Annotated in this window: 33 protein-coding genes and 1 rRNA gene (1 of these 34 running past the window's edge); 30 read left to right on the forward strand and 4 right to left on the reverse strand. The window is 56.6% G+C overall.

What is annotated here, in order from left to right:
- The first annotated feature begins 184 nt into the window (after positions 1-184).
- Positions 185-301, forward strand: a 5S ribosomal RNA gene (gene rrf / locus BM235_RS30805).
- Between the two features lie 534 nt (positions 302-835).
- On the opposite strand, the gene BM235_RS30810 is transcribed toward rrf, so the two are convergent.
- Positions 836-1,069, reverse strand: a complete 234-nt coding sequence (locus BM235_RS30810) for a hypothetical protein (RefSeq protein WP_090118101.1) — start codon at positions 1,067-1,069, stop codon at positions 836-838.
- A gap of 109 nt (positions 1,070-1,178) precedes the next feature.
- Here BM235_RS30810 and BM235_RS30815 point away from each other — a divergent pair, with 109 nt between their 5' ends.
- Positions 1,179-1,997 carry a helix-turn-helix transcriptional regulator gene (locus tag BM235_RS30815; protein ID WP_090118102.1) on the forward strand — a complete coding sequence of 273 codons (819 nt, stop codon included), beginning with the start codon at positions 1,179-1,181 and terminating at the stop codon, positions 1,995-1,997.
- A gap of 85 nt (positions 1,998-2,082) precedes the next feature.
- Positions 2,083-2,460, forward strand: a complete 378-nt coding sequence (locus BM235_RS30820) for a VOC family protein (RefSeq protein WP_090118103.1) — start codon at positions 2,083-2,085, stop codon at positions 2,458-2,460.
- 93 nt (positions 2,461-2,553) lie between these two features.
- Here BM235_RS30820 and BM235_RS30825 read toward each other — a convergent pair whose 3' ends face one another.
- Positions 2,554-3,438, reverse strand: a complete 885-nt coding sequence (locus BM235_RS30825) for a LysR family transcriptional regulator (RefSeq protein WP_090118104.1) — start codon at positions 3,436-3,438, stop codon at positions 2,554-2,556.
- A 120-nt stretch (positions 3,439-3,558) separates the two neighbouring features.
- On the opposite strand from BM235_RS30825, the gene BM235_RS30830 reads away from it, so the two are divergent.
- The 9 genes from BM235_RS30830 to BM235_RS30870 all read left to right on the forward strand — a co-directional run bounded on the left by BM235_RS30830 (position 3,559) and on the right by BM235_RS30870 (position 20,898).
- Positions 3,559-4,044, forward strand: coding sequence for a nucleoside deaminase (locus BM235_RS30830; protein WP_090118105.1), 486 nt, complete (start codon positions 3,559-3,561; stop codon positions 4,042-4,044).
- Positions 4,045-4,066: 22 nt separating this feature from the next.
- Positions 4,067-5,590 carry a sensor histidine kinase gene (locus BM235_RS30835; RefSeq protein WP_090118106.1) on the forward strand — a complete coding sequence of 508 codons (1,524 nt, stop codon included), beginning with the start codon at positions 4,067-4,069 and terminating at the stop codon, positions 5,588-5,590.
- The gene (locus tag BM235_RS30840) at positions 5,587-6,273 is read left to right on the forward strand and encodes a response regulator transcription factor (protein WP_090118107.1); all 687 of its coding nucleotides are present in this window, start codon (positions 5,587-5,589) and stop codon (positions 6,271-6,273) included. The genes BM235_RS30835 and BM235_RS30840 overlap by 4 nt, the downstream gene beginning before the upstream one ends.
- Before the next feature lie 122 nt (positions 6,274-6,395).
- Positions 6,396-7,898: an S-layer homology domain-containing protein gene (locus BM235_RS30845; RefSeq protein ID WP_090118108.1), complete on the forward strand. Its 1,503-nt coding sequence runs from the start codon at positions 6,396-6,398 to the stop codon at positions 7,896-7,898.
- Between the two features lie 170 nt (positions 7,899-8,068).
- Complete coding sequence (locus tag BM235_RS30850) at positions 8,069-9,571, forward strand: alpha/beta hydrolase family protein (RefSeq protein WP_090118109.1); 1,503 nt, start codon at positions 8,069-8,071, stop codon at positions 9,569-9,571.
- A 269-nt stretch (positions 9,572-9,840) separates the two neighbouring features.
- A complete protein-coding gene (locus tag BM235_RS30855) occupies positions 9,841-14,610 on the forward strand; it encodes a carboxypeptidase regulatory-like domain-containing protein (RefSeq protein WP_090118110.1) in 4,770 nt (1,589 codons plus the stop codon).
- Between the two features lie 307 nt (positions 14,611-14,917).
- Complete coding sequence (locus BM235_RS30860; protein WP_143106759.1) at positions 14,918-16,786, forward strand: right-handed parallel beta-helix repeat-containing protein; 1,869 nt, start codon at positions 14,918-14,920, stop codon at positions 16,784-16,786.
- A gap of 154 nt (positions 16,787-16,940) precedes the next feature.
- The gene (locus BM235_RS30865) at positions 16,941-19,424 is read left to right on the forward strand and encodes a glycoside hydrolase family 9 protein (protein WP_090118112.1); all 2,484 of its coding nucleotides are present in this window, start codon (positions 16,941-16,943) and stop codon (positions 19,422-19,424) included.
- Positions 19,425-19,665: 241 nt separating this feature from the next.
- A complete protein-coding gene (locus tag BM235_RS30870; RefSeq protein ID WP_090118113.1) occupies positions 19,666-20,898 on the forward strand; it encodes an MFS transporter in 1,233 nt (410 codons plus the stop codon).
- Between the two features lie 41 nt (positions 20,899-20,939).
- Here the strand turns inward: BM235_RS30870 and BM235_RS33045 are convergent, their stop codons facing one another.
- Positions 20,940-21,623, reverse strand: coding sequence for a beta-mannosidase (locus BM235_RS33045; protein WP_369803579.1), 684 nt, complete (start codon positions 21,621-21,623; stop codon positions 20,940-20,942).
- Positions 21,599-23,419 carry a glycoside hydrolase family 2 protein gene (locus tag BM235_RS30875; RefSeq protein WP_369803580.1) on the reverse strand — a complete coding sequence of 607 codons (1,821 nt, stop codon included), beginning with the start codon at positions 23,417-23,419 and terminating at the stop codon, positions 21,599-21,601. Before BM235_RS30875 ends, BM235_RS33045 begins: the two co-directional genes overlap by 25 nt.
- A gap of 204 nt (positions 23,420-23,623) precedes the next feature.
- Between BM235_RS30875 and BM235_RS30880 the strand changes: the two genes are divergently transcribed.
- From BM235_RS30880 to BM235_RS30960, 18 genes are all read left to right on the forward strand, one after another.
- Positions 23,624-24,460, forward strand: a complete 837-nt coding sequence (locus BM235_RS30880) for an AraC family transcriptional regulator (protein ID WP_090118114.1) — start codon at positions 23,624-23,626, stop codon at positions 24,458-24,460.
- Positions 24,461-24,602: 142 nt separating this feature from the next.
- Entirely contained in the window at positions 24,603-25,496 is an 894-nt protein-coding gene (locus BM235_RS30885) for an ABC transporter permease (RefSeq protein ID WP_090118115.1), read from the forward strand.
- A 3-nt stretch (positions 25,497-25,499) separates the two neighbouring features.
- Positions 25,500-26,396, forward strand: a complete 897-nt coding sequence (locus BM235_RS30890) for a carbohydrate ABC transporter permease (RefSeq protein ID WP_090118116.1) — start codon at positions 25,500-25,502, stop codon at positions 26,394-26,396.
- Between the two features lie 111 nt (positions 26,397-26,507).
- The gene (locus BM235_RS30895) at positions 26,508-28,205 is read left to right on the forward strand and encodes a type 2 periplasmic-binding domain-containing protein (protein WP_090118117.1); all 1,698 of its coding nucleotides are present in this window, start codon (positions 26,508-26,510) and stop codon (positions 28,203-28,205) included.
- A gap of 156 nt (positions 28,206-28,361) precedes the next feature.
- The gene (locus BM235_RS30900; protein ID WP_090118118.1) at positions 28,362-30,194 is read left to right on the forward strand and encodes a sensor histidine kinase; all 1,833 of its coding nucleotides are present in this window, start codon (positions 28,362-28,364) and stop codon (positions 30,192-30,194) included.
- Positions 30,187-31,797, forward strand: a complete 1,611-nt coding sequence (locus BM235_RS30905; protein ID WP_090118119.1) for a response regulator transcription factor — start codon at positions 30,187-30,189, stop codon at positions 31,795-31,797. Before BM235_RS30900 ends, BM235_RS30905 begins: the two co-directional genes overlap by 8 nt.
- A 296-nt stretch (positions 31,798-32,093) precedes the next feature.
- The gene (locus BM235_RS30910) at positions 32,094-34,544 is read left to right on the forward strand and encodes a glycoside hydrolase family 27 protein (protein WP_199408968.1); all 2,451 of its coding nucleotides are present in this window, start codon (positions 32,094-32,096) and stop codon (positions 34,542-34,544) included.
- 152 nt (positions 34,545-34,696) lie between these two features.
- Entirely contained in the window at positions 34,697-35,152 is a 456-nt protein-coding gene (locus BM235_RS31810; protein ID WP_143106760.1) for a hypothetical protein, read from the forward strand.
- Positions 35,130-35,414 (forward strand): hypothetical protein, encoded by a 285-nt coding sequence (locus BM235_RS30920; protein WP_143106761.1) that lies wholly within the window; start codon positions 35,130-35,132, stop codon positions 35,412-35,414. The genes BM235_RS31810 and BM235_RS30920 overlap by 23 nt, the downstream gene beginning before the upstream one ends.
- A 156-nt stretch (positions 35,415-35,570) precedes the next feature.
- Positions 35,571-37,172: a hypothetical protein gene (locus BM235_RS30925; protein ID WP_090118122.1), complete on the forward strand. Its 1,602-nt coding sequence runs from the start codon at positions 35,571-35,573 to the stop codon at positions 37,170-37,172.
- Positions 37,173-37,334: 162 nt separating this feature from the next.
- Complete coding sequence (locus BM235_RS30930) at positions 37,335-38,534, forward strand: winged helix-turn-helix domain-containing protein (protein ID WP_090118123.1); 1,200 nt, start codon at positions 37,335-37,337, stop codon at positions 38,532-38,534.
- 106 nt (positions 38,535-38,640) lie between these two features.
- Positions 38,641-39,066 (forward strand): hypothetical protein, encoded by a 426-nt coding sequence (locus BM235_RS31815; protein ID WP_143106762.1) that lies wholly within the window; start codon positions 38,641-38,643, stop codon positions 39,064-39,066.
- A 398-nt stretch (positions 39,067-39,464) separates the two neighbouring features.
- A complete protein-coding gene (locus BM235_RS30935; RefSeq protein WP_090118124.1) occupies positions 39,465-47,057 on the forward strand; it encodes a SpvB/TcaC N-terminal domain-containing protein in 7,593 nt (2,530 codons plus the stop codon).
- A gap of 21 nt (positions 47,058-47,078) precedes the next feature.
- Positions 47,079-55,772 (forward strand): Tc toxin subunit A-related protein, encoded by an 8,694-nt coding sequence (locus tag BM235_RS30940; RefSeq protein WP_090118125.1) that lies wholly within the window; start codon positions 47,079-47,081, stop codon positions 55,770-55,772.
- Positions 55,773-55,914: 142 nt separating this feature from the next.
- Positions 55,915-56,223, forward strand: coding sequence for a hypothetical protein (locus BM235_RS30945; protein WP_090118126.1), 309 nt, complete (start codon positions 55,915-55,917; stop codon positions 56,221-56,223).
- A gap of 130 nt (positions 56,224-56,353) precedes the next feature.
- The gene (locus BM235_RS30950) at positions 56,354-56,635 is read left to right on the forward strand and encodes a hypothetical protein (protein ID WP_199408967.1); all 282 of its coding nucleotides are present in this window, start codon (positions 56,354-56,356) and stop codon (positions 56,633-56,635) included.
- Between the two features lie 115 nt (positions 56,636-56,750).
- Positions 56,751-56,975 carry an NIPSNAP family protein gene (locus BM235_RS30955; RefSeq protein WP_255374683.1) on the forward strand — a complete coding sequence of 75 codons (225 nt, stop codon included), beginning with the start codon at positions 56,751-56,753 and terminating at the stop codon, positions 56,973-56,975.
- 196 nt (positions 56,976-57,171) lie between these two features.
- Positions 57,172-57,671, forward strand: partial view of a DUF1206 domain-containing protein gene (locus BM235_RS30960; protein ID WP_158544148.1) — the 5' portion only. 298 nt of this gene lie beyond the right edge of the window; only the first 500 of its 798 coding nucleotides appear in the window; the start codon lies at positions 57,172-57,174; its stop codon lies off the right edge, out of view.

Genomic DNA, 57,671 nt, shown 5'->3' on the forward strand with positions numbered 1-57,671 from the left:
GTAATGGGTGTAGCTGACGAGTACTAATCGGTCGAGGGCTTATCCTACGGTTTGCTTTTCAAAGCAGACCAACGGCCAAGCCGCACAGGCAAGAGAATTTCTAGCGCAGGTTCGTTTCGCATCCGGTTTTCAGGGCGCAAGCTCTGTAAGCTGCAAAGCTGGTTGGCAAATGCCAAACAGTAGGTCTGGCGGTAATGGCGGAGGGGTCCCACGCGTACCCATCTCGAACACGACCGTTAAGCCCTCCAGCGCCAATGGTACTTGGACCGCAGGGTCCTGGGAGAGTAGGACGTCGCCAGGCTAAGTGCAGTAAAGAGAACCACCTTCTTCGGAAGGTGGTTTTTTCGTTGGTTTTGCAGGTCGGCGGACAGGAGATCCCTTATTGGCTAACGGGTTCTCCATATAAATAAAGCAGTGGTTAAAATGGGGCATTCAAGATAGAATGGATGATGCATCCATCTTGGAAGATGATCTCTGTAAAGCGGTTCGAGGGAGGATTGAAATGTACAGTTTCGGCGGGTTTATCCTTATTATGGAAATCCTCATTTTCTGTTTCATAGCGGCTTTTCTGATAAGGTCATTAGTACGAAACAACGATCGCCAGAAGGAAACGACGAGCCCCGTCCAATCGGAAATGTTTCTGATGCCCGCCGTACTTGATCAAACGGATCATCCGTCCAGAAAATCGCATGATTCCGGTAACGATCACCATCATCATAACGGTCATGCGACAAATCATAACCATGACTCGACTTCAAGCCATCATGCTTCGCACGATTCAAGTTCATCTAGCGGGGGAACGGACGCGGGAAGCAGCGGTTCGGACTCGGGCAGCTCAGGCTCTTTCGATTAGCGATTGGAGGTCCCGATATGATTTCGGGGCCTCTTGTTTTCTATCCGCCGCGGATGCAGCCTCCCGGATGTAAGGCGCCGTAAGGTCAAAGGAGAAGCCAGCCGTCATCGCGAACAAGTCGCGAACCGTGTTCGTCCGCTCAGCCGGCTCTACCCACGGAATGCGCCAGTCGACGATGCGGTCGATAAACCGGGACAGCGGCGTGAAATCCGTCATTCCGTTCCCATCCTTTACATTAGGTTTCCCATCCATTATTGTGCAGAGAGAACCGTTCCTGCAAATCTAAGAACCAACCAACAAGACATAGTAGGAGGATGAGGCTCAGATGACGCATCCTTATCGCCCCTTGCACGCTCCCCAATTGCAGCCGCAGCTGCATCGCCCCTCGCACAGCTTCCGTGAGTTTGCGCCGAGCCGCCGCCTGGCGTCGCATGTCGCGACTTATTGGACGGTGGATTTCCTGCCGGTACCGGGCAATCAGGGGCATCGGGTCATCCCGGACGGCTGCGTCGATATTATCGTGGATCTGCGGGCTTCATCAAGCCGGCAGGCCGCCTATGTCGTAGGATTAACGACGCGTGTCGAAGTTTTGCGGTTTGCCCAAGCGCGCTCGGTATGGGGTATCCGGCTGTATTCGGAGTCGGCCGGCACGATCCTAAAGACTCCATTATCGACATTTGCGGCCAATCGCGTGTTTATGGAGGAGCTATGGGGACAGGAGGCGCTGGATTGGGTCGAAAAGCTGCTGACGGCCAATTCGATTACGGACAGGATCTCGGTCGTCGAGCAGCAATTGAACCGAATACTGGCTGCGGCCGAGGCGTCCGCACCCACTTTGGTGTACCAGAGCATGCAGTATATATACGATTACAAAGGCAATCTTTCCGTAACGGATTTGGCTGACAAAGTTAACTTCAGCGAGAGGCATCTTCGAAGGGCCTTTGATCGGGAGTTGGGCCTCAGCCCGAAGGAGATGCTCGGCATCGTCCGCTTTCAAAGCGTGCTGGAGGAATTGTACAGCGGAGACTATTCCAGATTGACGGATCTGGCGCTTCAACACGGTTACTACGACCAATCACACTTCGCCGGCGCGTTTATGCGTTATTACGGGCTTCCGCTCAAACGGCTGACCAGGCAGCAGTGAGAAAGTCCGTTTTTTACTATTTTGCCAAGCGGGACAATCGCTACAATGGGGGTGAAAGGAAGCAAGACGAGGGGAGCTGCCAAGCATGACGGTAAAGTTGAAGCGAGTCGGGATTTATGTAGCTAAGATGAAAAGGGCGTTAGACTTTTATCGCGCATTGGGGCTGGCTATTCCGGACGCCGCCGACGAAGCGCATCACGTCGACGTGGAACAAGACGGCATCGTGTTTGCTTTCGACCTGGTGGAATCGGTAAAGCGCGTTTTTGAAGGCTGGGACACGCCGGTCGGCTACCGGACCGAGCTCGCCTTTCAGTTCTCCAGCCGCGAAGCGCTGGACGACGCGTATCTTCAGTTAAAGGCGCTTGGACATCATGGCTATCTCGAGCCGCGGGATACGCCGTGGGGCGAGCGATATGCGATCATGAAGGACCCCGACGACAATCTAATCAGTCTCGTCGCTTAGCAAGAAAAGAACTGCCGCAATCAACAAGCAGATGGGAAGCGCTGACGCCGGCGCTTTCCATCTGCTTTTTTCGTCCATAACTTTAATCGAAACCTAATTCACCGAAAGGTAAAGATCGATAAAGTTCCGGGCCGCCTTCGACAAGCGGTGGTTGCGCAGCGCCACAAGTCCGATCGGCGACATCGTCCCTGATTCGCCGGATAGTTTTCGTCGAAAGATCGGATAACCCGGGTATTGGCGAAGCAACGATTCCGGAACGATGGACACGCCGGAACCGGACGCTACCAAGCTCATTAAGAGGCCGATATCGGAGCATTCCCCGAGAATCCTCGGATCCAGCCGAAGTTCGGAGAACGACTTTAGAATCAAATAATGGACGCCGAGCCCTTGCGTGCTCGGCAGCAGGAGAGGGAGATCGACGACGTCCGCGAGGGAGATCTCACGCTCATCCCCGAACGGCTGCTTGTCCGAGGAGATCACATAGAACGGCTCTTGTTCATGATGCAAGACCGTCAGATCGTCCCCGAGTTCGAGCGGCAGCCGGATGAAGGCGAGCTCAACCTCGCGTCCTCGAACCAAGCGACACAGATGGGACGATTCCCCTTGATGGATTTTGTAAGTCATCTTCGGATATTGCCGGTGAAAGCGCTGGAGAGCGGGGGAAAGCCCTGATACGGATAAGGTATTCACGCCAATGGAGAGCCGGCCGTTCAGCCCGCTGCCGACCTCCTTCACTTCGGACTTGGCCGCCTCCATCAGGTCAATCATCTGCAAGGCGTATTCGTACAATCGATTCCCCGCTTCGGTCGCTTCCAGCCGTTTACCGTTTCTCTCCAGCAGAAGGGCGCCAAGCTCTTCTTCCATCGCCTTCAACTGCTGGCTTAACGGAGGCTGGGAGAGGTGCAGCCGCTTGGCGGCGCCCGAAACCGTGCCTTCCTCCACGATGGCGGCGAAATAGCGCAGCTGCCGAATGTCCATGTCCGGTTCTCCTCCCGCGTATATATGCAAAAGCTTAGTTGAACGCTATAAAATCAATATTTTTCATATCGACCTCCTCATGCTACCATGATGGCATAAGAAAGAACAGGAGGGACAATCATGATTAACGAGACCGATCTTATGCAACTGCGCCGCTGCGTCGCGCTGGCGGAGGAAGCGCTGGATGCCGGCGACGAGCCGTTCGGCTCCATCCTCGTAGCGGACAACGGCAACGTGTTGATGGAGGACCGCAACCGCGTGGCGGGCGGAGACCATACGCAGCATCCGGAATTCGCGCTCGCCCGGTGGGCGGCTAATCATCTGACGCCCGACCAGCGGCGCGAAGCGACCGTATATACATCCGGCGAACATTGCCCGATGTGCGCTGCAGCCCATGGATGGGTCGGACTGGGCCGTATCGTATACGCGAGCTCCTCCGCGCAGCTGGCCGAATGGCTCGGAGAATGGGGCGTTGCAGAGCCAAGGGTACGTACATTACGGATACAGGACGTCATTCGGGATACGCCGGTCGAAGGACCGGTTCCGGAGCTGGCGGTGCAAGTGAAGGAACTTCATCGCCGTATGCGGTCCGCTCCTCAACAATAACGGAAGAGAGGGGGAGAAGCGCTTGTCCATCCGCGTTCGGCTGCTGCTAAGCTTCGGCTCGGTGCTGGCCGTTGCCGTCATTCTCATCTTGATGACCTCTTACTTGCTGTCAGTCGCGATCACGGGCGATATGAGAAGCATCAGCAGCTTTTACAAAATCCATTATTCCCTGCATCCGTTGACGGACGAGGAGGAAACGATCTTCCTGGACCTCAAGTACTTGGCCAAGCAGGATTCCGGACGGATGACGGATGAGGTTGTATTGGCGGATTACGACGGGCAGTTAAAGATGGTTCAGGCCGGATTGTTCGTCAGGAAGGACGATAAGTTGATCTATGCCTCGCCGTCGATCGGAGAACCGAAGATGTTGTCGGCGCTCCCCGGCTACGATGCGGCCAACCTCTCGATCCGGAGCACGCTCAACGTCGGCAGCCGATTTTTCTCGTATGCCAAATTCGACTTTCCCTATCCGGACGGCTCGCTCGGCAGCTTGTACGTAATGAAGGAACGAAGCCCTTTCGCGGAGCTTGTCCGAACGCTGCTTCCGATTCTCGTCGTCGTGCTTCTTGCCGTCATGCTGCTGACCGGCGTGCTTTTATACCGTTACATCACAAGGACCTTGATTCGACCCTTGGAAGTGTTGAAGCGTTCGGCCGACCAGATCAAGCAAGGGGATCTTCAATTCGAATTGAAGCCTCAGTCGCGGGACGAGATCGGACAGCTGAGCCAGTCATTCGAAGAGATGAGACGAAGGCTGAACGAATCCATCCAACTTCAGCTCCAATATGAAGAAAATCGCAAAAGCCTAATCTCCAACATCTCGCACGACCTCAAAACGCCGATAACGACGATCAAAGGCTACGTGGAAGGCATCCGGGACGGACTGGCCGATTCGCCGGACAAGCTCGATAAATACGTCGGCACCATCATCGGGAAGGTGAACGACATGGGACGGCTGGTTGACGAGCTGCTGCTCTATTCCAAGTTGGATTTAAAGCGCGAGCCTTATTCGTTCGACCGCGTCGATCTGATTGCATTCGCGCGCGATGCCGCGGAGGAATCCGCTTGGGAGCTGGCGGACAAAGGCATCGAGGTCGACCGGGACCTATCGGGATCGGGCCCCTTGATCGTCTTGGCGGACCGTTCGAAGCTGAAGCGCGCGCTCGGCAACCTGATCCAGAACAGCGTGAAGTTCATGAACGGCGATGAAAAGAGGATCCGGATTCGAGCGGGGGCCGAAGGTTCCCAAGCGCTTTTGGCCGTTGAAGATAACGGCCCGGGCATTCCCTCCGCGTCTTTGCCCTTTATCTTCGAACGATTCTATCGCGGGGACGCGTCCCGTAACAGCGGGATGGGAGGCAGCGGCTTAGGGCTGGCCATCGCCAAGCAGATCGCGGAAGGGCACCATGGTTCGATCGAAGTCGCGAGCGTCCCGGGGGAAGGCACCAGGATAACGATTCGTCTTCCGTTGGTCGATAAGGGGAGCGTGGACAGCACTGCTATCGAGTTACAGACTACCGGGAAGAGAAACGGGGCAAACGGATGAAACGAATCTTAATCATCGAGGACGAAATCCCGATCGCGGAGCTGGAGCGGGACTACTTCGAACTGAACGGCATGCGGGCGGAGCTCGCCCATGACGGCCCGCAAGGGTTGGAGAAAGCGCTCGAGGACCGGTTCGATCTCGTCGTGCTCGACCTGAATCTTCCCGGAGCGGACGGCCTGGAGCTATGCCGGCAAATTCGAAGCAAGCTTGACGTCCCGATCTTGATCGTCTCGGCAAGAAGCGAGGAGATCGATAAGATCCGCGGATTCGGGATCGGAGCGGACGATTACGTCACGAAGCCGTTCAGCCCCAGCGAGTTAATCGCCAGGGCCAAAGCGCATATGACGCGGTACGAGAGACTCGCAGGTAAGGCGCCCGACCAAAAGCAGATTCGCATACGCGAGCTGACAATCGACCGGACCGCGAGAAGGGTTTACGTCCGGGGAGAAGAAATCGGCCTGACGACGAAGGAGTTCGACGTGCTCTCTTTCATGGCACAGCATCCCAATCGGGTGTTCAGCAAGGAGGAGTTGTTCGAGCGGCTCTGGGGACTGGAATCCGCCGGCGATATCTCGACCGTGGCCGTGCACGTCCGCCGGGTGCGGGAGAAGATCGAGGCGCTGCCGTCCGATCCTCAATTCATTGAGACGGTATGGGGCGCTGGGTATCGCTTTACGGTCTGAGCCCTAATTGTTATGCTCCCGTTCATCAATTGTTAATCTCCTCTTTCGGGAATGTTCAAACCTTGGCATTAAGATGAAGTAAAGCCAAGCGTTAATGGCCATCCTAAGGAGGAATATATCGCATGAGAAAAGAATCCCGCACGATCGCTGCCTGGACATTGGCCGCGGCCATCGGCGTCGCAGCCATTGCGCCGGCCGCCGCTTCAGCTGCTGCCCCGAATTCCTCGCCGAAGGCGATCTCCATATCCGAGCGCATGGATGCTGCCGTCCAACTCGCCGTTAATCAACTTAAGGAGCGGGGCGTTCTTAACGGTTACGATAACGGAACGGTTCGGCCGAACCAGCAGGTAACCCAGGCGGAAGCCGCCAAGCTGATCGTTTTGGCCTTGAACCTGAAGCCGGCTGTCGCCTCCGAAGCGAAGCTCGCCAACGCGCATAACGGCAAGTGGTATGCGCCATTTGCCATGACGGCGATCGATAACGGCTTGTTCACGGCAGCTGACTTCGCTCCGAACAAAGCCGTCAGCGAGCAAGTCCTCGCGGCATGGGTTGCCAAGACCGTTCAGCGGGATGCGCTGAGCGCCAGAGGCTGGATGCAAGCCATCAGCGACGGCACCGACGCTGCCACGCGCGGAGAAGCCGCCCGTCTCCTCGTGAAGGCGGAAGCTTCCATTCGATCCGACGACGCGCGCATCCTATCGGTAAAAGCATTGGATGCCATCGCGCTTGAAATAACGACGACCGGTCCGATGTCACTGAACGACGAGGCGATCGAACGCTCTGCAGAGACCTTTCAATTCGACGGCGGCCTGACGATCGTCAATCAGCCGCGCTTGAAGACGGGCTCGACGAATACGTACATCGTCCCGGTTACGACGATGGAAGATGGGAAGCGTTATACGCTGACGTATAAAGGCGATCAGAAGCTCGCCTTTTCCGGAAGCGGCGAGCGGATCCGATTCGAGGAAGCGCGCCAAGTCACGAACGATACCTTCGAGGTCGAAGCGCTTCTCGCGAACGGCGTCGTCGACTATGGATATGTCATCTCCGCCTATGCGGACGGACGAGGCACGAACGCCATCGTACTGGAAGAGGGCAACGCCTTGAACGGCAAAACGATGCAGATCATCTCTTCGCTGCGGAACCGCACGGCCGTTCTTACGCCGGCAGGAGGCGAGCCGATGACCGTATCGTATGTCGGCTTCACCCAATCGACGGATGGCAAGCAAGAGCCGAAGTTCCGGCTCCCGGCCGGCCAGAAGCTGGTGCCTGGCTTAACGTACAAGGTATCCGCCGACTGGTTCGAGACGAAGAACGCTTCGTTCGTCGCCGGCAGCGTCGAGCCCTTGCAGCTCGCTTCCGCCCAAGCCATGGATTCGAAGACGCTCGCGGTTACGCTTGCAAGCGACCCTGGGGACGAGTTGTTCGCCTTCCGTTCGGTGAAGCTAACGGGTAACGACGGCAGCGAATTAACGGCGCAATATCGCGTGCAAACCCGTAAGGGAGCAACCGGCGCGTTCGATCTGCAGAATGGCGGAGCGCTTAAGGCAGGCGTAACTTATAAGTTAGCGCCAATCGGAGACTGGGCGGTAGGGAAGAGCGATATTACGATATCGGGCATTTGATTAATATCATTAAATATAGTCTATAGGTTTAAAAGCCGCATATCTGCGGCTTTTTTTTTGCGTCTTACAAAGTTGCAAGGTAGATGTAAGGCAAATCGATGGCTTGAGCCAGAAGGGCAGGATAATATTGGGACAAACATAAACTGATATTTTCAAAAAGGAGAATCGAGATGAGGCTGTTTGAACTGTTGCTTTTATTGTCAAACATCGGCTTGTTCGCGTTATCCATCCTATTGAAAAAAGGACGGCGTAGGATTCCAGTATTCGTAGCAAGCGGGATCGCCGCGCTTTTACTAATCGTTCACGGGACGGTGGAAGGATTCAGAATTCAGCTGGTTTTCCCCTATTGCATAACGGTCCTTTTTTTAGCCGTTTCAGTTTATCGATACTATAAAAAAAACGACGGAAGAAAAATCCCGCGATTCATGCTAGGTTCAGTTTATGCCGCCATAGCGATCATGCTGGTCGTAACAGCGGGTCTCCTGTATGCATTTCCTGTATTTAAACTGCCTGAACCGAAAGGCGAATTTAAGGTAGGAACGCAGGCTTTTCATTTCGTGGATACGAAAAGGGAAGAGATTTTCGACAAAACAAGAGCCGGTAAAAGAGAATTGATGGTTCAAGTATGGTATCCGGCTCAAGCCGGCACCGGCAAGCTCGCCCCTTTTATTCCCGATTCCCGGATTTTAAGCTATATGGCCGCGAACTATGGCCTTCCCGGGTTTACTTTGCAACACCTGAAGTACGTATCCAGTCACGCTTATTCGGGGGCCGAAGTCTCTTCGGCACAGACTTCCTATCCGCTGATCCTCGCGAATCCCGGCTTCGGCTCTTCCAGGTTCCTCCACGCGGCGCAAGCCGAAAATCTCGCGAGTCACGGATATATCGTGGCAGCGATCGACCACACTTACAATACATTCGCAACCGAGTTTCCGGACGGCCGAATCACGACCAGCACAACGAACGACTTATTCTCCTCCGAAAATGACTACCAGACGGAAAGCGGCAATCGCGACAAACTGGGAAAAGTTTTAACCGATGACGTGGCGTTTGCGCTGGACCAATTCGAGCTTATACAATCGGGGCAAATTCCAAGCTTTCTAAAAGGGAGGGTGGATATCGATCATGTCGGGGTGTTCGGTCATTCCATCGGCGGAGCGACGGCCTATGACGCTTCTTACGATCCTCGAATCGCGGTTGGCATTGACTTGGACGGAGGGCTTTATCGTCTGCGTGACAGGGAAGGTCTGCAGAAGCCGTTTTTGTTCATGAACTCGGAAAGCGAATTCGAAAGATTAAAGATGGTGACGGAAAACCATATCTACACGGATGCAGAGCTTAAACGCATGGGAAACACAAGAGCGTGGATGGATCAAGTAACGGCAGACAAAAAGTTAGAGCTTGAACGAATGCGCGAAACGGTTGCTTCGGGGGGGCAATTCCTCTATATCGACCATACGGAGCATTTGAATTTTACCGACGTACAGTTCATTTCTCCGGTTTTCAAATGGCTGGGCATTACAGGGAAGATTGCGCCCGATAGAGCGAACGCCGTAATCAATGCCTATATGCTGGATTTCTTCGACATGCATCTGAAAAATAGTGGCGGAAGCTTATTTGAAAGGCCGGATAGCCGCTTTCCGGAGGCGAAGAACGTAACCTCGCTCTTATAAATAGCGGCTCCAGCTTGAAATGCACCGCCCGTAGAGGGCGGTTTTTTACGCATTTACAGGTCATCGGCTCCTCCGCGAACCGACGAAACACTTGGCTCGATCCGATGGAAAACGCAGTAAAAAGTCTTATATGCAAGTCATATGACTCCCCTATGATTGCGGATCGGGCTGCAGGATAATATGGGCGAAATCGATATTGTAAAAATGGGAAAGGAGGTTCGGCTCAGCGTTCTGCTAAGATCGAATGCCAATCGATTAGGAGGATACTCATGAGCAAACGGGTTAAAGGATTGTTGGCTTTCCTGCTTTTCGCAAGCTTGTTTTCGCAAGTGATTCCATCGGCTTCCGAAGCGGCAGTTCCCGTTACGCTGGCGAATCCCGGTTTTGAGAGCGGGCTCTCCGATTGGACGCAGTATGGCAACGTCAATATCGCCGTATCCTCGACGAATGCGCAAGCGGGCAGCAAAAGTTTATTGCTCGCAGACACGTATACGACCGGCACTTATGGCGTGAGTTCCCAACGCGTGGCCGCTTCGGCAGGCGTTATTTATCGTGCCTCGGTCAAGAGATTCCCGGAGTCGGGTGCCATCGGCAATCTTGCGCTCGCGTTCTACAACAGCGCCAACGGGACGATTCGAGAAGAACACGCGACTGCCTCCAATGTCGTCGGGCAGTGGAATGACGTCACCGTTACCTTCCAGGCTCCCGCCGGTACGGTAAAGGTCGGCGTCCTGCTCATAAGCGGCGCGTCTCAGACCGGCAACGTGTATTTCGACGAAGTGAAGCTGGAGAAGTCGAACGTCATTTCCGGACAGGTGACGCTTCAAAGCCCGGGCAGTCCGCCTGCTTGGGCAAAGGTAAATCTGTATGATGCCGCCGATTCCGGTTTTACCGAAATTTTGGCTTCCGCCTATACGGACGCAAGCAATGCGTTCAAGCTGCAGGTGCTGGACGCCGGAAACTATAAGGTTCGCGTGATTCGAAGCGGCTACGTGTCGCAAACCGCTGCCGTTCAAGTGGTCGACGGCGTCGTTTCGACGGCGAACTTTGCGCTTCAGGCTGACGGCGCCGCCATAAAACGAACGATTGCCGGAACGGTCACGAACCTTTCCGACGGTCTGCCGGTCCCAGGGGCTACCGTCAAACTTTACCTGGAGCGCGATCATGAAGCGACGTACCAACAGGCTGCGAGCGTCACGACGGATGCCGCGGGAAAATATGCCTTTCCCGCCGTGCCGTCCGATCGATACTTCGTCAAAGCGGAGAAGATCGGTTACGTCACGACGCGCGAGCCGGTATACGTATACGGCGACCCGGTGACGGACGCGAACGTGCAGCTGCCTGCCGCGCCTGAGGTATTCAACGCAACATCGATACCGAAGCCGCCATCGGACCATCCGCGGCTGTTCGTTCGCCCGGGAGATATCGATACGATTAAAGGCAAGCGGACGAAGCCTTTTTTCCAGGAGAGCTTCGACGCATTCGACGCGCAGCGCGACGATCCAGGCTACACGGCCCGCAGCCAGCTCAATACGTCGACCAACACGTTCACTTTTCCGACCGTTCAGCAAGCGCGCTATATCCGTCTCGAAGGACGCGGCAACATCGGCATAACGGCCTCAAGCCAGAAAGGCATCGCGATCCGCGAAGTCGACGTCTTCAAGAGCGGTTCGGGCGGAGCTCGCCAGCTGGTGTCGACGACGATCGCGGTGTACGGAAACCCCGGTTACACCTGCGGCGGAACACTATCAAACGCCATAGATAACGATTCGACAACGCATTACTGCAATCCAAATGCAGACGGAACCCTCACGCTCGATCTGGGCTCCTCGATGAGTATCCATTCGCTGGACATCGCTTTCTACAAAGAGACGGAACGGGTCTACTTGTTCGATATCAAAGTTTCGCAGGATAATTCGACCTGGCAGCTGGTCGACCTCGGCATGGGATCGTCGGACTCTGGGGAGCTGCCGGCCGTTCCCGCGAACTACAGCAATGTCGTCGGCGCCGTGCTGCTCCATGCGAACGCGAACGCCTTCGCTTATCTGCTCGACCCGGTTCAATCGCATGCGAACGGCGAGAAGGCCGTCGATATGGCGCTCCATATCGCAAGCTCCGCGCAATATCCTTTATCCGACAATAATGGCATTACGGGGCCGTTATTGGAGACGATGGCGTTGGTCTACGATTGGTGCTACGACCTGTTTGATAATTCTCAAGAGCGGGATCAGATCTATAACGCCATTCTTCGGTTTGCCGGCGACATGGAGATGAAGTACAATGCGACCGGAACCCCGATCTTCCAATCCGACTTATTAGGAACCGGTCACGGCGGCGAAGGCCAATTGTTCCGGTATTTGCTGGGCGCGGCGATCGCGGTTTATGGCGAGCATCCCGACATCTATGATCGCGTTGTCCCCTTGATCTACAACAATGCGGTCCCCGTGCGCAACTACTTCTACGAATCGGAATCGCACCACCAAGGCGAGTCTTATACGGGAGCCCGGTACAGCAATGAATTATGGATGTCGATGCTGTTCACCAAGATGGGCTTGAACAATCCGTTTAACGGCAGCCAGCGCGATGTTCTGCTCAAGACGATTTACTCCCGCCGGCCCGACGGACAGAAGCTGCGAGACGGCGACGGGTTCAATTCGGTGTACACCTACCTGAACACCGTCTGGAAGGACCAGACAACCGACATGCTGGCGGCATCCTTATTCGACAATCCCTACGTGAACCATGAATTCATCGAAACCTACGAGCCTGGAAAGATGCCGATCTACGAGATTTTATTCCTGAAGGATAATCTCGCGACGAAGTCGCCGGACGATCTTCCGCGCAGTCACTACTTTAACGATCCGGAAGCGTCGATGATCGCCCAAACCGGATGGGACGCCGTCGATGCCGTCAACCACAATTCTCCGACGGTCATCGCGGAGATGAAGATCGGCAACCGCCGCTTCGGCAATCACGAGCATCTGGATTTCGGCAGCTTCCAGCTTTATTACAAAGGCGGGCTCGCCATCGATTCCGGCTTGTACGAGGGATCCGGCGGCGCTTACAACAGTCCGCATGACGTTAATTACCATAAACGGACCATTGCGCACAATGCCATGCTCGTCATGGATCCGAACGAACGGTGGGGCGGCAACGACGGCGGGCAGCGGTGGCGCGACACCGGACCGGGGCGTTCCGGCATCGACGCGCAGACCGTGCAGGACGTTTTCGGCAGCAACTACAAGTTCGCGGAAGTGCAGGGACGCGCTTTCGGCCCAGATTTGATCGTGCCGAATTATACGTACATCAAGGGAGACTTGTCGTCCGCCTACACGGACAAGGTGGAGCAGCATCAACGGTCGATGGTTTTCCTGAACTTGAAGAACGGCGCCCATCCGGCCGCGATGATCGTCTTCGACCGTGTCGTAGCCTCGGACCCGAGCTTCAAGAAATATTGGCTTCTGCACAGCATTGATGAACCTAATGTCAATCCAACGACCAAGACGACGACGATCACCCGCGCGACCAGAGGCGACACCGGCAAGCTCGTCAACCAAACGCTGCTTCCTGACAATGCGCAGATCGACAAGGTTGGCGGTCCCGGTCACGAATTCGACGTGTTCGGTACGAACTATCCAAGCACGCCGCTATATACGACAACATCCGATGAACAGGGCGCATGGCGTATCCAGGTGACGCCGTCGAATTTGTCTGCGCCTCAGAAGGAAGATTTATTCCTGAATGTCATTCAAGTGATGGATAGCGTCGGGAACCCCGCACCTTCGCCGTTGCCCGTTCAGAAACTGACCGCCTCGCTCGCGGTAGGCACGCAGACGGATGCCGCCGCTATGGTAGGCGCGCAGTTGGCCGATCGCGCGGTTCTGTTCAGCGCGTCCGGGAAGCGCTTGTCCGGAATCGTCACCTTGACGACTACGGGAAGCCAGGCGAACGTGCAGTATGTCGTCACGGACTTGCAAGCGGGAACGTGGAAAATAACAGGCAATGGCGTGGAAACCTACGGTTACGTCAGCGAAGAAGGCGGAGCGCTGTACTTTACCGGCGCGCCGGGGACGCATACGCTGACTCGAATGTTAAATGTCGCCATGACGCTGACCAACCCCGGATTCGAAAACGGCCTGACCACCGGTTGGACGCAGTATGTCCCAGCCAATCCTGCCGTAGCGTCCTCGGATCAAGCTTATTCGGGAGCCCAAAGCGTACTGCTCGACGACGTAAAGGTAACCGGAACGCCCCATGGCATATATGGCGTAAGCTCCGGGCGGTTTCCCGCTTCCGAGGGAGAAGTGTATCGCGCCTCGGCCAAATCGTATCTGGCGTCCGGAACAAGCGGGAGGCTCGTACTCGTCTTCTATAACAGCGCCAATCAGACCCTTGCGGGCGGGGAGATTCCCGAGCCCGTTCAGACCGCTGCCGGGCAGTGGAATACCGTGACCGTGATCGGCAAAGCCCCCGCCGGTACGGCGACTGTCGGCATCCGGCTATTAAGCGGCGATACGCAAATAAGCAAAGTGTATTTCGACGATGTGGCGCTAGAGCGAGCCACGCTTGTCAATCCCGGATTCGAGAGCTCCGAGAGCGACCCTTACGGACTTTATGGGTGGACGCAGTATGTCGCAGCCAATCCTGCCGAAGTCTCTACGGTTCGATTCCAGTCAGGAAGCAAAAGCGTGCTGCTCGACGATCAGAAGGACGCCGGCACGACGCCGGCGGGCATCTATGGCGCGAACGCTCAAAGCGTGGCCGCCTCGCCGGGAGAGAATTATCGTGCCACGGTCAAATCTTACCTCGAGCCTGGCGCTTACGGCGTTCTTGTTCTTGTCTTCTACAACAGCGCCAATGGGACCGTTGCGGGCGGGGAGGTACACAAAGCCGTAACGGGAACCGCCGGTCAATGGAATGAGGTGACCGTTACCGGTCAAGCCCCGCCCGGTACGGCGAAAGTCGGCATCCGGCTCATCAGCGGCCACACGCAGAAAGGCAAAGTTTATTTCGACGATGCGGTGCTGGAGAGGCAGTAGAGAAACTAAAACACAGCAGACGGGAAGCACTGTCGCCAGTGCTTTCCCGTCTGCTTTTTCTATTTTTACGACGACGATACGCGCTAGATCCATACGAAAGGGAGCCGCCTTAATTTCCTCCATGAAATCGAAAGTTTGACGGGGACCATTTTGATAGCGTTTCCATTAAGATGAAGGCGATTCATATCCTTGCGTTCGATAAGGCAGGTGATCGCCCCTCTAAACGATTGAGCAGATTGCATACAGCTGTCCCGAAACCAAAAGCGTCAGGCAGGGCTTGCATGAACGATCATTTGAGGAGGAATGAATGATGATCATCGTCCGTAAATGGAAAAGCAAGAGCTTTAAGCCGACCTGTCTAGCCTTACTTTTATTCGTATTTGCGTTAGGTTCTATTGTCGTTCCGCAGCCGAAGGCTGCTTCTGCCGCAGGTACGACCTATTATTTTTCCACATCGGGAAACGATGCCAATAACGGTACATCCCCCTCGACGCCAAAACAATCGATATCGGCAGCGAACGCACTGCTGACGCCTGGGAATACGATTCTTTTTAATCGCGGAGATGCTTGGTACAGAAACAGTGTGAACGGCTCCGGAACGAATATTGGAGGCTCGATCAATTTACACGGTAAATCCGGAACCGTCACCGATCCCATCTTGATCGGAGCGTACGGCAGCGGAGCGAAGCCCATTATTTCGATCACGTATTTAATTAGCAATACCGGGTGGGTGTCCGATGGCGTTAACCGGTGGAAGCATTCCATTCCCACGAGCGGAATCGGCACGCTTCGCTTGTTCGTCAACGGCATCTCCAAATTCAAGGTGAATACAATCGATACGACCGCAAACGAAACGGCAGTCGACCAACCTTACGAATGGTACGCGAATAGCGGCTGGGTCTACGTCGGCTCCACGACCGGCGCGCCGCAAAACGTAGAGCTGACCGGCAACGATATTGTCCCTGTTTTGATGAAAAACACGCATTATGTGACGATTCAGGATCTGGACATTAAAGGGGGCGTCGTCGATATCGACGCGCCGAGCTCCCATATCACGATCAATAATAATACGATCCGGCAAACCGTTCAGAACGGGATTCGTGCTTTTAATAGGGATCCGTTAACCGCTAGTAATCCCAATCCTACCCAGCAGCAATGGGATCAGTACGTGTCCGACCTAGTCATAACGAACAATGTGATCGACAAGGTGTGGTCGCATGAAGAGAATTATACGAACAACGTCCCCTATGGCGGAGAAGGCATCAGTCTCCTCGATGCGGTTGAAGGCGGACTCATTAGGGGAAATACGATCCTTAATTTCGGTCATGGCGGCATTTCATTGGAAACAAGTTTATGGCAAGGCACGAACCGAACACATGGCGTTCACAACGTGATTGTCGAATTGAATGACGTGTCGTCAGGCAACTCCGACTATATGCATGCCTTTGGCGTAATCGGATTACCGGGTAAAACGACCAACAATATTATTCGGCGAAACTATTTTCATGATTTCCAAGCCACAAGCCACGTTGGAGGAAAGGATAATCAATTTTACAGCAATATTTTTGTCGGGATTACGGAAACCCCTAAGCCGACAAAGCAGCCCTATGCGATGGACGTCGGCCCTTGGCCGGTGCCTGAAAAAGGCAGTACGGCAGTAACCGATCTGGAATCTCAAGATTTGTTTATCGTTAACAATACGATTGTGGATACCGATGGGTATGCGATTGAAGTGAGGGACTACAATAATACGAAAGGCAGCGTAAAGAATATACAAATCGCCAATAACCTTATTGGACAATACGCTAACAAAACAAATTATCTGCCAGTGGCGTTGAATGTTTCAAACGAGGTGACAGGGACGCTTACCGTGAATAATAACGCGTTCTGGGATTCCAGCACCACAGTGGCTCGCTACAAAAATCTCGCAAACGCTACGGTCGCCAATCTGAATGCGTGCGAAACGACGTACCCGTCAGACACCTGTAATAATAACGCGGCAGGCGACCCTCTATTCGTCAATTATGCAAATCGCGACTTTCATTTGACTGCCGCCTCGCCATTTAAAGCTGCCGGTTCGAATGCCTATATTGCGGCGTTCGGCAGCGGCTTCGTCGATTACTACGGCAACCCATGGAACTCGGCGAGCCCGAGCATCGGCGCGATCCAGTATTAAGCGGCTGCTGGGAATAAGCTAGCGTTATCGCAAAGAAGACCGCCGTCAAAAGCGGTCTTTTTGCGATTCATTCGCTTTTCCCGTTAATTACCTATGCATGAGGGCATGGCTATATTATCATCAAGGTCAGAAATCCAGAAAAGGAGTCGACTTCATGGAAAAAGGAAACGGCCGCACCGCCTCAGAGAGCAAGGGGTTCCACTTAAATCGCGCATCCGGCTATTTTGAAAATCAGGGCGTGAACGTGATGGCCTTCGACGATATATATCCGGAAGGGCATCAGTCCGGCGTAAGTATCCTTATGCACGGCAATCGCGTCGCTACGAACGGCGATATCCGGTTCGAGCAGACGCCGGGACAATGGCAGCCGGTACCCAAGCAGGGCAAGCGCGAGCTGGATGAAGCGGCGAATACGATCGTCACTTCGCTCCGTTTTCCGGACAAATCGAAACACTTAAAAGGCTTTAATCCGATGATCTATCCGGATTTCGAGTTTAATTACAACGTGATCGTCCAAGGTGAAGGCACGTCGGTCAAAGTGACCGTCGATTTGGACAGACCGATCCCGGACAAGTTCGTCGGCAAAATAAGCTTTAACCTGGAGTTGTTTCCCGGCGCGTTATTCGGCAAGCCTTGGATCATGGACAACAGATCCGGCATTTTTCCGGAGCAGCCGAACGGCCCGGTTTTGTCGCTGCCGACTAATCACGCGCATCCCGGGAACTTCAGCGAGCCCGATGCGAAAGCGGATCTTAAACTTCTGACAGGCGACAACGCGGGATATAATCCGATGATCGCCGACGATCTCATCGCTCAGCCGTATGCCGTTGGAAAACGTTTTACTGTGCGGCCCGAAGATCCGTACAACCGCTTCACCATCGAAAGCAATGGGACAGCGCTCAAGCTATACGACGGACGCATGAACCATAACAACGGCTGGTTCGTGATCAGCAGCGAAGTACATGCCGGAGCCACTAATCATGCGATCGAATGGGTCATTACCCCTAACGTCGTGGAAGACTGGCTCTCTCCAGCCGTCGTTCAAACTTCGCAGGTCGGCTATCATCCCGGCCAGTCGAAGACGGCTATCATTGAGCTCGATCAACGCGAAAGCAAACGCGAAAAACTGTCGCTATTCAAAATAACGGAGACCGGCGAAAAAGAAGTTTTCTCGGCGGACGGAGAGGAATGGGGCCAATTCCTCCGGTATCGCTACCTAAAATTCGAATTTACGGAGATCAGGGAGGAAGGGCTGTACAAAGTTCAATACGGATCGTCGCAGTCGTCCATCTTCCGGATCGCCGGCGATATTTACGACCGAGGCGTCTGGCAGCCGGTTCTTGAATATTTTCTTCCCGTCCAGATGTGCCATATGCGGGTAAGCGAAAAATACCGCGTCTGGCACGGCGATTGTCATGAACACGATGCCAGGATGGCTCCGGTCAATTTGAATCACTTTGACGGCTATGAACAAGGCCCGTCCACATTGACCGACTGCAAACCGGGTGACTTCGTGCCGGGTCTTAACGTGGGCGGTTGGCACGATGCCGGCGATTTCGACCTGCGGATCGAGTCGCAGTCCGGCGAATTCTATACGCTGGCGCTCGCGTACGAGTCTTTTAATGTCTTCTACGATGCGACGACGATCGATCAGGACAAGCGAATCGTCGAAATCCACCAGCCTGACGGCAAAAACGACATCCTGCAGCAGATCGAGCACGGCGTCTTGTCCGTCGTGGGCGGCTATCGCGCATTGGGGCGGCTTTATCGGGGGATTATCGAAAACGACCTTCGGCAATACGTTCACCTTGGCGACAGCGCGAGCATGGCTTCGGAACGCTGGGTTTTCACCGAAGACAATCCGACGCGGGAATTGACGACTGCCGCTCATCTGGCAGCCGCTTCGCGCGCCTTGATCGATTTTAACCCTGTTTTAAGTCAACAAGCCTTGCAGGCCGCCGCCGAGCTATTTAAGATAACGGATGGAAGCGGCAATGCCAGGACGGCAAAGGTTCATGCCGCCGCCGAATTGTTCGTGGCGACCGGAGAAGAACAATATAAAAACCATTTATTGTCGGAAGCCGATTTTATCGTCGAATCGATCGCCCAGGTGGGTTGGTTTGTCGCTCGCGCCGAAAAGGCGATGAATGATGCCGGCTTCACGCAGAGGATTCGCGATGCCTTGCCGGCCTTGAAAGAGCAGTTTGCGCGCCAAAGCGCCGAGACGCCTTACGGGATTCCGTATCGTCCCCATATCTGGGGAGCGGGTTGGGGGATCCAGCAGCAGGGCTACGAATACTATTTCCTGCATCGGGCGTATCCCGACCTTTTCGATCCCGAATTGATCTTTAATGCCCTTAACTTTGTTTTGGGCTGTCATCCGGGCGCCAACACGATGTCGTTTGCGTCGGGCGTAGGCGCCACTTCGGCAACGGTAGGATATGGTCTCAATCGCGCCGATTGGTCCTATATTCCCGGCGGCGTCATATCGGGTACTGCGCTGATCCGACCGGACTTCCCCGAGCTGCTGGTGTTCCCTTATTTGTGGCAGCAGGTGGAGTACGTACTGGGAGGCGGCTCTTCGCACTTTATGTTCATCGCCTTGGCGGCGCAGCAGCTTACGAGCGGTAAATCGTAAACGAATACAAAGGATTGTACGCCACAGCATCGAATCTACTTTCGAATGCGCCGCAGAGAGGGGATCTCTGCGGCGCATTTTTTTGCGATTTAAAGTTTGAATGATTGAATTGGATTTATCGATTAGTCAATGGTTTCCATGTAGACGTACAATGGATTAAATCTACTAAAGCAATGGCTCTACGACGTTCGTGCTCGGCGGCGACTTCAGGCAGAGCGAAAACGAACAGGAGGCTGCCGTATTGCCCGATTGGAAGCGCAACATGTACGTGCTTTGGTGCGGCCTGTTCATCAATGGCATGGCGGCCACGCTGTCTACGCCATTTTACCCTTTGTTCCTGCGACAGGACCTTGATGTCCATCGTCATGTCGAGACGTGGGCAGGCATCGCGATCTCGATCAGTTTTTTGGTAAGCGGCTTATGCGCGCCGTTCTGGGGCTCGCTCGCGGATCGCTTTGGCAGCAAGCCGATGCTGATCCGGTCCGGATTCGGGCTCGGGTTGGCTTTTATCGCGAATGTATTCGTCTTTGATCTCATCTCCTTTTTGGCCGTTCGAATCTTCCAAGGAATCATGGCCGGCTTCTATCCGGCATCGATGACGCTGGTCGGCACCAATACGCCGGAAAAGCATGTGGGCTACGCACTTGGCGTCATGTCGACCTCCACGGCCGCAGGGAGCATCATCGGCCCGCTGGCCGGCGGCTTGGTCGCCCAATCGGTCGGTCTACGGGGATGCTTTATCCTCTCCGGTGCGCTCATGATCCTATCCGCCTTGATCGTCATCGGCGTTCGGGAGGCCACCCGAAGGCGCGATACGGCTAGAGCCTCCATTCGGCAAGATTTGCGGCAGGCTGCGCGGACGCCCATGCTGCTTCGCATCTATGGCATCATCGTGATCGTGACGGTGTCCACCTACATGCTGGAGCCGCTGCTGTCTCTCTATGTCGTCGAACTCGGCGCGGACGAGCGTCATGCGATGCTTAGCTCAGGATTCGCGTTCTCCGCCGTAGGCCTGGCTACAGTACTGACCGGCGCCTTCTGGGGACGAATGGGAGGGCGCCGCGGCTTCGACAAAACGCTGATCATCGGCCTCGTCGGCGGCGGCATCGGCAGCTTGCTGCAAATGCTTGTCCCCGGCGTCGCGGCATTCACCGGCTTGCGCTTCGGCTACGGTCTTTTTTATGCGGCCGTCTTTCCGTCGCTGAATGCGCTCATCGTGCGATTTGCCGACAGCGATTTTCGGGGAAGAGCCGTTAGCCTGAGCCAATCGGCGAATATGCTCGGCTTTGTGCTCGGGCCGCTGCTTGGCGGAATCGTGGGCAACGCGTTTGGAATCTCGCTCGTCTTTGCGTTGACCGGAGGCGTTCTGCTCGGCGCAGCCTGGTTCATTCATGCCAGCAGATTCGATCGGGCGGCGGCCGCGCGAACGGGCGTAATCGCTGGAGAGCCCGCGCAGACTGCCAATTCGATTTAGCTGCTTTTCAGGACTGATCGTTTAGAAAGGAACGATCGCGCTCAGGCGTACGTGTCGAACAAACTGCGGACGACGAGTTGCTCGCGGAATTGCGGCAGACTAAGCGGCGTAGACAGGCTGCTCTTCGGTACGATTACCCTTTTGGTGCCGGACGCCGACAGATCGAAGATGTTGTCGCTCCAAGTGGCGTCCGCATCGCGCAGATCAACAGACACGAATTGGGCGAAGGCTTCGGCGCTGAGGCTGACGACGTATTCGTCTTCCTCTTCAGCGACTGCAGCGACGATGCGCGGATCCAGGTATTCAAAGTGCTTCGACTTGAGAAACAATACCGAACCTCCGCTTACTTCCCGGCCTTCTGCTGTCAGCGTAAACGCCAGGTAACGGCGGCGCAGCTTGTCCGGCGTATCCAACTCGTCAGCTAGTTCGAGCGCGACAGCTTCCCGAGAAGAGAGCGGGTCCACGAGGATCGGCATTTCTCCGGTTAGAATCGGTTCAGAGCGGTGATCGAGCAGCGACCAGCGCAGTTGTCCCTCGAAGCGCGCGAGCGAATCGTTCGTTATATGCAGCGAAACGTTTGTCCCTTGCTCGCAAGCGGAGACCAGCACCGGAGCGAAGAAACGTTTCGCGGCATGCTGCGTCGCCTTCCAGCGGCCGAAGTAATCGATGCTTGACCATGAGGCGCCTGGCCAGATGTCGTTCAGCTGCCAATAGATCGCGCCCATGCACCGGCCCGATTGCGGCGCCAGTGCTCGACGCCGACGCGCATGCCTTCGGCCTGAATGAGCTGGGAGACGTACAGCAGCGATTCGAAATCTTTGGGGTATTTGAAATATTCGCTGATATAGTAAAGAATCTTCTCGTTGCCGGTGCCGTTCTTCTGATGCGCTTCCATGACGTAGGAGAAGATGTTGCGGTCCTCCGGCAGCGTAAACGTCTCTACCGTCTTGAGCGAAGGGAAGGACTGCAGCCCGAATTCGGACATGAACCGCGGGAAAAGCGTCCGGTATTCGGCAATCGGCTTTCTGCCGTGCCAGACGTCCCAGTAGTGCATATCCCCGACGCTTGCCAGGTTCGGTTCGTCGATGCCTCCGTAGGATGAGGGAGAAGAACGCCAATAGAACGTGCCGGGATCGTGCTCCGCGTTCAACTCGGGCAGGAACTGCTCGAATTGGCGCAAGTAATCTTCGCGTTGCTTTTCGCCGTATCGCTCCGTCCAGCCCCAATTCGCCCAGGCATATTCAAGCTCGTTGTTGCCGCTCCAGATGCCGAGCGAGGCATGATGCCGAATGCGCTTCACGTTGTCGATCGTCTCCCGGCGAATGCTCTCCCGGAAAGCGTCGTTGAAATCGTATGTGCCGCACGCGTATAAATGGTCCTGCCAGACGATCAGACCGAGTCTGTCGCAAGCGTCGTAGAACGAATCGTCAGGATAATAGCCGCCGCCCCAAACGCGAATGCAGTTGAAGTTCGCTTCCGCGCAGCTTTGCAGCAGCCGTTCCGTCCGAGCGGGGGTGAGCCGGCCGAAAACATTATCCTCCGGTATGTAATTGGCGCCCATGGCGAAGATGCCGCGGCCGTTGACGACGAATTCGAACGATTCGCCCCATTCGTCCTTCTCCTGCCGGACGGTAAGCGTCCGCAAGCCGATCCGGAGCGTCCGCTCATCGGCAACGCCCGCTTCGCTTTGAAGGATGACCCGGAGCGTATACAACGGCTGCCGACCATAGTTGTGCGGCCACCACAGCTCCGGATTCGCGATGTCGAAGCTGAGCAGCGCGCCTCCTAAAGGAGCGGCCTCAGCAATGGCTTTGCGCTCTGAAACGGTGCCGTCCGGCGCCTCTAACACAGTATGAACGGTCAGTTCGGCGTTCGGCAGCCATCGCTCTACATCGATGCGGACATCGAGACGGACTGCGTCGGCCTCGTGGTCCTGCGTAATGTAGACATCATCGATTCGCCCCCGATCGTAACCGCGGATCGAGATATCCCGCCAGATGCCGGCATCCGGCAACTTCGGCCCCCAATCCCAGCCGAACATGCTATGCGCCTTACGAAGATGGGAGATGCCGGGCACGGCGTCGGCGCAGCTCGACAGATGGAGCTCCTTGTCCTTATCGATAGCAAAGCGCGTCGCCGAGCGGATGACGACACGAATTTCGTTCAAGCCGGCCCGAAGCATCTCCTTGACGTTCGTCTCGTACGTCCGGTGCATATTGTCGGCGTCCAGCGCGAGCCTGCCGTTAATGAAAACCTCGCACAGGGTATCCAATCCTTCGCAGCGGAGCAGGACGACATCGCGCGCAAGAAGGGCCTCGTCCGCCTCGAAGCTTCGCTCGTATTCATAATCGAACTTGGTCAGCTCGAGCGCGGCCATCTCGTTATCGCGATAGAAGGGATCTTCCATTTTGCCTGCCCGCAGCAGGTCATTGAAGACGGAGCCGGGAACGACGGCGTCGATCCATTCGTTATCGTCGGTTCGCTTCATTCGCCAATCGCCGTTAAGCGTCAGTAACTGCATTTCATTGCCTCCCGATTTCCTTTTCATAAATTGTGCTATTCCCGTATGCCAATCGTCCCGGCGGCGGAATAGACCGACAGGAATTAGCTAGATCATAGCATCGGAGGCTTAGGTCGTCTTGTATTTTATAAGCAAGTTTTTGTGCTATATTAACATCGGAACGGAGAAAAGCTGGATCTATTGGACGAAGGGGGGACGATCTGATTGAAAGAAAACTTGCTGCGGGCCGCGACGCTGATCGATCCGCAGACGCAATCCAATTACCATATCGTCGAATCCATTAAGCACGCCTTTCCGTTGCACGGGCATGACTTTTACGAATTGTTCGTCATTATGGCGGGACGCTGCACGCACCTGGTCAATGGCGAGACGCAGACGCTTAAAGCGGGCGAGATGGCGTTCATTCGCCCCGGCGATACGCATGGCTACGACTTCTGCGGCGAAGAGGACTGCCGCTTCATGAATATTAATTTCTATTCGGAGGCGGTGGAGAGCGCGATGGAATTCGTAGGCAGGCCCGGCTTCTCGGCAAGGCTGAAGCGGTCGAAGCTGCCGCCTATTCTCCGGCTGGCGCCTGCCGATGCGGACTATTTGACGCAAAAGGGGGGGCTGATCGGGGTATACGCGACGATCGACAAGTCGAAAGCGCGCTCGGCGGCACGCAGCTGGCTGGTCGATGCGCTGACGCTTTACTTCCTGGACGATCGGGACGAGAATCAAAAGGCGATGCCGGCGTGGCTGGATCATCTGCTGCTCGAGCTGCAGAAGAGGGAGAACTTCATTGATGGTCCAAGTCGACTGAGCGAGTTGTCGGGCCGCAGCGCCGGACATTTGAACCGCGTGTTCAATCAATACTTGCAGACGACGCCGACCGCTTACCTGAACCGGCTGCGCCTCGCGCATGCCCGCAACCTCCTGCTCACGACGAGCCTGGGCATTATGGAAGCCGCCTATGAAGCGGGGTTCGACAATCTGAGCCACTTCTATCATCTGTTCAAGAAGCAATACGGCGTCGCTCCCGGCAAAATTCGTTCCGGCTGAACCTTTTTAGAGACAGCTCTTGCCCATGTCGGCACGAGCTGTTTTTTTAGGCAAATCCAATCAGCGCGACAATAATCCAATCGTTGTTACGTTGTTGCCGTCCGAAGGCTGCCCGTATAATGGGAACCACTGAGGTGATCTTATGCTAGCAAGAGTGGCCAAATACCGTTGGCAGTATGTCATGATCGCGCCCGCCGTCGTCCTGCTGTTCTTGTTCAGCTACATTCCGATGGCAGGCGTGCAGGTCGCGTTCAAAGATTTCCACATCGGCGGCACGATCTGGAACAGTCCGTGGATCGGGCTCGACAACTTCGAATTTCTGCATGACGACCAGTTCTGGATCGTCGTAAGCAACACGCTGTGGATCGCCGCGCTCAAGTTCGTCTTCGGCTTTCCGGCGCCGATTATGCTCGCGCTGCTCATCAACGAGGTGCGGCACAACAAATTCAAGAGATTCGTGCAATCCGTCAGCTACTTGCCGCATTTTTTCTCCTGGATCGTCGTGGCGTACATTCTCCAATCGCTGCTGACGCTCGACGGCGGACTCGTTAACGCGTTCATCGCCGATCTCGGCGGCGATCAGATCTTCTTCCTCGGCTCGACCGAATGGTTCAGGCCGATGATCGTGGCGAGCGGCCTGTGGAAGGAAGTCGGCTGGAACACGATTCTGTACCTGGCCGCGATTACGGCGATCGACCCGCAGCTCTATGAAGCGGCGCGCGTCGAAGGGGCCGGGCGACTGGCGCAAATTCGCTATATCACGTTCCCCGGTATTCTGCCGACCGTCTCGATCGTGCTTATCCTGAGCATGCCGAGCCTCATCGCAGTCGGCATGGACCAGATCTACCCGCTGATGAACCCGGCCAACCAGCCTGTCGCCGACGTGCTCGATACTTACGTGCTGCGTAACGGTCTGCAGCAGGGCTACTTCGGACCGGCGACGGCGATCGGCCTGCTGTCCTCCGTCATCAGCCTCATCCTCGTGCTGGGTACGAACCGGTTGTCCCGACGACTGAACGGGGAGGGGCTCTGGTAACCGATGAAACGTTCCGCATCCGAAAAATTTGGTCAAGCGATGATCGCGGCCATCCTCGCATTGCTTTGTCTCTCCGTGCTGTATCCGTTCCTGTACATGCTCGCGATCTCTCTCAACGTCGGCAGCGACGCAGCCAAGGGCGGCGTCTACCTGTGGCCGCGGGATTTCACGCTATCGAATTTCCAAGTCGTACTCGGCAACGCCGTCATTCAGCACGCATACGGCATTACCGTGGCGCGTACCGCGATCGGGACGGCCGTCGGCCTGCTCGTCACCTTGCTCGCCGCCTTCGGCTTATCGTACCGCCAATTGCCGATGCGGGGAACGCTGCTCGGCTACGTGCTCATCACGATGCTATTCAGCGGCGGTCTTGTTCCGTTCTACATCCAGCTTCATCAGCTGTCGCTGCTCAATTCGTTTTGGGTGTATATCATCCCTAGCGCTTTCTCGGCCTGGAACATGTTCGTCATGATGAAGTTCATTCAGGGCATTCCCGATGCTCTCATCGAATCGGCCGAGCTGGACGGTGCCGGCCCGCTGCGAACCTTGCGGTCGATCGTCGTTCCCTTATCGAAACCGATGCTGGCCGCGATCGGGCTGTTCACCGGCGTCATGCACTGGAACGACTGGTTCGCCGGCGCTTTCTTCGTATCGGATCAAAATCTCATTCCGGTGCAGACGTTCTTGCAGCAGCTGCTATCGGCGCAGGATCTGTCAGCCGTGCTAGGCTCGAACAACAATATCGAGGCGATGGCGCGCGGTACGATCCTGTCGAACATCACGCTGATGTCGATCAAGATGGCGACCGTCATGGTGAGCGCCATTCCGATTTTGTGCGTATATCCGTTTCTTCAGCGGTACTTCGTCAAAGGCGTGCTCATCGGTTCCGTCAAAGGCTGATCGCGAAGCGGCCTAGCCGCCTCGCGCAGCTATCGCGCCATTCTAACGGGTATGAAGCTTCATCCTATACCAGCTATTCCGTCCATTGAGACAAGGAAGGGGACACCATTCATGGTTTTGCGCAAGGAGACAAAAAGAAAGAGCGTCATCGCACTCGGTCTCGCTATGTTGATGATGGGCACGGCAGCCTGCTCGAGCGGGAGCGACAAAGAGAGCAACGCCACTCAACCGGCCGTATCCGAAGGAAGCGCGCCTGCTTCATCCGAGCCGGCAAGCTCCGCCGGACCGAAGGCATTCAAGCTTTGGCTTGGCTGGAACGCCACGATCAACAATGACAGCATGGTGCAGAAGTATTGGCGGGAAAAAGGGCCGGGCATCGACGTCCAGCTGGAAGCGACGCAAGGGGACACCCTGACGGCGCTCAACCTGAAGCTGAACGCGGGCAGCTTCGATGACGCTGCCGTGTTCGCACGCAACGATGTCGTCGATTCCGCGATGATTCGTTCGGGACAAATCTTGCCGCTCGAGCAGTATTTCGACATGCCCGACAAGTATCCGAGCCTAGCTTCCATTCCAAAACTGTATCTGGACGCCATGAAGGACGCGGACGGTCATATTTGGTCGATTCCGAGCTGGTTCGATCAGAATCCGAACGATCCATGGCCGGGCTGGGCTTCCTTAGGTTGGTTCATCCGCACCGATGTGCTGGAGAAGACCGGCATGACGAAGGATGATTTGAAAACGCTTGACGGCGTGGAAAAATACCTGAAGGCCGCCTCCCAAGTGACGGACGCGTCGGGCAAAAAGCTGATCCCGCTGGACTTCCTCTCCGATGCGAGCGACGAAAACGTCATTCTGAGCACCTTCGGCGTCACGACGGCAACCGCCGGCGGCGTCATTCCCGTCGAGAAGAAGGGGGACGACTACCAGTTTATCTACGACGATCCTCAGTACAAGGCCGCTTATCAGTGGATGAACAAGATGTACCGCGAGAACCTGCTCGACCGAGAAGTCATAACCGACAAGACGGAGCGTTACCGGGAGAAGACGAAGTCCGGACGTATCGCGATGAATGCCGGCGGCTTCTTTAATATGGACGCGCATATCTGGGAAACGCTCGACGGACCGACGGAACCGGCCTGGTATTACGACACCATTCCGTATCCGCAGGTGCCGGGCGTCGACCATATCGGGTCCAATCAGATCGTTAGTCCATACCCTGGCAACGACGTCTATATCAGCAAAGATACGAAGAACCTCGAAGCGATTCTGTCGTTCATGGACTACATGCTGCAGCCGAAGCCGGAGATGCAGCAGATCGCGAACGAAGGGCCTCCGGGCGTCTATTGGGACTGGGCCGACAAGCCGCTGGGCAAGTGGAAGTACATTAATGCCGATTACTCGGCGCTGCACGATTCCGGGGATGCGGCGAAGAAAGCGAGCACGACGCCCGAACTGTATGGCTTGTCCTCCTACAACAACGAATGGTATCCGTGGTGGAACGTCGCCGTCATGGAGCCGAAGGGTCGCCAGAAGACGATCGATTTCACGGAAGCGGTCGGCAAAATGGGCGGCGTGCGCATCGCCGAGACGTACGATCGGGTGAAGGCGAAAACAGGTGGGCTGTGGGAAAAGTATCTGCCCGAGCTCGAGAACGTGCGCAAGGAGTACAAAGCCAAGCTGCTGATGGCCAAGGACGACGGGCAGTTTGAGTCGGTCTGGACCGATTTCCAAGGCGCGTTGGAGAAGCGCGCGCACTGGAGCGAGCTGAAGGATGAATGGCACGCGGAGCTGCCTCTGACAAAATGATCTCCTGCCTGACCGAAGTTAGAAGGGAAGCCGTAGCGATCGTTGCGGCTTCTCTTTCCTACTTCTAGCAGCCGGCAACCTCGCTCTGATATACGGACGTCCTTGCCGATCCGAATCGACCGTATTATACTCCGTTTATCTAAGGGAGGGGTAGCCTTGCGCAGGCTTCTGGAGAAGTGGATCATCGGGGCTACCCGCAAGCTGAACTTGCGCAGCAAAATTCTCGTGCTGTACGGCCTCATTCTATTGTTGCCGACGCTAGCGCTAGGGATAGGCGCCATCTATCTCGTGATCCACAGCTTTACGCAAAGTTATATGTCCGCTGCGGACGAAGCGGTCAGTCAATCGGCGAAAATGGCGGAATTCAGCAAGAGAAGCTACGATCTGCTAGCGGTAAGGACGGCGACCGACGGCGAGCTGATCGCCCGGCTCGGACGGGAATATACGGATATGCCGGAGATTGTAGACACCGTCAACTACGTAGACCGAACGTTTCTGATTACGAGCAAGTATTTGCCCGGCATCGCGGACTTCCGCATTTACCATACGAACGAGACGCTCGTCCAGGACGGTCAGCTGCTGTGGCGACCGGAAGACCGGATGCTGTCCGGCATGGACGAGCGGACCTGGTACCGCGAAGGGGTCGAATCGGACGCGCCGCTGGTATGGAGCAACGCAACGAACAATCCGAAAATGAACGTCATTACGCGTAAAATCATCGGCCCGAGCGGCGACGTGCTGGGATTGGTCTATATTCTGCTCAATTACGACGCCGTGTTCGGCGAGCTGCTCGATCATCCGTTTAAGGGCAGCGGCAGCTTGTATATCGTCGATGCGGCCAATCGTATTCTGGCTACTTCCGATGAAGCCCACATCGGCAACCGTATCAAACTGAGAAGCGATGCTTCCGCCGGCGACTCGAGTGCCGAGAGCGGAGGGAGCGCGCGCGTGCTTGACCTGAGCCGAAACCGGGAGCTGCAGATCGTCAAGCCGCTGGAATCCGGCTGGAAGGTCGTCGCGCTTATCCACATGAAGTACATGGATCGCCAGAACCTGACGATTCTGCTGCTGATCGTCGGCATAACGGCGCTTTTCCTGCTGCTGTCGGTGTCGCTCATGATGACGATCGTCAAAAATATCGTATGGCGCATCCGCAAGCTTGGCGCCCGTATGAGCGATGTCGCGCAAGGCGAATTCGAGGTGACGGTGCGCAGCCAAGGCCGGGATGAGCTCGGGGATTTGGAGAACGTATTCAATTCGATGTCGGTGCGGCTCGGGAGACTCGTCGAGGACATTACCCGCGCCGGTCTCATGGAGAAGGAACAAGCGTTCCGCTCGCTCCAAGCGCAGATCAACCCCCACTTCATCTATAATTCGCTCGGGCTGCTCAGGTGGCGGGCGATCTATGCGAAGGACGACGAGCAGATCCGCATCATCGATGCGCTGACGACCTTCTATCGGCTCACGCTCAACAACCAGATCAGCGTCATTCGCGTCAGGGAGGAGCTGGAGCACGTGAAGGCGTATTTGGACATCTGCCAGTTCCGCTATCCGGGACGCGTGCGGATCGAATGGGAAGTTGAAGAGGCCGCGCTCGACTGCTACACGATCAAGACGGTGCTGCAGCCGATCGTCGAGAATTGCTATCAGCACGGCGCGATCGCCCGCAGGCCCGATGCCCGAATCGTTATCGCCGCCGCTGCGGAAGACGGACGGCTCCGTATGACCGTATACGACAACGGCCTTGGCATGGCGGAGACGACGATGCGGGAATTGGAGGCAGGCGCGTACGCGAGCAGCTCGTCCAAGGCGAAGAATGGAGCGAACGGGTTCGGGATCGCGAACATCCGGAAGCGGCTGGCGCTCTACTTTGGCGGCGACGCATCGCTAACGTTCCGCGGCGAGCAGTGCGTCTGGACGCAGGTAGAGCTGAATATGCCGTCCTTGGCTTCGCCGCCGTCGATCAGAAGGGAGATGTCGAATGATTAACGTACTTATTGTCGACGACGAGCCGTCTAACCTCTATGGATTGGCGCGCACTATCGATTGGGAGGAGCTGGGCTACGAATCGCCGGCGCTCTTCGAGTCGGCCGAAGAAGCGCTGGAGGCATTAAGCCGTTCGTCGTTCGACGTGTTGATCTCGGACGTGTCGATGCCCGTCATGAACGGAATCGAGCTTGTGGAACGGGCGAAGCCCTTGCACCCGCACTTGCAGGTTCTCATGATCAGCGGTTACAGCGAATTCGAGTTCGTGCAGGACGCCATTCATGTGGGCGCGCAGGCGTACGTGCTGAAGCCGCTCAAACTGGACGAGGTGAGCAGCCGGTTGACGGCGTTTCGGAAGACGATCGAGAAAATGCGCCATGTCATCGCGCAGACCAACGAGCTGGAGAAGAAGGTGACGGGCAGCGCGAAGCTCGTCAAGGAACGCTTCGTCAGCGACTTGATCGCGGATATGCCGCTGACGGACGAGCTGATCGCATCGTGGAGCGAGCTGCTGGAGCTCCCGGACATCGGACGGGGAATCCAGACGATCGTATTCGGCCTCGATTCGTTCGGCTCGGCGGGACGAGAGGCGAAGGAGAGGATGCTGCTCGGCAGCGGCTTCAGGCAGACGGTCGAGGTCGCGTTGTCCGATATGGAATCGGTTTATGTCGCGCAGACGAGTCCGGAGGAAATGGTCGCCCTGCAGTTGAATCCGACTTCGGAGGAGCGGGCCAGGCTGGAGAAGCATCTTGCCTTCGTGCAGCGCATGATGTTAGACCGCTTCGGCGCGAAGGTCACGATCGGCTGCAGCCGACTGGCTGACCGATGGGAGGACTGCGCGCTCGCTTATAAAGAAATCAAGTTCGCGATGGCCAAGGCGCGCCTTGTTGAAGACGGCCAGATCGTCCGCTACGAGAGCGGCGACGCGAGCGAGTTCAAGGACTATCGGCTGCGCGAAGAATGGATGCCCCATCTTGTCCGACTCATGGAAGAGGGGGATGCAGCGAAGGTCGGCGGATATATGAACCGGATCCTTGACGTGTTGCTGTCCCAAGAGCCGGTTTCTTTCTCGTACGCCCAGGCATTTGGCATGAGCTTTTTGAGCGAGTTAATCCGCACCTTGAAATGGAAAAACGCGGCGGAGAGCGATACGAACATCCTCATCTGGCGCCGAATGCTCGATTGCGGCAGCACAGGCCAGATCGCGGAGCTTCTCGTCGAGTACGTGGACCGCTACATGCAGGTCGAGAAGAAGGACCGGCTCCATCAGCAGCATCATCTGATCCGCTCGATCGCCGATTTTATCGAAGCGCGACTTCAGGAGAACTGGACCGTCAAGCAGCTCGCCGAGCAGTTCGAGCTGAACGCGAGCTATCTGAGCGTGCTGTTCAAGCGCGAGATGGGCAAGACGATCTCCGAGTTCGTCCAGGCAACCCGAATTCAGCAGGCGATCAAGCTGCTCCAGGACCCCAACATTAAGATATACGAAGTGGCGGACCGGGTCGGCCTTCAGACGCAGGCTTACTTCACTTTTTTGTTCAAGAAGCTGGTCGGCTGCACGCCGCAGGAGTATCGCGATTACCGATACGACTCGAACGAGGGCTAAGCCGCGTACATACAGTCAGGTTGAAAGAAATAATCGGCGGAACGGTACGCCGAACGACGCAATTGTACCTATTTTTACTGCCAAAATGCTTAGATAATGAATCTAGCCCGCTAAATGAAAGCGCTATCATTTGAGTGTAAATTGATTAATTCGCTTGAGAATCATTCTGCCTGGAAAAGGGGGGATGCGGCGGATAAATGGCATGCAGCTGCATGACGGCCGCAGGGGAGTCAACGCGCCCTTCGGCGGTCGGTTCGTGGCTTCACGATCCAAAACAAAGGGAGATGATGTTTGTCATGTTCAAAACTTTTATCAAGCTTCGCATCCTCTTGCTGACCGTTGCCATTCTCGCGACGCAAGCGGGAATCGCGATGCCGCAAGCGCAAGTCGCCAGCGCCGCCATCAACGGGCTCGGCCAGAAGCCGTATATGGGCTGGAGCAGCTACAGCATGCAGGTTTATTCGGGCAGCAATCCCTTTATCACGGCAGCCCAGATCAAGGCGCAGTCGGATGCCATGCACGCCACGCTGCAGTCGCACGGCTACGAATACATCAACATCGACGCGGGCTGGAACGGAAGCATGGACGGATTCGGCCGGCCGATCCCGAGCACGACGCTTTACCCGAACGGCTTCCAGGACGTCATCGACTACGTGCACGACAACGGGCAGAAAATCGGCATCTATCTGATTCCTGGGCTGTCGAAGGACGCTTACAATGCCAATCTGCCGATTTACGGCACGACTTCCTGCCATATGCAGGATATCGCCGTCCAGCCGCTTACGACGGCAGACTACTGGAACATCGGATACAAGATCGACTTCTCGAATCCCTGCGCCCAAAGCTACGTCAACTCCATCGCAGATTTGATCGCGTCCTGGGGCATCGACTTCGTGAAGTTCGACAGCGTGACCCCGGGCTCCGGCCATAACGATACGTCGATCGACGCGCGCGGCGACGTGAAGGCGTGGGCGACCGCGCTTGCGCCGCACGGCATCTGGTTCGAGCTCTCCTGGGCGCTCGATCATAACTACGTCGATTACTGGAAGCAATACGCCAACGGCTGGCGCGTCGATTGGGACGTCGAAGCTTATCAGCCCGGCGTGAAACTGACCGAGTGGAACAATATCGCCCGCCTGTTTCCGGATGCGGAAACGTGGTGGCGCGACGCGAGACCGGGCGGTTGGAACGACTTCGACTCGTTGAACGTCGGCAACGGGGCAATGGACGGCCTGACCCAGGACGAGCGCCGCACGGCGATGACGTTATGGTCGATGTCGTCGGCGCAGCTCTATACGGGCAACGACTTGACCAATCTGGACAGCTTTGGCATCGGACTATTGACGAACGACGAGGTGATCGCGGTCAATCAGGCGGGGCGGCCGGCGCATCCGGTCTCGACCGCGACCAACCAGCAGGTATGGTACGCGAACAACGGGGACGGCAGCTACACGGTCGCCCTGTTCAACCTCGGCAGCGCTTCGGCTACGGTGACGGCGAACTGGAGCGACATCGGCTTATACGGCTCAGCAACGGTCCGCGACCTATGGACGCATACCGATCTCGGCAAGTTTGCGACGGGCTACAGCGCCGTAAACCTCGCGCCGCATGCGTCCCGGATGCTGCGAGTCGTCACGAACGGCGGCGCTAACGTCGTAAACGACGACGACACGGGCATCTCTTATACGGGAAGCTGGCAGCGGAGCTGGAATCGAGGGCTCGGCGATTTCAAGGACGACGTCCATTATACGCAGGCGAACGGAGACTATTTCGAATTTAAATTTAACGGAACCGGCATCGACCTGTATACCGAGAAGGATTCGTCGCAGGGGAATGTCGACGTCTACATCGACGGCGTGCTGAAGCAGACGGTCAATACTTACAATGCGACGCGTCAGACGCAGCAGAAGGTTTATAGCGCTTCGGGTCTCTCTAACGGCGTTCATACGTTGAAGGCGGTGAAAAAGACCGGTACGTATATGCTGCTCGACAAGCTCTCGTTCAACGTGGCAGCCCCGATCGAAGCGAACGATACGGATGCCGGCTTTACGTATTCCGGATCCTGGTCTACCAGCACCGCACGCGGCTTCGGGGATTACAACGACGACGTTCACTACACGATGACGAACAACGATTATTTCCAATACGCCTTCAATGGCACGGGGGTCGATCTCGTTACCGAGAAGGATTCTGCGCAAGGGGACATCGATATCTATGTAGACGGCGTCTTCAAGCAGACGGTAAGCACCTATAACGCGACGCGGCTCGCGCAGCAGACCGTCTACAGCATCCGCGGCTTGGCCAGCGGCTCCCATACGATCAAAGCCGTGAAAAAGTCGGGCACGTACATGCTGCTCGACAAGCTCAATGTCCGCAGCAGCCGTATTCAGCTGAATAATACGGATTCCGGCATTACGTACTCCGGCTCCTGGTCGCTGAACGCCGGCCGAGGCTATGGGGATTACAACGACGACGTGCACTTCACGGCTGCCAACAACGATTACATGCAATACACATTTAACGGTACGGGGATCGAAATGCTTGGCGAGAAGGCGTCGGATCAGGGCAACGTCGACATCTATATCGACAACGTCCTGCAGACGACGGCGAACACGTACAACGCAACGCGCCTTGTCAATCAGTCGATCTACAGCGTAAACGGATTGAACGCCGGCTCCCACACGATCAAAGCCGTCAAAAAGACGGGCTCGTATATGCTGGTGGATTCGCTGCGCGTGACGCCGTGATGCCTGGCTATAGCTAAACGAAAAGCACGCTTCTGGAATTAACTTTCCGGAAGTGTGCTTTTTTTCGTAGAGCTTTCAGGATATCAGTATCAACCATATAATTATGGAAGAAGTTAGACCTTTAAAAATCCAGAGAGAAACAGGGGACGTCCTTGATTAACTTCATAGAAGCCGCGAGTCTTTCGATTAAGGTGACATGCGACAGAGCAAGCAAGTCGGTGACGAAGGTTACGATCAATGACATTTCGTACGATCTGAATGCCGAACAATCAAGTGACATATCTGCGGGCACCGGGACTGCAACTGCCAAGCAGCTTTATCTGGATTTCATCGCCGAACAGGCGCCTTCCGATCAATGGGTACTGAAGGAATATGATGAAGAAGACTTGGATTCGGACGGAGAGAAGGAAGCGGTGCTTGCTTTTAGCGACCATTCCGACGAAAACCTGATCCATGCGATTTATATCCTCAAAACCGAGCATGGAAGGATCATTCAGATCGATGCGGAATTGGCCAATAGCGGTTACGGTGTTTATGAAGCCAGGCGATTATCCAGAAAAGGAGCACGAAGCCGTCATTCAATTCATGAAGTTAGCTGCGATTACTGACGAGACGGCTTCGGAAGCCAATCAGCGACTATCGGAGCTTTGTCCGTCCTGCACGCCACTGCAGCTGAGAAGTGCAGCGAAGTGGGTTTACGCCTCTCAATCGCTGTTGGATGATTGGGATTTTGATGTTCAAACCAGGGGTAATGAAGCCACCGTGCATATTACCGGGAGCGGCGACAACGAATCCGCCGCGACTTTTGCATTAATGAAAAAGAAAGGACGTTGGACGATCCTGACGATGAAGTTGACAGACAAGAACTGAGAAGAGTCTCGCAATCGTATGGGAATGTCCCACAATAGTTAAAATTAGACATGTATTCCAAACCGGTTACTTCTATTAAACTGTATGAAATGAAGCAAGGAAGTTCCGGCATGACAGGCATCATCGTGCAAATGAAAACGATAAGGGGAATCCATGATGAAGATGCATTATAGTATGGCCCATGAACCGCTGCTGGAATTATCCACGCGTGATGCGTTGGTTGCCAATATGAAGAAGGCCGGGATTGAGAAAATTTGGATTGCCGGTTTTTTCTCCGGCGACATGGTCGATCTCGAAGCGCTTAAGCAGGCGAAGGCTTATGCGGAGCAAAACGGGCTTGAAGTCGGCGCGCTGACGATCCCGGTCGGGCACCCGGGCAATTCGCTTAACCCGGACGACCCCGATTCAAAGCTGAAAATCCCCGATCATTGGCACTATCGGATCGATAAAAGAGGGGGAATCGCCTATTTCTGCGGGGCGATCGACACTTGTCTGATCGAGGACAACGGAAAAGCGGCCAAGCTGCTCCGCGATGCGGGCTTTAAAGAAGTATTTCTCGATGACGACCTTCGCATCGGCAACTTAAACGCAAATATCGAAGGCTGTTATTGCGATGCTTGCGTGGCGGAATTCAACGCGATTTACCGCCGTCAAGAAACAAGGGAAACCTTGAGCGCGCAAATGGCGGATAAGCAGGATACGGCCTTAATGAAGGATTGGGTTGCCTTTCAATGCGACAAAATTACGGCCGTCATGAAGGCGACTGATATTGAGGGCGTGCAGCCCGGGATCATGGTCATGCATTTTGGCGACGAACGGCACGGAATCGATATTCCCGCTATTCGGGAACAAATGCCGAACACGCTGTTCCGAGTCGGGGAACATCAATTCAACGATCATAAATTCGCCAATCCGTACGCAAAAGGCGAAGAAATGCTCGGTATTGCCTACCACCTGAACTTTATCGACAAGCCCTATGCTTATAGCGAAACGACGATTTTTCCTCCGCGGTCTTTAAAGGCGCATAACTTGGTTTATAAAGCGAAGCTGGCGATCGCAGGTGGCCTTGAAAATATCCTCTTCATGAGCGGCACATGGGCGATGGATGACAACTATTGGGAAGCGATTGCAGATGCGCTTCCGGTATTGCGAGCGTTAGACAAAGACTGCGCAGACGGGGAAAGAACCCATCCGGTTCACCTCGCTTACGGGACGCACGGCGCTTATGCAGAGCCCATTATCCCGACCAGTTTGCCGGTGCTCGCGGGCTTGCCGGTCAAACCCTTGCGTGCGGACCAGCGCGAGGATGACGGGGAGTTGCTCTTGTTTTTCGGCAATTATGAATTAACGCCGGAATGGCAAGAGAAGCTGCCTAGGTATAAACAAGTTATTTTTGACCAAAAGGCCGCGTTGAAAAATAAAGCGGATATCGAAGCGTTAAAGGCTACGGCTTCCAATCTTGTTTGCTGGGATTATGCAGCGACGTCAAAGCCTGACGCTGCCGAAGTATCGCTGCTTCAAGCGCGGATCGGTCAAGATGCGTGGGCGTTCCCGCACATCGTCGATGGAGGCCATATCGGGTTGGTATGGCTGATGAATAACGGGAAGGTCATTTTATATAACCTGTTGGAAACCGAAAATCAGGGCGTAGTCGAAATGTCGGGCAGCAAGCATCCCGTTCGCTTGAAGCCGTTGTCCTTCGCGGTTCTAACCAAATCAGGCTCGATAACGGAATACGATACGGAAATTCGGCTTTAAATGTAGAGATGCAATACAAACTTAGAAGAAGCTGCCGAGACGGGATCGGCAGCTTCTATGCGTTAGCGGGCATTTATCAATAGCACTTGTATTTATGTTCAAGATAATGGTAACATTTTATGGGATCATACGTTCGTTTGTTGTTAAGGAGCCGATATGTACATGATCCAATTGACGAACCGCCAGGCACGGCAATTTCTGCTATTAAAGCACGGATTGTTGGGCGAATATCGTTTTAACGAAAAGCAAGGCGTATTGGATTTTGTGCGGCAGGTCGGCTGCATTCAATACGATCCCATCGATGTTTGCGGAAAAAACGCCGAACTGGTGTTGCAGTCGCGAATCAAAGGATTTACCAAGAATATGCTCGCAGAGTTGCTGTATCAAGATAGAGCTCTTGTCGATTATCCCGACAAAAATTTGGCCATTATCCCTGTCGAGGACTGGCCGTATTTTGAACGTTACAGGCAGGCCGCCCGACAACATGCCAAACGCTATCCCGAAATGGACGCGTTGATGGAACAAGTACGCGTACACATCCAAAAGCATGGCGCGCTTAGTTCGGATGATCTTAAATTGGATGGGAATTTCGCTTGGCGATCGGCCATTCACTGGAGCAGCGGAAGCAATTCATCCCGGTCTGTGCTGGAGCAGATGTACTCGACGGGCGAATTGATTATCCATCACAAAAAAGGAACGCGCAAGTATTACGACATCGCCGGAAAGTACATAAACCCAGATCTGCTGAATGCGCCGGAGCCGCTGGAGGGCGAGCTTGAGCATCACAAGTGGCGAGTACTGCGTCGAATCGGCGCCGTCGGCCTGTTATGGAACCGCGCATCCGATGCCTGGTTAAACATATGGGGGTTAAAGGCGGAGCATCGCAACGAGGTTTTCCGCCAACTGTTGCACGAAGCTCGCATTGTTGCCGTTGCCGTGGAACAAATGAAAGATATCCTTTATTGCCGCGCGGAGGACTTGCCGCTTATGGAGGCGGTTCTGCAAAATCCTGCGCCGAAATGGCGCTGCGAGCTCATTGCCCCGCTAGATCATTTCATATGGGACAGAAAGCTGATTAACGAATTGTTTGGATTCGATTACACCTGGGAGATTTACACGCCTGCGATCAAACGGAAATTCGGCTATTATGCGTTGCCTTTAATATACGGAGAAAGCTTCATCGGCCGCGCCGAGATCATCGCGGAACGTAAAACCGGGACGCTCGTTGTTAAAAACTTCTGGTTCGAGAATGGCATAAAGCCAACAAAGCAATTGCGAACAGCCTTGAACGATTGTATTCAAAATTTCGCTTTGTTCAATGGATGCGAGACGACTTCTACAGCGGCTTTGAACTGGAAATAAGATGGTTGTGAATGGAGAACTAAGCCAATACCGATGCGCAAGTGCCTGTCCCTTTACCTTTCATGCGGCATAGGATAGTGAAGCATGACTCGAAGGGGGAGTCGATATGAAGTGGGATACGGGCTTAATCGCCAATGCAGGCCCGGGCCGGATGGCTGGAATGGTGATTACCGCAGCCAACCCATCGTGGAACTACGCGAATGTGCTGCTCGAAACGTATACTCGCACCGGAGATAGCGGTCCAATGACCGTATACGCGCAAAATTTGTTTACCGTCACGGACGGCTCGGTGGAAACCTATGCGTTCGCCGGGTTCGACCTGGTCGGGATCAGAGCTGTCGCCGCCGGTCCGGGATCGAACGGCGTGGCGCTGTCCGTAAGGGCTTTTAACGCGGAGGGAGGAGCTGCAGGGCAATTGCTCGTTTTTGCAGAGCCCACCTATCATTCTGCTCGACACGGGCGAAATCGCCAAAGTCGACGTGCGTTCCATGGCTATCCTCGATACTTTCTATCCCGGTTTCGCCGCGGCTGACTTGTTCGCCGCGAATGGCGGGAGCGCGCAGCCTTGAAGAAGTTAAATCTCGGTTTTTTATTTATTGGAATAGATGCAGCGAGAGAGGCATCGAATCATTTGTTTTAAACTTGATTCGCGTGCAGAAGGCTCCTCCCAGTCGAGTTAGCGTGATTGCTGCACTGACTGCCATGCAGATGAGTGATACGGCAAGACATTCAGTTTACTCAAGCATCCTGCTTAACGCGGGATGCTTTTGTCGTTTTATCGGGAAATATAGCGTTCGCAATTGGGATCAAGTTCCTGGCTGGTCATAAATGTCGTGACAATTCTCGTGACGGCCCGTCACTGGTGCGATACCCTTCGAATCTCTACGATGGAATTGTCGCGACACCATCTATTGGCAAAGGAGGACCGTAATGGAACGCATGCCTATCAACGAACCACCTCGGCATTCGGGTGCCGCGGAGCCGGCGGCCGGCGCGCCGCCGCTCCCGCAAATCGGGCTGCCCAAAGGCGGCGGCGCGATTAAAGGAATCGGCGAAGACGCTACCGTCGGGGCATGGAGCGGCACGGCAACGATGCGCATTCCGCTCGGCGTAACGCCCGGTCGGTCGGGGCTGACGCCGGGCTTGACGCTGCAGTACGATTCCGGAGCCGGCAACGGACCGTTCGGGCTCGGCTGGAAACTGACGGTTCCGTCCGTCTCGCGCAAAACGGAAAACGGCCTGCCGACCTACCGCGACGAATGGCGGAATGCCGAAACGTCCGAACCGGCCGGACAAGCGGATGATTTCGGGCAGCGCGCTTCGGATACGTTTCAGTTGGCCGGCGGGGACGATCTTGTTCCTTACGCGGGGCGGGAGAAACGGCTATCCGGCGAGTATGCCGTTTACCGGTACCGCCCGAGAATCGAAGGCGACTACGCCAAAATCGAGCATTGGGTACACCGGTACAGCGGCGAATCGTATTGGAAAACGGTATCGGGAGCCAATGTGACGAGCCTTTACGGCTTGTCGTCCGCGGGAAGGGTTGCCGATCCCGCCGATCCCCGCCGCGTCTACCAATGGCTGCTGGAGGAAACGGCGGACGACAAAGGCAACATCGTACGGTATGCCTATAAAGCGGAGAATGACGAACAGATCGACTGGCAAGCATCCAATGAGCGAAACCGCAGCCGTTCGGCCGGGCGTTACTTGAAACGGATCGATTACGGAAACCGGGAACCTCATATTCCGGACGGTTGGCTCTTTACGGTCGTTCTGGATTACGGGGAGCATGACGAGGAGGCGCCGACGCCGGATGAAATCCGTTCGTGGTATTGCCGGCGCGACCCGCACTCCACCTATCGTCCGGGCTTTGAGGTTCGAACCGCTAGGCTGTGCCGAAGAATGCTCATGTTCCACCGGTTCGAGGAGCTCGGCGAGCATCCGACGCTCGTCCGTTCCGACGCATTCGCCTACCGTGAAGCCGAGACGCACTCGGTTCTGGTTTCCGTCGTCCGGACGGGATATCTCGCGAGACAGGACGGCACGGCGGCCAGCCGCTCGATGCCGCCGCTCGAATTCGGTTACAGCGAAGCGGTCCCGGACTTTACGGTTCGGACCGTGGATTCGTCGGAAACAAAGATGCCGACCGGGCTGTTCGGGGACAAAGCGCGCTGGACCGATCTTTGGGGCGACGGGGTATCGGGATTGCTGACCGAAGAGGCGGGGGGATGGTACTTTACGCGCAATCTCGGCGGGGGCCGCTTCGAGGAACGTCAGCCTGTTGCGCTGAAGCCTTCGCTTGCCGAATTAGGCGGCGGCTGGCAGCTTGCGGATTTGGCGGGAGACGGCGGGCAGTACGCCGTCCGCTACCGCTTCCCGGTGCCGGGATATCATGAACGGCGAAACGGCGGGGAGTGGGGGCCGTTTACGCCGCTCGAAGCCGTGCCGACGCTGGACTGGAACGATCCGAACCTCCGTTTCCTGGATTTGACCGGCGACGGCAAGCCCGATGTGCTGCTGACGGAGCAGCATGCTTTCACCTGTTACGTATCGTCAGGCAAGCTCGGGTTCGAGCCTGCGCTTTCCAGACCGGCGTGGGACGATGAGGAGCGAGGTCCTACGATCGTCTTCGCCGACGGGACCGAGTCGCTGTTTCTGGCGGACATGAACGGCGACGGGTTAACGGACCTGGTGCGCGTCCGCCGCGGCGAAGTCGCCTACTGGCCGAACATGGGGTATGGCGCGTTCGGACCGAAGATCGTGATGGACGGTTCCCCCGCGTTCGACGGGCCGGATGAATTCGATCCCCGCCGCATCCGATTCTGCGATGTGGACGGATCGGGTCCAGCCGATTTGCTTTATCTCGGAAACGACGCCGTCTCGATCTGGACGAACGGCTCCGGCAACGGCTGGAAAGATCCGGTCATTGCTGCGGGACTGCCGCATCCGGGCGATGACGGCACGGCGGTCGATGTCGTCGATCTGCTAGGTACGGGCACCGTTTGTCTCGTCTGGTCGTCGGCCATGCCGGAGGATGCGGGATCGCCGCTGCGATACATGGATTTGACCGAGGGCGCCAAGCCTCACCTGCTCACGCGGATCGACAACAACATGGGGCAGGAAACGTCGATCCGTTATGCCGCCTCGACCTCCTTCAGTCTGAAGGCCCGAGCGGAAGGAAAACCTTGGGCGACGTCGTTGCCGTTTCCGGTGCATGTTGTAGAACGGATCGACAAAACCGACCAAATCGGCGGCCACAGGCTTACGTCGCGGTACGCCTATCATCACGGCTATTACGACCGGGAGGAGCGGGAGTTCCGCGGCTTCGGGCTCGTCGAGCAGTGGGATACGGACGGGTTCGAACGGCTGTCGGAACCGGGAGGACCGGACCATGTTCAACAGCTTCCGCCTGTTCGCACCCGGACCTGGTTTCACACCGGAGCCTTTCTTGAACGGGAAGCGCTCGAGCGTCAGTACGCGGGCGAGTATTACCGCGATCCCGACCTGCCGGCGGAGCGTCCCGCGTATCTTTCCCGCTCCGTCTTGCCGGAGGGGATCGACGCTGCAGGGCAGCGCGAAGCGGCAAGAGCGCTGAAGGGAGCCGTACTCCGAACGGAAACGTATGCGGACGACGGCACGGCGCGATGCGATATTCCTTATACCGTGACGGAGCGCCGATACGAGGTCAAGCTCTTGCAGCCGCGCTCCGGCGGGAGGCCCGCCGTCTTCCGGCTGGTAGAACGCGAGTCATTGGATGCCGCCTATGAGCGTATCGCAACCGATCCCCGTCTCTCGCACCGTCTGACGCTTCGCACCGATGCGTTCGGCAACGTGCTCCGAAGCGCTGCGGCGGCGTATGGCCGCCGCCGTCCGGATCCGCAGCTGCCTGCGAAGGAGCGCGCGATTCAGGCGGCGACGCGCGTCACGCTGCTTCAGAATACATTCACGAACGAAATCGACAGGGACGATGCCTACCGCATTCCGGCGGCATGGGAATCCCGCAGCTGGGAGCTGCACGGTTATCCCGATCCTTTCGTCATGATATACAGAGGAAACGAACTCGAGGCCGCGTTCGACGCTGCAGAAGTTCCGTTCGAGAGCGAGCCGGACGGGTCGCTGCAGAGAAGGTTGATTGCCGCTTCCGCCGTCCTCTACCGGTGCGACGATCTATCGGGGCCGCTTCCGGAAGGGAAGCTCGAGGCACTCGCTTTACCTTACGAAACTTACAGGCTCTCGATCACGCCGGGAATGCTGGATGCATGGCTGCCGAACGAGATAACCGATGCGGTTCTGGAGAACGACGGCGGCTATGTCCGATACGGCAGCGGCAGCGGCTGGTGGATCCGCTCGGGAAGGCTAGTCTTCGGACCGGAGGCTGAGAAACGGTTTTACCAGGCAGACGGATTTATGGATCTCGCAGGAAACGCTTCGACGGTCGCTTACGACCGTTACTTGCTGATGGCGGCGGAAAGCCGAGATTCGCTCGGCAGCGCGACGCGGGCGGCCATCGACTACCGGGTGATGCAGCCCTATCTTGTGACGGATGCGAACGGCAACCGGTCTTCGGTCGCGTTCGATGCGCTGGGGTTCGTCACGGCAACGGCGGTCGCCGGCAAAATCGGCGAAGCCGTCGGCGATACGCTGGAGGGCTTCGACGCCTCTCCGAACCCGGAGACGGTCATGGCGCTCTTCGAAGAGCCTCAGGAGTCGGGGCCGGCTTTTCTACGAGGGGCGACTACTGCGATGGCATACGACCTGGACCGGTATCGCCGCACGCGGCGGTCGGCCGAGCCGCAGCCGATCGCTGTCTGTACCGTTACTAGAGACCGCCACGACAGCGACGCGGAAGGCGAGCTTGCCGCAATTGCGATGGATCTGTCGTATATAGACGGCTTCGGCCGCATCATTCAAAGCAAGAAAACGGCGCCTCCGGAGGAGGAGGGAGGCCCCGGCCGCTGGTTAAGCTCGGGACTGGTCATTCGCAATAATAAGGGACTACCCTTCAAGCAATTCGAGCCTTTCTTCAGCGGTACGCACCGCTTGGAAATGCTGGCGCAAGGCGTCTGCACGACGGTGCTGTACGACCCGGCAGGCCGTGCAGCCGTGACGCTGCACGCCAACCATTCTTACGAAAAGGTAGTCGTAGAGGCCTGGAAAGAAGAGCGCTGGGATGTGCACGATACGATCCATCCCGCTTTTCGGTACGATCCGAGGCAAGCGTCCGCCTTGCCCGATCCGGCTTTCAATCCGGCAGACGATCCCGACGTCGGGCGCTATTTTCGCACGCTGGACCAAACGGAATACCTGCCCACCTGGTACGGCGTTCGGATGGACCCGGCCAAGGCGCAGCAGCATTGGCCGGACCGCGACCCCGTCACGGGGGCGCCGATCCCGGGGCAAGTAACGGTGAGGGCAGAAGAGTATTGGGCTGCCGAACGCGCGGGCAAGCATGCGGCGACACCGCTCGTCCGACATCTGGACCCGCTCGGGCACGCCTTCCTAAGCATAGCGGACAACGGCAAGGATGCATCTGGAAGCGACCGCCGCTTCGCGTCCTTGACCGAGTACGACATCGGCGGCAAGCCGGTACGGGTGTACGATCCGAAGGGCCGGGCCGTGTCCGTCGTCGAAGCCGACATGACGGGCAGGACGCTGCGCGAGACCGTCATGGACGCCGGAACCAAGACCGCGCTGCCGCATGCGGACGGAAAGCCGCTCTATGCTTGGAACGGAAGGGGCTTCCGTTTCAGACACACGCATGACGCGCTTCGGAGACCGCTCGCCGTATACGCGCGAAGCGACGCCGGGACGGAAATACTTGCCGAGCGTACGGTCTACGGCGAATCGCATCCGGATTCAAAGCTCGGCGAAGACGGGCTGCCCGCAGCCGGCGCACTCAATTTGCGCGGCCGCGTCTGGATGCGCTTCGACGGCGCCGGCATGGTCGACCAGGGTTTCGCGGCGGATGCGGGCTGCGACTTTAAAGGCAATCCGCTGGCTTCCGCGATGCGGCTGTCGCGGGATTATAAATCCGATCCGGACTGGAGCCGGATCGAGCCGGCGCTCGCCGCGACGGAGCGGGCGGAAGAGCCGGACGACCCGCTGGCTGCGCTGCTCGACGAGATGCTCGAGCCGGACGTCTTCGTTACCCGTACGCGCTATGACGCGCTGAACCGGCCGATTCGCCTCGACTCGCCTGACGGAAGCGTCACCATTCCGTCTTACGATTCGCTCGGACTTCTGGCCCGGTTGTCGGTCCGACCGATCGGTGACGGCTCGCTGGAGACGGTTTATGTCGACTCGCTCGTCCATAACGCGAAGGGGCAGCGGGAGCGGATTACGTACGGCAACGGCGTCAGCTCGACGATCTGGTACGAGAAGGATACGCTACGCCCTTCGCGCGTGACGACGCTTCGGTCATCCGAGGCGCTCCAGAATTTCAGATACGTCTACGATGCCGTCGGCAACGTCAATCTGATTCACGACGATGCGCAGCAAACGATTTACTTCAATAACCAGCCGGCTTCGCCCGGCTGTCATTATAATTACGATGCGCTTTACAGGCTCACGGATGCGAAGGCCCGGGAGCATATCGGCCAGGCGGACCGGCCGGCGTACAACTGGGACGATGCGCCCCGTTCGGGGCTGCCTCATCCCGGCGACGGAGCGGCCATGCGGGATTACCACGAAATCTACGTCTACGACGAAGCAGGCAATATGACGCAGCTGATTCATCAAGCGGGATCCGGTTCTTGGCAGCGTAAGTTTAACTACGAAGAAAGCGGCAACCGGTTGACCGGCTGCACGATCGGCAGCCTGACGGAAACGTACGGCTATGACGAGCACGGCAGCATGACGTCGATGCCGCATCTGGGCGCCATGTTATGGGATGCGCGCGACAAGCTGCGGAAAGTCGATCTTGGAGGAGGCGGAACAGCCTGGTACGTATACGATTCCTCGGGCCGCCGCATACGGAAAGTGATCGAGCGGCTGAACGGCACCCGTCAGAAGGAGAGGCTGTATGCCGGAACGGTCGAAGTGTACCGGGAATACGGCGGGGACGGGCAGGAAGTCAAGCTGGAGCGTTGCACGCTACACATTTCCGACGATAAGGAGCGAATCGCCTCCGTGGATACCCGCACGAAGGGCGAGGACGGCTCGCCGGCTCGAACCGTCCGCTATGCGATGAGCTCGAGGCTTCAATCCTGCGCCCTGGAGCTTGACGAAGCGGGCCGGATCATCAGCTATGAGGAGTACTCGCCTTACGGCAGCACGACCTACCAGGCCGTAAGCCGAGCGGAAGCCCCGCGCAAACGGTACCGGTACACGGGCAAGGAGAGGGACGAGGAGACGGGCTTCTACGATCATGGCGCCCGCTACTATGCGCCTTGGCTATGCCGATGGACGGCGGCGGATCCGATCGGGATCGGCGACGGTCCGAACGTCTATGCGTATGCCGGCTGTAACCCGGTCGCCATGAGCGACCCGTCCGGGATGGCCGGCGAAACGGAGGACGATCCTCCCGTCAAGGCCTACGATATACCGGAGGTGTCCGGAACGGACACGTCGATGTATGCGGAGCAGGGCTCCATCTCGGCAGCCTATGACCAGGCGGCTGCCAGTGCGGGAAATCCGGCCAATTCGGCGGGAGAACGGATCGTGAGCGGCGTGCTCATTCTAGCGGCGGCGCCGCTCGCGCTGGCCGAAGAAGCCGGGCGAAGCATCGTAAACACGCCGCACTACATCTACAACGCGGGCAAGAGCTTAGGCGAATGGTCCGCCCGCGCCTACATGATGCGCCAAGCCGGCGATACGGACGAGGCGGTCGTATCCGCCTTGCATGCGGTCACGTACGGCGCGGAGGGATTCATTCTGATCGGCACGGTGCTGGAGCCGATGAAGGCGGAGATCGGAGAGGTCGCAGCGGCTGCGGGCAATGCGGTGAAATCAGGCGTGGAATCGGCGGCAAACGCGGTGGTTCGAACGTCGAAGTCGGTGGGCAGCACGGTCAAAGCCCAAGTCGCGCAATGGGGACAGCAGCTGAAAAGCGCTTTGCAGCGTACGCCTAAGCCGACTTTCGCGCCTACTTATAAAACCGTTCCGAATGGCTCTCTTGGACCGGCCAACGGACTGACATGGCCGAACCTGAGTTTAACGAAGGGACCCATGCGTTTGCAAACCCCAGTGTTCAACCCTTCTGTGGAAGTCGTACAAAATCCGGTCAATTCCACGTTCCAAGGGGTGGTGGACCATGAACTGAAGCATTTCAGCGATATGGTGAAACACCCGCAGTTCAGCTATCTCGCTACGGTCGATCCGACGGGGTGGGAACGGATCATTCCCGGACGCGGCATTGCGACTTACATCATGGAATCACGCGGTTATTTCGCAGAACTCGGTTGGCGGGGTCTGAATCCCAATATCGTGAAGAACTCAATGGATGGTCGAATGGGATACCTCGCATACGACGCCGCATTTCTTGCGGGACTTTGGCTGGTCACCTACGGCTGGAATTTTTTCTAATCGCACAAGGGAGGAATCGAGTTGAAATCCGTTATGCATGAAAACAAGGAGGCGCCGCCGGTCGGCACCCGCCGCATCGCCGGTCAAATCCGCTACGCGGACGGACGGAGCGCCGACGGCGCCGTCGTCGCAGCCTTCGCGAAAACGTTCCGGACGGAAACGTATCTCGGGGAGGACACGACCGACCGGGACGGGTGTTATGAAATTCGCTACCAAGCGGATTCGGATACCGTGCAGCCGGAGACGCTGAACGTCCTGATCCGGGTCCGAAATCGCGACGGCCGCGCCGTTGCGGAGTCGCCCGTCTACTATCAGGCCGGAGAAGAGGAAACGATCGACCTTGCCGCCGACTTGCTCGGCGAGCTCGGCTTCCGGTCGGAGTTCGACCGACTGGATGCGGCGCTCGCGCCGCTGCTCGGCGATTCGGCCGGCGAGGAACTGTCCGATGACGAGTTGCAGCTGCTGGCCATCGATGCGGATGTACCGCTCCTCCGCGTAAAGGCATATGCACAAACGCTGGCAGCCGCGAAGCAGAGCGGTCTCGCGCCGGCGCCGCTATATGCTTTTCTCCGGAAGGATGCCGCAATTACGGTTAGCGCCCTTGCCGCCATTCCGTCCCGCGTCTTGCAGGCGGAGCTCGAAGAAGCGGCTTGGGAAGGCATCATCGGCCGGGAGGATGCCGAGCGGACGGACGATTTCGTCGAGTCGCTGCACGGCCGCCTGCTGGAAGAGCTTGCTCCTGTTCCTGGTCAGAGGAAACAGGAGGACAGAGCCGCATTCGGAACGCTGCTCGATACGCTGCCGCTTGCGGAAGAAGACCGCAAAGGGGTAGCCCGACTATTCCTGCAGCATGGCGAAGGCGAGGAATCGTTCTGGAAGAAGCTGAGCGAACAGGACGGGTGGCGGGAAAAGAAGGCGGTGGAGAAGTTGCCGCTCGCCTACAAGCTTGCCGATTTGACGGGAGGCAAACTGACGCTGGTTCAGGCGCTTCTGGAGCGTCTGGACGATTCGGACCCGCAATCGGCCCTGCGCAAGCTGGCCGAATGGCCGGTCGCAGCGTGGACGGAGCTGCTCGAGCAAGCCGGCGAACCTGCGGACAGCCTGCGGCAGACCGCCGCCGAGATCATGCGCGTGCTGGAGCATGCGATGCCGACGGCGTTCGCAGCAGGCAGACTCGTTTCCGGGGACGATCCGCTGAAGCGGAGAATGGGCGGCTACCTGCAGGAGCGTTCCGATTTCAATCTGCTCACATCCCGCATCGGTTCGGTCCCGGACGGAGAAGGGCTGCTGAAGGAAGAGGATCGGGACGGTGAAGACCTGGAGCTCGCAGAAGGACTTCGCAAGCTGCAGCGGGTCTATCGGCTAGCGGGAAGCTTCGACGCGGCGGACGCCATGCTGCAGGAAGGCGTACATTCCGCTTACGGCGCGGCACAGATGGGTAAGAGCGCCTTCGTGGAGCGGTTTGCCGAGGCGCTGGGCGGCGAACGGCCCGCCTCCGTCGTCTACGACAAAGCGTCGCAGGTGACCACAACCGCGCTCATGCTGGTCGCCCGCTATCGCGAGGAAGCCGAAGCGGCCTCGTTCCCGGCCGCGCTTGCGGGCGATATTTCCGCCCTGGCCGGTACCGGCACCGTGCTGCCGACTTGGAACGACCTGTTCGGTTCGAACGCCTTGTGCGATTGCGAGCACTGCCGGTCGGTTTACGGTCCGGCGGCCTATTTGGCGGATTTGCTCCATTTTCTGTCCAAGCGCCCGTCCGGAACGGCGGGCAAGAACGCCCTGGCGGTTCTGCTCGAACGGCGTCCCGATCTTGGCCGCATCTTGCTTTCCTGCGCGAATACGAACGTCACGCTTCCGTATGCGGATCTCGTAAACGAACTTCTGGAGAACCAAGTTTCCCCTGCGACGGCGGACGTAGCGGAGGAAACGTCGGGAACGGGCGAGGAGCGCGCGGCCGAACCGGAATACATGAATGCCGGCGCATACGACAAGCTCTCGCAAGCGCTCTATCCCTGGTCATTGCCGTATGACTTGGCGCTCGATCAGACGCGGGCTTATATGAACCATCTTCGGCTGTCGCGCCGCGAGCTGATGGAGGCTTGGCGGAGAGGCGGCAATCCCGAAGATCCCTACGCGCAAGCCGTCGCGGCGGAAGCGCTCGGCCTGACCGACTTCGAGAGGCGGATCGTTACCGGATCGCTCGGCGAGCCTCCTTTTTCGGGCGATTACGATCCGTGGAAATTCTGGGGACTGTCGGAGAACGTCGTCGTGGACGAGAACTGGGATGTCTATTTGAGCCGGGTGCCGAACTTTACGCGAATCTCGGGTTTTACGACGGACGAAGTCAAAGCGCTACTGTCGGCTCGCTGCATCAATCCCGACAGTTCCCTGCGTCTCGAATCCGCCCAGCCGGATTCGACGGGCGAAGCAACCGTCATCGTCAATTTGACGGAAGCCGCACTCGACCGGATCCATCGGTTTGCAAGACTGAGGCTCAGGCTCGGTTGGACGATTACCGAACTCGACAAGGCGATGACGGCGCTTGGAGCGACAGAGCTCGATGGACCGTTTCTTGTCAAGCTTGACGTGCTGTCCCGGCTTCGCCGATCGGTAAAGCTCGACTACCCGCTCTTGCTCGGCTGGTGGACGAAGCTGGATACGCATCCGTGGCCCGGCGAAGCGAAATCGGCCTATGAGCGGCTGTTCTTGAACGATGCAGCCGGCAGCCCGGACATCTTCCGGCTGCGCGAGCCTGACAGAGGCGAGTTGGCCGATGCGACGGCCCTGCTGGACGATCACTTGTCGGCCGTCTCGGCGGCGATCGGCGTCGGTACCGAGGAATTGCAGCGTTTCGCACATCTGTTTCTTCCGGACAATAAGCTCAATCTTGAGCATTTGTCGGCGCTCTGCCGCTATGTATCGCTCGCCAAGACGCTCGGTCTGACGGCTGCGGAGCTCCATACGTATGCCCGTATTTCGCTCTTTCCACCGTTCGGAGGCGAAGATAACGCGCTGAAGACGGAGTGGTTCATGGCGACGGTCCGGGAGATGAAGGCAACCGGCGTTAGCGCCGCGGAGTGGGCGTATTTGCTGCTCGGCTTTGAGGACGGTCCCGCGTCGGGAGCGATCCCCTCGTATCGTACGGGGATCTGGCTTAGCAATCTGAGAGCCGCGTTCCGAACGGTCGCTTCCGACTATGCGGCGCCGCCGGTTCCCGACGGCGAATGGACGATGCGTATGCTTTCTCTCGTATACCCCGCCTCCGTCGCCGGCCCGATGTACAATGTGATCGAGAGCGGAGAGCCCGTGACGGAATCGCAGCGGACGCAGATCGTCGTGCCTTATTTCGGCAGATTCGTCAATCCCGACGAGCTCGTCGAATTTTTCGGACAGCACCGGGAATCCGAAATGCGCTTCGGCTATTTGGCCGGTTATCTGTCCAAGCTGCTTGTCGATGAAGAACGGAGACGCGTGCTTCGCGAACGGCTGGCGGAGGAGCTGCGGATCGACGAAGCGACGTCGCGGGAGCTCATCGGAACGGTGAGGGACAGCTTCGGGCAGGGACGGCCGCTGTATGATATTCTGACCGACCCGATCTTCACGGACAGCGACGATTATGTGCTTGAGGAAAAGTACGCTCCGCAATTTGACGCCGTACTGCTCGCACGAAAAATTGCGCGATTCGCGCAGCTCTGGTCCTTAAGCGCAGATGAGCTCCGATTCGTACTGACAAGTACGAACCAGACCTATTGGCCAGAGCTGCAGCGTCTTCCTCTCCATGCGGTCGAGAATCCGCCGGTCTATGCCGAGCAGCTGCTGAAGATGCACCGCGTGTTGGCGTGGCGCACCCGCCTCTCTGGCAAACCCGGCGACCTGGTGCGGCTGCTCGGCATGATGGGAGGAGGAGAAACCGGCGGCGTACCGGCGTCCATTCAGGCGGACATTGCCGCGCTGACAGGCTGGTCGACCGCGTTTATCTCGTATGCTTCCGGACCCGAAGGGCTGGGCTTGGTCTATCCGTACGAATTCCAGACCGGCGAGGCGCTGCTGCAGCTGGATCGGCTGGATGCCGTCCTTCGCAAGCTCGGCGTACCGGTCGAGACGGCTCGAAGCTGGACCCTTGCGGAAGCGGATTGGCCTATGGCGCAGTCGGTGAAGGAAGCGGTAAAGTCGCGCTACGACCGGTCTCAATGGCTTTCTGTTGCAAAGGAGATTCACGATCCGCTGCGTGAACGCCGGCGCGATGCGCTTGTGTCCTGGCTCCTTGTCAACATGCCTGGCATAGACGATGCGGACGATCTGTATGCCCGCTTCCTTCTCGATGTGGAAATGAGCGCCGTGCCCCTTACTTCCCGGATCAAGCTCGCAATTTCGTCGGTACAGCTGTTTGTACAGCGCTCTCTAATGAATCTGGAGACGGGCGTCGTGTTCAACGCCGATGCGGCGAAGGAATGGCAGGCGCTTGCCGGCTACCGGACCTGGGAGGCGAATCGCAAGCTGTTTCTGTACCCGGAGAATTGGCTGGAGCCCGACCTGCGGGACGACAAATCGCCGTTCTTCCGCGAGATGGAGCAGGAATTTCTACAAGGCGAGGCTACGCCCGAGACGGCGGAAACTGCCTTCCTCGGCTATCTCAACAAGCTCGAGAGCGTATCGCTGCTCGATATCTGCGGCATGCACGTGCAGAACGAGGATCGCGGCGACGGCACGATGATCGATGTCGTCCACGTCATCGGGCGAACGCAGAATTCGCCGTACCTGTATTTTTATCGAAAGTATATCGACGCGTCGTACTGGACGCCCTGGGAGAAAATCGACGTCGACATCGAAGGCAACCAGCTGTTTCCCTTCGTGCATAACGGAAGGCTGATACTGTTCTGGCCGATCTACAAGGATGTGGCGAAATCGAACGGCGGCTCGTCTAGCGGCGTGCCTACGGAGACGGTACTGCAAGTGGGTATCGCATGGTCGGAGTATCGCAACGGCAAATGGTCGGGCAAAACCGTGGCGGAGAAAGCCGTGAAAATCGACTTTTTCTCGCCGTATCTGCCGCTGAATAAAGAGCAATTGTTCTTCCTTCCGAATTACGATTCGAACGGTGGCGCCCTGACCGTGAACTGCTGTATTTTCAGTCCGCTTCAGGAGCCAGACGGCTATTCGGGGTTATATTGGACACTGTTCAAATTTATTCTGAACGGATCGAACGGGAAGGTAGAGACGCAGCAGATTTATTCACAGAGCACCCCGACCCTTCCGCCGATGTTCGGCTTACCGAAAAAAGCGAATCTGGTCGATTCGCGCGTTGTCAGCCGGGATCATTCGGTTCCGCTTCGCCTGCCGTCTCTTGAATACGGCTACGGCGGGGTCGGCCAGAGGCAGAACGATACGTTTGCAAGAACGCCCAGGCCTTACCGAATCATGTTTCCCTACACCTATTTCGGCTTTCTCGCGAATTATCCGTTTATTTACCAGGACGGATCCCGGTCGTATTTCGGCTTTGCCAAGCCGTCGACCATGCTGTCGTTCAATCTCTTGTCCGGGGACGGCGACAGGCTTGCTCGAATGGGGCTGCAGCCGGACGCGGGCAGCACGGACGCCGTACAGGGCATCTACATCGGGGGAACCGGCCTGTTCGATACGTTTAAGCTCGGCTTCGCGCCGTTCTATCATCCCTACGCGTCGCAATTCATTCAGCGGCTGAACAAAGGCGGGATCGAACTTCTGTTGAAGCCGGATTCACAGGGGCTGAGCCGGAACGACTTCGGCTCGGAATACGGACCGCAGCCTTTCGTCGCAGGTCCATACCCGGTCGATAATGTAGATTTCTCCTTTGCCGGCTCCTATGCGGGCTACAATTGGGAATTGTTCTTCCATGCTCCGCTCATCATTGCGGACCGGTTGTCCAAAAACCGCCAGTTCGAGCAGGCGCAGAAGTGGTTCCATTACATTTTCAACCCGACGGACGGCTCGCAGGGCCCGTCGCCCAACCGCTTCTGGAAACTTCGGCCGTTCTACGACAAGGCGATTGATCCGCCGATCGCGGAACTGATGGAGCTGCTGCAATACAATGGAACGGACCCGGCGACGCTCGCGAGGAAGGATGAGTTCCGCAATCAGATCGCCTTCTGGCGCAAATATCCGTTCAATCCGCATGCGATTGCCCGCACGCGGCTTGCAGCCTATCAGAAAATGGTGTTCACGAAGTATCTCGACAACTTGATCGCATGGGCGGACGACCTGTTCCGGCAGGATACGATGGAAGCGATCAACGAAGCCGCCCAGCTATACGTGCTGGCGGGCGAGCTGCTCGGCAAGCGCCCGGCCGGAAGCGGTCCGGCAGAAGGTGCGGCAGCAGCGAAATCGTACAATGAGCTGGCGCCGCTGCTGGACGATTTCTCCAATGCGCTCACCCAATTGGAGAACGAAATGCCGTATCTGGAATCCGCGGATCCGGGAGATCCGGCCGCAGCCGCGCTGTTGTCCACGGGGACGGCGCTCTACTTCGGCATCCCGCAGAACGAACGGCTGTTCACCTATTGGGATACGGTAGCCGATCGGTTGTATAAGATCCGGCACGGCATGAGCATCGACGGCGTCGCGCGCCCGCTCGAATTGTTCGAGCCGGCGATCGATCCGGGGCTGCTCGCCCGCGCCGCCGCGGCCGGCATCGATCTCGGCGCATCCGTCCGATCGAACGCGCCGCTCGCGCCTTATCGGTACGGCGTCATGGCGCAGAAGGCTGTCGAGCTCTGCGGCGAAGTGCGGTCGTTCGGCGCGGCGCTATTGTCGGCGATGGAGAAGCGCGACGCGGAATCGCTCGCCCTGCTTCGCTCCGACCAGGAGATTCGGCTCGTCGGCGCCATGCGCGGCCTGAAGGAGCAGGCGATCGAGGAGGCGCGGACGGCGATCGACGGCTTGCGGAAGAATCGGGAGCTTATCGAGATCAGACTTCGCTATTACGAGAATCTGACGTATATGAACGCTTACGAAGAGGAGCAGCTGTACCGGCTATCCTCGGCGAACGACCTCTCGCAGAAAATGGCCGAATACGAAATCGCGGCACAGATCGCCTCGCAAATTCCGGACTTCACGCTCGGCTCGTCCGGCATGGCGAGTCCTGTCGTGACGTATCAATTCGGCGGCAGCAACATTTCGCGCGGGCTGTCCACCTTCGCGCGGTTCCTCGGGTACTTGTCGGCGGAGGACAGCTATCAGGCGCAGCGCAACGGCATCCTGGCCGGATACGACCGGCGCAGCGACGAGTGGAAGCTGCAAATGGCCGCGGCGGGCAAAGAGCTCGAACAGATCGATGCGCAAATCGCCGCTGGCGAGATTCGGCTCGCGATGGCGGAGCGGGAGCTGCAGCAGCATGAGCTTCAGATGGGCAATCTGCGCGAGGCCGACCGTTTCATGCGGGAGAAGTATACGAACCTCGAGCTGTATGAGTGGATGACGGCGCAGACGTCGGGCTTGTATTTCCAAAGTTACCGGCTTGCTTACGAAGCGGCGAAGCGGGTCGAGCGTTCGTTCCAGTTCGAGCTCGGTACCGATGCGGCCTATGTGACGAGCGGCCATTGGGACAGCCTGAAGAAAGGGCTGCTGGCGGGTGAACGGCTGCAAGGCGAGTTGAAGCGGATGGAAGCGGCCTATTATGAGCAGAACAAGCGAAGCTTGGAGGTAACGAAGCATGTGTCGCTCGCTTTGCTGGACCCGCTGGCGCTGGCCATGCTCAAGGAGTCGGGGGCTTGCTTCATCGAGCTGCCGGAGGCGTTGTTCGACCTGGATTATCCGGGGCACTATCACCGGAGAATCAAATCCGTCAGCCTATCGATCCCGTGCGTAACCGGTCCGTTCGCAGGCGTGAACGGCACGCTGACGCTGCTGCGAAGCTCCATTCGGGTGAACGACGCGCTCCATATGGGCGCATACGTTCGGGCCGAAGGAGACGATGCCCGCTTCACCGATCAATTCGGCATTAATCAGTCGATCGTCACCAGCTCGGCGCAGCATGACGCAGGCATGTTCGATTTCAGTCTCCGGGACGAACGGTACCTCCCATTCGAAGGCGCGGGCGCCGTCAGCCGCTGGCGCATCGAGCTCCCGGCGGAGACCAACGGCTTCGATATCCGAACCGTATCCGACGTGATCCTGCATGTCATGTATTCGGCGAAGTCGTCCGGCGGCATTTTCCGGAACGCCGTCATGGACGAGGTCGTCCGCAAGGCGCCGCAGACCGGCATGATGTTTGCGATATCGGCGAGAAACCGCTTCTCGGCCGAATGGCACCGGTTCCTGCACCCGGCGGATAACGCGGACGGTCAGACGCTGTCGATCCCGCTGACGTCGCTCGACGTGCCTTTCCGCCACCGCAGCGGTAATCCTGCGATCGTGAAAGCCGATGTTTTCCTGCGCGTGAAGGATGCCGGCGCTTACGGACAAGGACAGCCGCTCAAGCTCGCGCTTAAAGCGCCGAACGACGAGACGGCCGTACTGACGCTGTCCGCGGACGTGGCTTTCGGCGACACGCCGCATACGTCGGCTGAATTCGAACCGGTCGGCGTTGGCACGTGGACGCTTCATGCGGAAGAAGCCGACATCGCGCTGCTGCCGGAGGCTTTCGTCCAAACGGTGACGGCAGGCGGCACCACGCATGTCCGATTGAAGGCCGACATGATCGAGGACCTGGCGATCGTATGGCGCTACACGACCGAATGAGCGAAGTAACGGAACATTAACCGAACGGCCATCCTCGAGGGCAGTCATCCGCCCAAGGGGGTGGCCGTTTTTTATCGATTTCTTGGCGCCGCAATGGTAAAATAAGGGGCGGTTACGCATCGTAGAGTAAGGGTGATACTCATTGACTAATAAAAGCTCTCATAATTGCAATCTAAATATTAGATATTACTTACCTGAAGAAGAATGGAATAAAATTTCTAATATATATAAAAGTATGCCTGGATGGATCGGGTATAAAAATGGCGTTCCATATTGGTATGGACAAGAAGATGACGATATTTATATTACGGCTTCAGTCGAACCAAGTGGATTATCATTTTATGCACAGTTGAATAAGAGCGAATGGAATTCTTGGATAGAAAGGTTTAAATCGGCGGCGACAAAGGTATTAGGCTTTGATGTTGGCGAACCCGAGGATGGATTTTTGTGAATTGGGAGAGGAATGAAATTTATATAACGCGGGAGGAGATTAGCGTTTATGAAAAATCGATTAGAAGAAGACATCATTTCAACAGCTGAGAGCTTTAGACGATATTCTCGAAGAGTTACGTAATTATAAATTGGATAAAGACGCAATGGATTCTGTTTCGTCTATGGCTGGAAGTTACATCTTTGAAGTGGCAAGAAGGAATTATGGAGGCCAGTACTTTTGGGTACAAGATAGAGACCAACCTGTCTTAGTTACCGGTAAGGCTGAATATTCAATTTCTATATTTGCGTTCGTTAAAGTTAAAGGCAGAATTCAGAACGGCAAAGAAGATGAGATTCCATATTATTTTGACGGCTATATTGAGGCAGTTAATAAAGGTAAGAAAACCGGATATAGTGCTACAATAGTTTGAGATCATAGAGTATGACACATAGAGGTAAGGGAGAGGTATCCCTTACCTCTGTGTTTTTTAAGAGGCAAGTATGATGGTCCAGTCGCAATAGATGTGTGCTGGATTACCAATCAGTATGAAGGTCGTGAATTTCTGGATAGATGCGACAGGCCAAAATAAACTATATTATGTGATGGAATTTAAGGATATGGCGCAGCGTCAAAGGCTATGGGAGCAGTTTAAGAATGACATCGAATGGATTCAAGTAAAACGCAACTCGGAAGATAACGGAGGGCTCATAATCGAAAAAATGGATGATTATTTTATGAGTCAAGCTGATTTTTTCAGATCGGGAAATTGAACTCGCTAAAGCAGGTAATGTTTTACTGGTTTGACCGTGTGGGTAATGAGGGTTCGACGCATAAGCAGAGGGGAGGGAAGGCGAAGGCTAAACTCTTCGCCGAATGATGAGCGGCCTTAGAACAGAAAAATACGAGCAGAATATGCATATAAATGATTCGACTAGAACGAAATCACGAAAGGCGCTTCACGAAGCGGTGCCTGCGATCGATAAGTTCGCCAGAGCGGGCTATTTGGCAAAAGGGACTGTTTATATCATGATCGGGGCATTGGCAATGATGACCGCGATCGGGCATCGAAAGGAAACGACGGATACGAAGGGCGCAATCGAGACGATCGGCGCGCAGCCGTTAGGCGGCATTCTGCTGCTCATTCTTGCCGTCGGACTGGCTGGATTCTCGACGTGGCGGTTAGTACAAGCCTTCGCGGATCCGGACGGCGAGGGAGGGGACGGAAAAGGAATCCTAGTACGCGCCTCTCGATTTTGCGGGGGAATCTTCTATGCGGTAATCACCTATCATGCAGCGAAAACGATCTTGGGCGCCCGGCCGTCTTCGGACAACAGCGAACAAGCGTTGACAGCCGTACTTCTGCAGCAGCCGCTTGGTGCTTCGTTAATTGCTGCAGCCGGACTCGGCTTCGCGATATACGGGATTATTGAGTTCGTCAAAGCGATACGCAACTCCTTCACGAATTC

Origin of the sequence: Cohnella sp. OV330, from assembly GCF_900112065.1 — a bacterium.
In the GTDB taxonomy this organism is placed as follows: domain Bacteria; phylum Bacillota; class Bacilli; order Paenibacillales; family Paenibacillaceae; genus Cohnella.

Coding starts and splice junctions, on each gene's coding strand:
- BM235_RS30860 (WP_143106759.1), top strand. CDS start 14,918: ATGATGATCATCGTCCGTAAATGGAAAAGCAAGAGCTTTAAGCCGACC.
- BM235_RS30850 (WP_090118109.1), top strand. CDS start 8,069: ATGAGGCTGTTTGAACTGTTGCTTTTATTGTCAAACATCGGCTTGTTC.
- BM235_RS30890 (WP_090118116.1), top strand. CDS start 25,500: ATGAAACGTTCCGCATCCGAAAAATTTGGTCAAGCGATGATCGCGGCC.
- BM235_RS30855 (WP_090118110.1), top strand. CDS start 9,841: ATGAGCAAACGGGTTAAAGGATTGTTGGCTTTCCTGCTTTTCGCAAGC.
- BM235_RS30820 (WP_090118103.1), top strand. CDS start 2,083: ATGACGGTAAAGTTGAAGCGAGTCGGGATTTATGTAGCTAAGATGAAA.
- BM235_RS30815 (WP_090118102.1), top strand. CDS start 1,179: ATGACGCATCCTTATCGCCCCTTGCACGCTCCCCAATTGCAGCCGCAG.
- BM235_RS30955 (WP_255374683.1), top strand. CDS start 56,751: ATGAAGGTCGTGAATTTCTGGATAGATGCGACAGGCCAAAATAAACTA.
- BM235_RS30845 (WP_090118108.1), top strand. CDS start 6,396: ATGAGAAAAGAATCCCGCACGATCGCTGCCTGGACATTGGCCGCGGCC.
- BM235_RS30930 (WP_090118123.1), top strand. CDS start 37,335: ATGATCCAATTGACGAACCGCCAGGCACGGCAATTTCTGCTATTAAAG.
- BM235_RS30925 (WP_090118122.1), top strand. CDS start 35,571: ATGAAGATGCATTATAGTATGGCCCATGAACCGCTGCTGGAATTATCC.
- BM235_RS30830 (WP_090118105.1), top strand. CDS start 3,559: ATGATTAACGAGACCGATCTTATGCAACTGCGCCGCTGCGTCGCGCTG.
- BM235_RS30825 (WP_090118104.1), bottom strand. CDS start 3,438: ATGGACATTCGGCAGCTGCGCTATTTCGCCGCCATCGTGGAGGAAGGC.
- BM235_RS30935 (WP_090118124.1), top strand. CDS start 39,465: ATGGAACGCATGCCTATCAACGAACCACCTCGGCATTCGGGTGCCGCG.
- BM235_RS30885 (WP_090118115.1), top strand. CDS start 24,603: ATGCTAGCAAGAGTGGCCAAATACCGTTGGCAGTATGTCATGATCGCG.
- BM235_RS30865 (WP_090118112.1), top strand. CDS start 16,941: ATGGAAAAAGGAAACGGCCGCACCGCCTCAGAGAGCAAGGGGTTCCAC.
- BM235_RS30895 (WP_090118117.1), top strand. CDS start 26,508: ATGGTTTTGCGCAAGGAGACAAAAAGAAAGAGCGTCATCGCACTCGGT.
- BM235_RS30905 (WP_090118119.1), top strand. CDS start 30,187: ATGATTAACGTACTTATTGTCGACGACGAGCCGTCTAACCTCTATGGA.
- BM235_RS30910 (WP_199408968.1), top strand. CDS start 32,094: ATGTTCAAAACTTTTATCAAGCTTCGCATCCTCTTGCTGACCGTTGCC.
- BM235_RS30810 (WP_090118101.1), bottom strand. CDS start 1,069: ATGACGGATTTCACGCCGCTGTCCCGGTTTATCGACCGCATCGTCGAC.
- BM235_RS30875 (WP_369803580.1), bottom strand. CDS start 23,419: ATGCAGTTACTGACGCTTAACGGCGATTGGCGAATGAAGCGAACCGAC.
- BM235_RS33045 (WP_369803579.1), bottom strand. CDS start 21,623: ATGGGCGCGATCTATTGGCAGCTGAACGACATCTGGCCAGGCGCCTCA.
- BM235_RS31815 (WP_143106762.1), top strand. CDS start 38,641: ATGAAGTGGGATACGGGCTTAATCGCCAATGCAGGCCCGGGCCGGATG.
- BM235_RS30920 (WP_143106761.1), top strand. CDS start 35,130: ATGAAGTTAGCTGCGATTACTGACGAGACGGCTTCGGAAGCCAATCAG.
- BM235_RS30840 (WP_090118107.1), top strand. CDS start 5,587: ATGAAACGAATCTTAATCATCGAGGACGAAATCCCGATCGCGGAGCTG.